The sequence below is a fragment of the Mycobacterium sp. 852002-30065_SCH5024008 genome (assembly GCF_001665645.1).
Taxonomy (GTDB): Bacteria; Actinomycetota; Actinomycetes; order Mycobacteriales; family Mycobacteriaceae; genus Mycobacterium; species Mycobacterium paraffinicum.
In genome coordinates this window covers 1-47,922 of record NZ_LZSZ01000080.1, presented here as the reverse complement: position 1 = coordinate 47,922, position 47,922 = coordinate 1, and the positions used below count along the sequence as shown (strand labels likewise).

Genomic DNA, 47,922 nt, shown 5'->3' with positions numbered 1-47,922 from the left:
AGATGTGTATAAGAGACAGCCAGCGAGCGGTGCTCGACCACCTCGCCGAGCAGGGCATCGACACCAAGCCGTACACCGATCGGCTCGGGAGGCTGTTGTCGATGACGCTGGGCGACTCGCCCAAGTGGTTTCCGCCGGCCATGAAGCGGTGGTGGCTGTATCGGCGGCTGGCCGATGTGGCCGCGCTGGAACATTACACCGCGATGTTGGGCCAGTGGGTGCTGACGAATCGAGGTCTGGACTACGCGAAGGCCGACCCCATGATGCTTGACCTGCTGCGTTGGCATGGCGCCGAGGAGGTCGAGCACCGCTCGCTGGTGTACGACGTCTACCAGCACGTCTCCGGTAATTACTTGATCAGGGCGTTCTCGATGTTGTTCGTCTCGCCGCTGTTCATCGGTTGGTGGGTCGCGGGGGCTCGCTACCTGATGGCCCAAGACCCAACCAACGACCGCAAGTGGCGCTGGCGGGACTGGCTGTGGGCCGCCCGCGAGTACCGGTTGCCGGGCCCATGGAAGCTGATGGTGACGACACCCGTCCGGTACATGAGGCCCAGCCATCATCCCAACGACGAGGCGGACACCCAGATGGCGATCGACTACCTGGCGTATTCGCCGGTGGCGAAGGCCGCCCAGGAGCGGGCGCGATCCAAAGGGAAGTCACCGGATCAAGCTCAAGGGATCGAGACTTCCGGCAACGGGGCACGAAAGGCGAAGGTGCGATGAAGGTTTCGGTAGATCTAGACACCTGCGATGGCAACGGCGTGTGCATGAGCATCTGCCACGACGTGTTCGACGTGCGCGAGGACGGTCTCCACGTGCTGCAGGAGGAGGCGCCGGAGGAGCTGCGCCAGCAGTTGATCGGCGCCGAGGTGTCTTGTCCCACACAGGCAATCACGGTGAAGGACTGAGCGATGCCGGAGAACGTCGTGGTTGTCGGTGCCGGCGTGGCGGGCACGCGAGCGGCGGAGACGTTGCGTCAGGAGGGCTATGACGGCGCCCTGACCATCGTGGGCGCCGAGCGGCAGGCCCCTTACCATCGGCCGCCACTGTCGAAGAAGTTCCTCACCGGCAAGGTCCACCGGGCCGGTGTCGACCTCGCACCGCAATCCGAGATGGATGCGCGTGTGTTGCGGGGCGCGTCTGCCGTCAGGTTGGACATGTCCTCGCGCACCGTCCACGTGCGTGACGACGGGCAGGACCTTTCGCTGCCGTTCGACGGACTGGTGGTCGCCAGCGGGGCGGTGCCCCGGGAATGGCCGGGCGGCCCGGTTTCCGAAGGGGTGCTGATGCTGCGCACGGTCGACGACTGCCTGGCCATCCGGGACCGGCTCGGTTCGCGCCCGCGGGTCGTGGTCGTCGGCGGCGGGTTCATCGGCGCCGAGGTCGCTGCGAGCTGCCGGTCGATAGGCCTGGACGTGGTGCTGATCGAAAAGGCCAGCGGCCCGCTGCTGTCCGCGCTGGGAAAGGAGCTGGCACCGCGCTGGGCTGAGCTGCATCGTCAACACGGAGTGGAGCTGCGGGTCGGAGTCGGTGTCGAAGAATTCGAGGGTGACGGCCGGGTTCGGGGTGTTCGGCTCACCGATGGCTCGCGAATTCCGGCCGATCTCGTCGTCGTCGGCCTCGGGGTGACTCCCGCCACCGACTGGCTGGACGGCTCCGGATTGCGCGTCGACGACGGCGTGATCTGCGACGCCACGGGTGCGGCCGAGGGCGGGGACGCCGTTGTTGCCGCCGGCGATGTCGCGCGGTGGTGGCACCCGCTGTACGAACGGCACCTGCGGACCGAGCACTGGGACGACGCGGGCCGTCAAGGTGCGGCTGCGGCCCGGACTCTGCTGGCGGGGCCGGCGGGCGCGGAGACCTATGACGAGGTGCCATACTTCTGGTCCGATCAGTACGACGTCAAGCTGCAAATGCTGGGTGTGCCAACCGATTACGACGCTATCGAGATCGTCGAAGGCGATCCGGACGGCTGGGAGTTCGTTGCCGCGTACGGCCGGGGCGGTCGTACCATCGCGGTGCTGGGGACGATCCCGGGCCGGATGTATGCCTACCGCGAGGCCATCGAGAAGCGAGCCGAATTTCCACCCAGCCGACCGGATTAGGGAATGGCGCTACTGCCTAAGCTGCCCCGCCGGCGGGTGCCGACGGGACAGCTCGTGTCGCGTATCCGGTTGTGGCCGAGCGTTACTCGCCCGCAGGAATCAGAATGGTCTTTCCCGGCAGGCGATTGGCGTCGGAGTCATCGTGCACGGCGGCGACTTCGGTCAGCGGACGGCGGTCGGCGACGTCGATCACCAAATGCCCGGCGTCCACCCGGCTGACGAGTTCGGCCAGCTGCGCGGCGTCGCTGCGGACGAAAACGCGCTGCGCCCGCACCCGCCGTGCCGGGTCCTCCTCTCCCGACGTCATGGTGCCGAGATAAAACCCACCATCGGCGACCAGACCGACCAGAGCCGCGGTCTGCTCCGGTGAGGTACTGACCAGATTGAGCACCACGTCGAAGGGCGCCCCGGCGACGTCGAGCGGGGCGGCCGTGTACTCGATGTACTCGATGATCCGGTCGGCCCCGTGGCGCCGCAGGCGGTTCTCGCTGCGGGCCGAGGCGGTCGCGGTGACGACGGCTCCCGCCTGCTTGGCCAGTTGAACCGCGTAGCCGCCGACCGCTCCACCCGCCCCGTTGATCAGAAGGGACTGACCCGCCCTCAACTCGGCGACCTCGAGCAGCACCTGCCAAGCCGTCAAACCGACGGTCGGCAACGCCGAGGCATCGGCCAGCGGCACCGTCGTCGGAGCGGCGGTCAGCACCTCGGCCGGTGCGAGCGCGTACTCGGCGGCGGCACCGGGGGCATCCAGCGGAAGCATCCCGACGACGGCGTCGCCAACCTTCCGACCGGTCACCCCCTCGCCGATTCCGGCGACGGTTCCCGCAATGTCGACGCCGGGGGTGTGGGGAAGGGAGATGGCATATACCTCGGACAGGTAGCCGCCGCGGATGCCTGCATCAACCGGGTTGAACGAGGTGGCGGCCACCTTCACCAGGACCTGGCCCCGGCCGGGCACCGGCCGCTGAACCTCCTCGTACTGCAGAACGTCGCTGCCGCCGTAACGGTGATACTGCACAGCCTTCATGATCTCCTCCGTTTCCCTAGGTGCTTCGACTTCGAAGCAGTTACACCGTGCATAACTTGCTTCGAAGTCGAAGTGATTTCGGCATCCCGGGTGACGATCGCCACATTGCTTCAAGTTCGAAGCATTATGATCGCGGCATGACGGAGTCGCTCAAGCCTCAGCAGATGCGCGCGTACTTCGCGCTAATGGAGGCCGTCAGCCTGCTGCAGTACGCCGTGCAACGACAGCTACGGGCCGAGGGCGATCTCAGCTATGTGCAGTTCGAGATCTTGGCGAAACTCGCCGATGCCAAGCGTCGGTTGACCATGACCGAGCTGGCCGACGGCGTGGTCTACAGCCGCAGCGGTCTGACTCATCAGGCGGGCCTGCTGGAGAAGGCGGGCCTCATCGGACGCGAAGCCAGCGACGCTGACCAGCGCGCCACGGTCGTCCGCATCACGGAGGCCGGCCACGCGCGGCTCGCCAAAGTCCTGCCGGGCCACATCGACGTCGTTCGCGACCTGCTATTCGATGCGCTTTCCGGCGAGGACGTGCGCGCGCTCGGCGACATCATGGGTCGCGCCCGGGATCACATGCGTGCCCGACCCGCGCGTTCGGCCGCCTCGCGTAAACGCCAGCGCTGATCTCATCCGACCTTCGTCCACGGTGTGCAGCCGTGGGTAATGAACTTCGCCACCGAGGGCGCCGAGAGATTCGCTGTGACCGGGGTAGTTTGAATCCCGCTGTCGGAGTTGATAAGTCTTCCATCGCTGGTCCATGTGGTGAAGACACAGGCCGCTCGGTAGTCGCCGGGTACGGCGTGGGCGACGTAGGTGCCATAGGGGAGTTGGCCGGGCACCGTGTAGGAGCCGGGCCCATAGCCGCCATCCGCGTGCGCCGACGGGGCGGCAAGACTGCCGATGATGAACGCGGACACGACACTCGCCGCGAGTTCAGGCGCCTGGACCAGCCGCATGAACACAAACATTAAGTCCCGGCGACGACTTGGTGGAGAGTGCGCATCAGGTGCGTGCCAGTCTGACTGGCCGATTAGGTTTTCGTCTGAATGCGCATTACTCTTGCCCGCGGTTCTGATTGCGACTCTCCGAAAGCAGCCATGCCCATTCAGCCCACCCTGCTGCGCCGACAATCACTGCGCAGCGCCCGTGCACATCGGGCCGTTCCCCGTGTGAAGTGCCCCATGGTCGGCCAGTGCTTCGATATCGAAATCACCCGTGACGCTGACGGGTGGATGATCCGGATTCCCGAGATCAGCAGGATCACGCGGACCAGCCGCCGGGGTGCGGTGGAACTGGCGGCGCGCGAATGCATTGCGACCTGGACCGGCATCCCCATCGGCTATGTCGCCGTTTATGTCATCAGCGAGACCGATTAGCGGCGGACCCGTCCCTGGGTCAGTTTTTTTGGCCAAGGTGTATCCCGCGCGTGATCGCGCCGCGACGGTGACGCACAACGCTCATCATCATGACGGTGCTCGCGGCAGTCGCCGCGTTGACGATGGCAATGTGTGTCGGCTATTACTTCGGCCGACGCGCGGGGGCGAGACCGCCAAGCTGGAGAAGGCGAACGAGCCGGGTGGCCCTGGGGCGGCTCGCGCTCAGTCTGCTCGTGTTGTTAACCGCACGCCGTGCGATGACCTTGTGGGGGCCAAGATTCGTTGCTCCCCTCGCGCTGCTGCGGGGTGGCGTTGGGCGGATGCGGTATTGAGCGACACAGACTGATATGTCAACGCTAGAGGGCAAGGTCGCCCTGGTGACCGGAGCGTCGTCGGGCCTCGGCGCCGAGACGGCTCGGCTGTTCTCCCGCGAGGGCGCAACGGTTTTCGGCATCGGCCGGGATACCGCACGCTTGGCCGAGGTATTCGCCGACGTCCAACATGGTTCCTACGCATCGGTCGACGTTTCCTCTGCGCAGGCCTGCCGCGACGCGGTCGAGCAGTGCGTGCGCGAGCTGGGCGGACTCGACGTCCTGGTCAACGTCGCCGGCCACCACCAGATGCGTCGGACGGAGTCGATGACCGATGAGGACTGGGCGCGCGACCTTGCGGTGAATCTGAACGGGCCGTTCTACCTGTGCCGGGCCGCGTTGCCGCACCTGCTGGAGCGGGGCGGGAACATCGTCAACGTCGGCTCCATCGCCGGTGTCGAGGGCCAGGCGTACTCGGCAGGCTACTGCGCCGCCAAGCACGGCCTGATCGGACTTACCCGCGCTCTGGCGGTGGAATACACCGCGGATCGCTTGCGCGTCAACGCAATATGCCCGGGTGGGATGCTCACGCCGCAGATCGAACATTTCAGTGCACCGGACAACCCCAACTACGAGCTGATCATGCGCACCGCCTCGCCACGCGGCATGATGCAGCCCCTCGATGTAGCGAACGTGATCGCCTTCCTGGCCAGCGATGCCGCCACCGCCGTGCACGGCGCCGTCTATCGCGTCGACAACGGCAAGGGCGCCGGCTAGCGCGCGACCGCCGGACGGCTGCGGACCAGGGTCGGCCACCAGAACCACGGCCCAAGGATTCGCAGGATGCACGGCACGACGAACGAACGCACAATCAGCGTGTCGAGCAGCAGGCCGATGCACACGGTCGAACCCACCTGGCCGATCGTCCGGAGATCGCTGGTGAGCATCGCCAGCATGGTGAAGGCGAAGACCAGGCCCGCGGATGTCACCACCCCGCCCGTGCTGCCGAGCGCGCGGATCAGACCGGTGTGGATTCCGCCGTGCAGCTCCTCTTTGACCCTGTTGATCAGCAGCAGGTTGTAGTCCGACCCGACCGCCACCAGGATGATGAACGTCAGCGGTAGGACGAGCCAGTGCAGGTGCAGGCCGATCAGGTGCTGCCAGACAAGTATGGACAGGCCGAACGCGCCGGCGTAGGAGAAGGCCACCGTGCCGGGAATCACCAAGGCCGCCACCAGACTTCGCGTGATGAACATCATGATCAAGAAGATCAGCACGAAGGCGGCGATGGCCGCGATCATGAGATCGGACATCGCGTATTCCTTGATGTCCTTGTCGTTGGACCCCGAACCGCCGATGTAAATCCGTGCGCCGGCCAACGAGGTCTCTTTCAGGATCGTCTTTATCGCGTCGGGGAACTGTTCGACGTGTTCCACGCCTTCGGGGCCCATCGCGTCGCCCTCGTGGGTGACGATGAACCGGGCCGCCTTGCCGTCCGGCGACATCATCAACTTCATCCCCGTCTTGACGTCGTCGTTGTCGAAGCCCTCGTGCGGGATGTAGAAGAAGTCGTCGCTGCGGGACTTGTCGAAGTCGTTCCCGACGTTGATCAGATCATCGAAAGTCTGCTCCGTTTGGACGGTTTGCAGATCGGCGGATCCGTAACTGTTGACCAACTTCGACTGCAGTGCCTCGGTGTCGTCGGCGGTGGCTTTCAGTTGGGCGATGATCTGCGGGAAGGCCTTGTCCACCTCCTCGAGGGACACCCTCGCGTCCGCGATGTCGTCGGCCAGCTTGTCGATTTGATCGATCGTCTCGAACAGCGAACGAAACGTCCAGCAGATGGGGATGTCGAAACAGTGCCTCTCCCAATAGAAGTAGCTCTTGATCGGACGGAAGAAATCGTCGACGTTCGAGACCTCGTCCCTGATGTCGTCGCTGACCCTCTGCAGGTCTGTCACAGTGAGAACCGTCTGGTGCAGTTCGTCGGACACCTTCTGGAAAAAGCCGATCTCTTTGCGCAACACCGCGACCGAGTGCGACTGGATATCGGCCTGCGCGTCGGTGTTGGCGTTCTGCTCCCGGTTGAACGGGAGTTGTTGGCCGTTGCCGCTGCCTTGCGTGGTGAACAGGTACGGAATGCTGGCGTGCTCGAGCGCCCGGCCCAAGGGCCGCGTCATGCCTTGCACCATCGCCACACCGTGCAGGCGAATCAGCGCCCGCGCGACGCGGTCCAGCGAGATGAAGTCGGCCGAGTTGCGCATGTCGTGATCGGTTTCCACCATCAGCATCTCGGAGAACAGCTTGCTCTTGGGGAAGTGCCGATCCGCCGCTTGGAAGCCAAGATTGGCGGGCGCACTGGCCGGCTGGTATTGCCGATCGTCGTAGTTCTGCCGGTACGTCGGCACGAAGATCGCCCCGAGCATGACGACGGCAGAACTGGCCGCCAGAACCGGCACCGGCCAGCGCACCACGCTCGCTCCGATGCGCCGATAGAGACGCCCTTGGGCGTTGGTCCTCGGGTCGAACATCCCGAACAGGCTGCCGACGGTCAGCGCCGCCGGGCCGAGCGTCATCGCCGCCGCGATGGTGAACAGCATGGTGATCGCGACGGCCGGCCCCATGGTGTGGAAGTAGTTAAGGCGCGCGAACGTCAAGCAATAACATGCGCCGGCGATCGTCAGGCCGGAGCCGATGATGATGGGCGCGACACCCTTGTACGCGATGTAGAAACTGTCCTCCCGGGTTTCGCCCGCCTGTCGCGCCTCGTGATACCGGCCCATCAAGAAGATGCCGTAATCGGTTCCCGCTCCCAGTGTTAGCGCGATGACGATGTTCACCGCGAACGACGAGAGTTCGATGTACCCGAGGTGGCCGAGCGTGGACACGATGCCCTTAGCGACGAGCATTTCGATGAGCACGCCGAGCAAAGGCACCAACAAGGTTGAAGGCGCGCGATACACCAGCAGCAACATCACCACGATGAGGCAGATGGTGACGATCGTGACGTTGTTGAGGCTGGCATTGGCGATGGCCAGCGTGTCCGAGGCCAGGGGAGCCGCGCCGCTGACGTAGACTTTGAGGCCGGGCGGCGGCGGGTCCTTCTTGATGATGTCGCGGACGGCGTCCACGGATTGGTTGGCTTGAATCTGGCCGATATCGCCGGCGAGACGCAACAGCACGTAAGTGCACTTGCCGTCCACGCTCTGTGCCCCCGCCGCGGTGAACGGCTTGCCCCACAGGTCCATCACGTATTGCACGTGCCGGGTGTCGTGCTGGAGGCGGCGCATCAGATCGTCGTAGTACCGGTGATCCTGGTCTCCCAGCGGTCGGTTCGCCTCGAACACCACCATGGTCAAGTTGGTCGAGTTGGATTCGTGGAACTTTTCGCCGATGTGCAGCAGCGCCCGTTGTGAGGGCGCGTAGTGCGGGACCATCGGTCCGGCGAGTTCCTCAGCGACCCGTTCCACTTGGGGCATAAAGGTGTTCGTACTGACCGCGAGCAGGCCCCAAAACAAGATGATCGGTATCGCGAAAGCCCGGACCATCCTGGGGATGAACGGGCGCTTGACCCGGGGCTCGTCGAAACGGTGCTCGCTCATGCCGACTTGACCCTGCACTCAACGTCGGCGTCCTGATGGTCGTCCGACTGTTCGTCACGGACCACGCCGTCCACGAGCATTCGGCAACCCACCTGACCGCCGTGGACATGCACCGAGATGCTGCCGGACGCTACCGAGAGCGTGGTCGTCTCCGTGTGGGACCACGGCAGAGTTGTGATTTCGACCTGATGCGGATGGCCGTCGATGTCGATGTAGACGAGTTTCCCGCCCTGCGCGGCGGAGCCGAACACCTCATAGGTGATCCGTTTGAGGTTGAACTGCTCGGGAGCCTGCGGGCCATTGACGGTGATGACCGGCTCGGGTTCCGAGAACTGGTGCACCTTGTACATGCAGAGCAGACCGACACCGACCGCGACCACGGTGACCAACGGCATCCAGGCTCGCTCCAAGACAGTCCTGCTGACTGAACGAGGACTCACTCGTTCATCTCCCCGAACCCCTCCTGACCTTGTGTTTGTTCCATCCCCGACCGCCGTGCGAATGCGGCAAGACCAGGTGACATATCAATCTGGTTGATATGTCACGGTAAAGAGACTACTGCAAGCGGGCCGCAGGCGCGATCTCGGTGTGCCGGACCTCGTCATGCGGACCCCCTTACGATGCGGTGGGCGCGCTGCGCAGCCGCCTCTTCAACCGTGCGCTACCGAGCAGGCGAAGGGCCAGGTTCGTGGAGGTCAGCATGGGGATCACCCCGAGAAATGTCCGCTCGGACGGTGTTGCTCCGTGCAGGTGGTAAAGGCTGCCGAATACGTAAAAGCAGCCCAGCATGAACAACGCGCCGGGGATGCAAAGCGCCATGAAGGAACTGCGATCGGCGACGATTTGCTTCGCGTAATCCAATTCTTCCGTTGACATCGTTTCGCGTTTGCGCAGTTTGCGCACCACCTCTTTGGCGCTCCCGATTTCCTCGCTCATCGGGGTGGTTGGTCGCCTCTCCATCCGCCGTACGAACACGGTGGCGATGGCGGCCAGCGTCAACGCCAGCCCCAAAGCGACGACGGTCAGCAGACCGAACAAACCCTCAGTCACCATCAAACTCCTTCTGAGTCACCGCTTCCGGGCGTTGACGACGTCACGGACGATCAGCCCCAACAGGACGGCCAGGCCGAGCGGCACCAGAACCTTGAAGACGATTGAGGCGTGCGGGTAGAGCAACGCGTAAGCGATTGCCCCGATCGCCGCCATGGCGAGCAGGATGCCGCGGTTGATCTTGTCGGTACTCATCGATGAAAACCTTACTTCTGGGGCATCAGAACCCGAAGTCGCCACCGCTGGAGTCCGACCCACCGCCGCCGAAATCGGAGCCGCCGAAGTCGGATCCGCCGCCGGAGTCCCAGCCGCCGCCGGAGTCCCAGCCGCCGCCGAAGTCCACGTCGCCACCGCCGGAGTACGAGCCCTCGTTGCCCGCGAAGCCGGTGTCGCCGCCGGAATCATAGCCCCCGCCGAACCCGACGTCGCCTTGCTGGCTGTCGTAGCCGGCGCTTTGGCCGCCGTCAGAGTTGGCATCCGCATACGCCGAGTCGCGGCCGGCCTCGAAGCCGCGGTCGTAGCTGCCGCCCCAATGGTCGTCCAGCAGCGCATCCATCAGCAGGACGTCGGTGAGCGCCCAACCCCAACCCGCGCCCCAGAACGCGTACGGGTAATAGCCGGGGTAGAAGAACATTCCGTTGTAGTAGCCACCCCCGTAGTAGTGCGGATAGCCGGGCTGCGGGGCGGTGCTGTAGTTGTTGTTGTTGATCGTCACGTACTCACCGGTGTCGGGATTCTTCGCCCGCACCGAGGCCTGCTTGCGCTCGTCCTCGGGCACCGAGTCGACAGCGCCAACATTGGGCGCGGGGCGTCCGAGCTTCTGGTAGGCCCTGGCCACCGTGGACTCCACTACTCGCAGGTGCGCCCTCGCCGCGCCGTAGTCGCCTGTCTCGTAAGCCTTTCGGGCGTCGTAGAGGCTGGCGTTAGCCTTGGTCGACTCTGCGCTGACGTCCGTATCGCTGTTGGTGAGCACCGCGTTGTCGATGTCCCCGACACCGGATTCGGCGGCGATCAACTCTTGTTTGATCTGCTCGCGCTCCTGTGCAGCCTTGCGGCGCTTGCGACTTCGGCCGACAGCGAACGAGACCAAGGCGACCACGCTCAATGCGACGGCAATGAAAACCAGCATGGTCCACAGCCATGCCCAGCGGTCCGGGTTCTTGTGCACGACGGGCGAGGTGGTGGACGCCGGCCCCCCGGAGGACACGTCCAACCTGGTCAATTTGCTGACGAATTCACTCGTCGCGCCCTGCGGGTCGTTCCGGTGGCTCCTGGCCGACTGGCTCATGAACGGATCGACGCTGTCTGCGATCGCCTTGGGCACGTTGTAGGCGCGCACGTGATAGCCCCTGGAGTCGATGACCAGAATGATCCCGCTGAATGCGGGATTACGTCCGAGGATGACGTTGTGGATGGCATCCGGGGTGGTCACCCCGGTCTGACTGGGCGCCACCGCCGCCACCCAGATCGGTGGCGTGGAACTCCACGTCCAGCGGCTGGTGAGGATCTGGTCGTTCAGCCTGTCCGGGTCCCGCAACGCCGGATTCGCCCCCGGGTCGGCCACCACGTGGGTCTGGGCGTTGTACTTGCCCACCAGCTGATCTGTGTAGGTGTCCGCCGAGGCGGACGGCGCGAGCAGCACCGCCAGCATCGCGGTTAGCGGGGCCAGCACGAGCCCACGGAATCGTCGGGTCACTTTCCTCCTGCCAGGGGTCACGGTGTCGATCCTTGCGGTGGACCTTGAAAACGTCCACTGTCGACCCCCGCAAGGAAGCCAACCCCGGCTATCACTAGGTCTGGCTTTGGTCGATGTACCCGCGGGGGAGCACCGAGAAGTCAACGCACGCCGCGGCCAGGATGTCGCCCAGGTGTGGGTCGACCGGCGCGGCGAGGGTGAGCATCGCGCCCGCTGATGGTGCCTTCAGGGTCGCGACGTTGTGGTTGGTCAGCAACTGAATGGCTTCGGATTCGATGTCGCTCCAACCGGTGTGAACGGTCATCAGGGTGAGGACGCCGAGCGCCTCGCCGGACGGCGACAACAAGCGATGATGCCAGGCGCTGTCCGCCTTGTGTCCGGTGTGCGGCCGCACCAGCGCCAGCACAGTGCCGCCACCGTCTTCCAGGCGGGCGGCGCCGTCGGCGGGGACGATTTTTCCCACCGGGGTGCCGCCGTTGGTGATCGTGGTCGTTCCGGCCACCGCGATCCTGAGTTCGTCACCGCTGGCCGCGGACAGCGTGTACTCGCTTTTACCCCCGTTTTTAAAGCCGAATAGCACTGCGGCACCGCCTTTTTGCTGGGCACACGCCAGTTCCGTGCCATCGGGGGTCGCGAGCTCGACGCGCAACGCGTTGGAGGTCGACCTCTTCAGGCGCGCGAGGACGACAGTTGCATTGCCCAGAATCGGCATGGCGAGATCCTAGGCGCGGGCGCAGCGATTATCAGCCGCTTTCTCACATCTTGACGGTCAGCGGCCACACGTTCCAGATGTCGTCGCAGTACTCGGTGATCGCGCGATCCGATGAGAACTTGCCGCTACGGGCGGTATTCAGGATGGACATCTTCGTCCACGACTCCCTGTCCTGCCACGCGGCGCTCACCTGTTCCTGGCAGTTCACGTAGGCCGCGTAGTCGGCGCACACCAGGAAGGGGTCGTCACGGCGCAGGTTGTCCACCAGGGGCCGGAACACCTCGGTGTCGCCGCGCGAGAACGTGCCGCCGGCAATCAGGTCGAGCACGGCGCGCAGCTCGTCGTTGCCTTCTATGTAGTCGGCCGGGCGGTACCCGCCCGCCTTGACCGCCTCGACCTCCTGCTCGGTCAGCCCGAACAGGAAGAAGTTCTCCGGGCCCACCTCGTCGCGCATCTCCACGTTCGCGCCGTCGAGCGTGCCGACGGTCAGGGCGCCGTTGATCATGAACTTCATGTTCCCGGTGCCGGACGCTTCCTTGCCGGCGGTGGAGATCTGCTCGGACAGGTCGGCGGCCGGGTAGATCATGTGGGCGTTCTGCACGTTGAAGTTCGGCACGAACGCCACCTTCAGGAACCGGTTGACGTCCGGGTCGGCGTTGACGGTTTCCCCAACGGCGTTGATCAACTTGATGATCCGCTTGGCCATGAAGTATCCGGGCGCGGCCTTGCCGCCGAAGATGAAGGCCCGCTGCGGAATCGACAGCCCCGGGTCCTGCTTGAGCCGGTGATACAGCGCCACGACGTGCAGCACGTTGAGATGCTGACGCTTGTACTCGTGGATGCGCTTGACCTGGACGTCGAACATCCAGTCCGGATTGAGTTCGACGCCGGCCACCGAGCGGATGTATTTGGCGAGGCGCGCTTTGTTGTTGCGTTTGATGTCGCGCCATTCGCGGCGGAAAGCGGCGTCGTCGACGAATGGCTGGAGGCCGCGCAGGCGCCCGAGATCGGTCAGCCAGCCGTCCCCGACGGTGCGGTCCAGCAATTCCCGCAGCCCGGGGTTGGCCAGCGCCAGGAAGCGGCGCGGCGTCACGCCGTTGGTCTTGTTGCTGAACCGCTCCGGCCACAGCTCGTAGAAGTCTTTGAGCACACTGCTTTTCAGCAACTCGGAGTGCAACGCGGCTACACCGTTGATGGCGTGGCTGCCGACGGTGGCCAAATGCGCCATCCGGACGTTCTTGCCGCCGTTCTCGCCGATGAGCGACATCCGGTTGACCCGCGCCTCGTCGCCCGGGAACCGGGCACGCACCTCGTCGAGGAATCGGCGGTTGATCTCGTAGATGATCTCGAGGTGGCGCGGCAGCGACTCGGCGAACAGGTCCAGCGGCCAGGTCTCCAGTGCCTCGGGCAGCAGGGTGTGGTTGGTGTAACCGAACGTCGCCACCGTGATTTCCCACGCCTCATCCCAGTCCAGCTGGCGTTCGTCGACCAGCAACCGCATGAGCTCGGCTACGCCGATCGATGGGTGGGTGTCGTTGAGCTGCAGGGCAAAACGCTGGGGGAGCTCCTTGACGGAGACGTCGGCGAGATCGTCCATGATGTGCAGCACATGCTGCAGCGAGCAGGACACGAAGAAGTACTGCTGCAACAGGCGCAGCTGTTTACCCGCCTCGGGCTCGTCGTTCGGGTAGAGCACTTTGGTGACGGTCTCCGACATGACCTCGTCCTCGACCGCCCCGTAGTAATCGCCGGTGTTGAAGGCCTCCAAAGCGAACGACTTGACGGCCCGCGCGCTCCACAACGTCAGCACGTTGCAGGTGTTGACGCCGTAACCCTGGATGGGCGTGTCATAGGCCACCCCCTTCAGCACCCGCCCCGGCACCCATTGGACGCGGTCGTGGCCTGCGTCGTCCGTGTAGTGAGCGGCGTAGCCACCCCACTTGACCAAGTAGTTGACGTCGGGTTTTGCTATCTCCCAAGGGTTTCCGTGGTCCAGCCAGTTGTCGGTCTGCTCAACCTGCCAGCCGTCGTGGATCTCCTGATCGAAAATGCCGAATTCGTAACGGATTCCGTAGCCGATCGCCGGCCGCTCCAGGGTGGCCAGCGAGTCCAGGTAGCACGCGGCCAGCCGGCCGAGGCCGCCGTTGCCCAGGCCCGGCTCCTCTTCGCAGGCCAGGACCGTATCCAGGTTCTGGCCCATCGCCGACAGTGCTTCACGGGCGGCCCGCTCCATGCCGAGATTCAGCAGGTTATTGCCCAGCTGCGGGCCCATCAGGAATTCCGCCGACAGGTAGCAGGTGACCTTGCGGCCGAGATCGAGTGAGGTCTGCGTCGAGACCACGCGTCGGTCCTGCATCCGGTCGCGCACGGCCAGTGCGAGCGCCCGGTAGTAATGCTCGGGTCGCCGGGCCGCGGCCGGGCGGCCGATCGAGTAGCGCAGGTGGTCGTTGATGGCCCGCTGCAGCGCGGTCGCGCTCATCCCGGTGCGGGAGTGCTCAATCAGATCGGCCCGGGCGGGGCTGGCGGGGGAGAGCCCATCGGAAGGTGTCTGCTCGACATCGGTCATGGTGGGTCCTACTCCCTCGAGGTTGCCGCAAATCAACCTGTCCGCACCGGGGCGGCAGACCGTCAGTCTGGCAGCGATGTTTGCACACCAGGCGCGCAGTTGAAGGCTGTTACGTAAACACCAGCTCACTTCCCGGCGACGGTATGGCGTTGAGGCAGCAGAGCTAACGGTGGCGGGAATGGAGCGCCGTGTGTCTCAAAGAGAGGGGTAGCGCGACCAAGGATCCGAATATGTTTCGACCATGTGGAACGTCGACGGATGCAACGTGTTCGGCGAGGCGGCCGGCACCGGAGAGCCGGTGCTTCTGTTGCACGGCTATCCCCAGAGCGCGTCCTGCTGGCGCCATCAGATCAAGGCGCTGTCCGGCAGCCATCATGTCGTGGCGCCGGACTGGCCCGGCTTCGGCCGGTCCGCTCCGCCGGCGACCGCACCCACCTACGACAACGAGGTGGAGCGGATCGAACGATTCGTGGCGGAGTTGGGGTGGCCACGGTTCAACCTGTGCGCCCACGATTACGGTGGCTTCATCGGACTCGGTTATGCCATCCGCCATCCCGAGCGGGTGCTGCGACTCGCTCTGTTGAACACCCGCGCACATGGCATCTTTCGCCCGTGGTTCTACCGCTTCTCGCGGGGCCAACACTGGATCGCTACCCACCCGCCAGCGTCACATGCCGCACAACATCTTCCGTTGGCCACGCTGCACCATTTAGCTCTGGCCCGCTACCGAAGACTCGGCTGTTTCGACACCGCGCTGGAAGCCGGGTATCTGGGCTGGATGAATTCGCCGGAGGGAAAGCGCACCTTCTGGAACTTCTTCGCTCACTATTCGGTGCCCGTCGTCCCGTGGCTCGCGGAGGGACTCGGGACGATCCGGTGCCCGGTCGCCGTCATCTGGGGTGACCGCGATCCTTATATCCCGTTCAGCACCGCGCGCGAATTGGCCGAGTCCATTCCGCACGCCAAGCTGGTTCGGCTGCGCGGCGCCGACCACTACGTCATGGAGGAACGCCCCGACGAGGTGACCACCGCGCTCGTCAGTCTGCTGAGTGCACCGCTGACGGCCCGCGCTTAGCGTCAGTGTGCGCCGGACAGATTCAGGGTCACCACGCCGGCGATGATCAGCCCCACCCCGACGATCTTGGCGACCGAGATCGTCGAGCCGAGAAACAGGACGGCGATGAGCACGATCAGGGCCGTACCGATTGCCGACCACAGCGCGTAGGCGACGTCCGTTTGCATGCCGCGCGAGATCGACAGCGCCAGGAGCGCAAATGAGATTGCGTAACCGGTCAGGCAGATGACCGTCGGCCACAGTCGGGTGAAGCCTTCCGTGCTCTTGAGCAGGCTGGTCGCGGCTACTTCCGCAAGAATGGCGCAGAGAAGTAGGACATACGTCACGATGTCTCCTTGGGTGAGCGACGGGCGGACGGCAGGTGGAAGCTAACCCGAGGAGGATTCCTTGGGGTTGTGGGCCTTCGCTTCGTCCTTCACGGCCTCTAAATAGCCATCGTGTGCGGCCTGCCAGTGCTCATCGGCCGCTTGTTGCAATCGAGCGGTGGGCCCAAGTCCTTGCATTGCGGCGCGTTGATAGTTGTTCGCCGTCTGCTCATGCACCCGCGCCAACTCTTCGTGCCGCTGCGCGGCAGCGTGGTGAGCTTCTTGCGCACGGTGCAGGGATTCTTCAGCACGGCGGCGCGCTAAATCCACGGACTCCGGTGACGGGCGCTCGCCGGCCGCCAACTCGGCTCTTCGCTGGCTGAGTTCCTTCATCCGCTGCTCGACCTTCGCGGCTCGTCCCGAAGGACTCGATTGCCCACTGGGGAGAGTTTCGGCCATCACTAATCCATTCCACGAGCCAACGTCTTAACCGCCCGATATAAGCGATTATGACGCTAGGCCGGTACAAATGACGCGACCGCGAACACGCTGCGTGGTGGTCCGTTCGGTTGCCACCCAGAGGAGGACAACGACATGGGCGCCCGATGAACGCTCCCGCGCGGCCGTTGAAGTTCGATGTCGGCGACGTGATCGGCGAGGAAGCGTCGCTGGCGGCGACGTATTATCCCGCGCGCGCCGGTGCGGAGGCGCCGGCACTATTGGTCTGTCTGCCTGGAGGTACCTACAGTCGCGACTACTGGGACCTGCGCATCCCCGGTCAGCACGGGTACAGCTTCGCCGATTTCGCCACCGGGAACGGCTACGCCGTCGTCACCATCGACCCCCTGGGTACCGGCGAAAGCTCCCAACCCGCACGTGATTTCGGCTTCACCGACATCGCCGCCGCGCTCGCCCATGCGGTCTCCGCGTTGCCTGACGTAACGGGAATCCAAGCACCCCCGGTGGCGATGGCCCATTCCCTCGGCGGCTATCTCGCGATCACGCAACAAGCACTGTTCTCCAGCTTCGCCGCACTGGCCCTGCTCGGGTGCACCAATCAACACGTGGCGCCGCTGAACCTCGATCCGGAATTCATCGCCCGGTCGGCAACCGCGCAGGGACGCGCCGAGCTCGCCCGGGAGATCCTGTGCGCGCTGCCGCAGCCCTACTTCGAGGGTCCGCGCGAGCACTTGCAGAGCTGGTTTCACCTTGCCGATGTCCCGGCCGACATCGTGGCCGCGGACTGTGTCGTCGCGAAATCGATGGTGCCGCGCGTGTTCGGCACCGCCATGATCCCCGGGGTCGTCGCTGAACACGCCGCGCTGATCGACGTCCCCGTGTTGATCGGGTACGGCGTCGTCGACGTCTCACCGGACCCACGCGCCGAGGGCAGTCTCTATCGCAGCTGTCCGGACATCACCACCCTGGTGCTGGGCGACAGCGCGCACTGCCACAACATGGCGTCGGGCCGGCAGCGGCTTTGGCGGCGCCTGCTCGACTGGGCCGCGACCGTAACCTTTGGATCGTGACAAAGGATTTCGACCGGCGGCTCGGTCGGCACACCCCGGCCGTGCTGAGTGTGTTTCGGGTCGTGTACGGATTGCTGTTCGCCGCGTACGGCTCGAGGAGCCTGTGTGATTGGCCCGTCCCGTCGCCCGTTCGCGTCGAGTTCGGTTCCTGGCCCGGCTGGTACGCGGGGTTGATCGAAGTCGTCGCGGGTCTGCTGATCGCGACCGGCCTGTTCACCCGGGCCGTCGCGTTCGTGGCCTCAGGGGAGATGGCGGTCGCGTATTTCTGGATCCATCAGCCGCAAGCGCTCTGGCCCGTCGCCGATCCGCCGGCGGGCAATGGCGGCGGGTTGGCGATCCTCTTCTGCTTCGCTTTCCTGCTGCTGGTGTTCACGGGCGGCGGGAACTACTCGATCGACGCCTTGCGCAGACGGCACTTCCCCTCGACGGGCGATAATGGCATTCTCTGATACGGAGAAGCCATTTCCGTAGGAGGCCGATGATGGGCGTTGACCGACGGTGCGAAGGGATGGTGGCCCTCGTCACCGGCAGCAGCCGGGGGCTGGGCAAGGCGATCGCCGCACGGCTCGCCGCGCGAGGTGCCACGGTCGCGCTGACCGCCCGCACGATGGACCCCGACCCCAAATACGAAGGGTCGCTGAGTCAAACCCTGGACGAGCTGGTGGCCGCCGGCGGGAAGGCCGTCGCGGTCCAAGCCGACCTGTCCCAGTCCGCGGAACGTGAACGGCTTTTCGCGGAGGTGGTCGGTGCTGTCGGCGCCCCGGACATCCTGGTCAACAACGCGGCGGTGACCTTCCTGCGGCCCCTGGACGCGTTTCCCGAACGACGGGCCCGCCTGATGATGGAGATGCATGTTCTCGGCCCACTGCAGTTGAGCCAACTGGCGATTCCGGCGATGCGCGAACGTGGGCGGGGCTGGATCCTGAACCTGACCTCGGCGGGCGGCGATCTGCCGCCGGGGCCGCCGTTCTCGGAGTTCGACCGCACCGCGGGCTTCGGGATCTACGGGACGGTCAAGGCCGCGCTCAACCGGTTGACGAAAAGCCTTGCGGCCGAGCTGTATGACGACGGGATCGCCGTCAACGCCGCCGCTCCCAGCAATCCGGTGGCCACGCCGGGAGCCGGCACCCTCGACCTGGCCAAGACCGATACCGAGGACATCGAATTGATCACCGAGACGGCCTATCGGCTGTGTACCGGTGACCCGAAGACCCTGACCGGCCGCATCGCGCACACCCAGCCCTTCCTCGCCGAGGTCGGCTGGACCAAGCCCGCCGGCTGAATGGCCGAGCTCGAGCCGGGCCAGTTGCGGCGACGACTGGACGGCGCCGGGGTGACCGGCGTCGCGCCGCTGTCCGGGGGTGCCTCCAGCCTCACGTTCGGCGGCGCCCTGGATGGCCGACCGGTGGTGATCAAGGTTGCTCCGCCCGGTGTCGAGCCCGTCGCGCATCGTGACGTACTCCGGCAGGCACGCATCATCAAAGCCCTTGCCGGGACGCGGGTTCCGGTGCCCGAGGTGCTGTGGGAGGACGGGGGAGATCCGCCGCACACGCCGCCCTTGTTCGTGATGTCACGCGTCGAAGGCGACTGTGTCGAACCGCTTTTCGACGGCGGTTCCGGATCCCCCGGTCTTCCCGATCGGTATCGCAACGCGTGCCGGGCCATGGCCGCGTTGCACGGTCTGTCACCGAGTGAGCTAGGGCTGGGCGGTGAACCGATCGTCGACGCGGTCGCCGAGGTCCGGCGCTGGTCCGACACGCTGCAGACCGTCGACGCGGCGCTGGCGCCCGATTGGCCGGGGGTGCGTGACGCGCTGTTGGGTTGTGCGCCAACGGCTATCAGGTTGAGCGTGGTGCATGGCGATTTCCGGCTGGGCAACCTGATGGCCACCGGGCCCCGCATCAACGCGGTAATCGATTGGGAAATCTGGTCGGTGGGTGATCCGCGAATCGACGCCGGCTGGTTTCTCATCAACTGCGACCCGGACACGTACCGGCGCGTTGCGGGCTCGGCGGGGATGGTGCCGCCCGTCGGTGAGCTCGCCGAGATCTACCAGGAAGAGCTGGGCCGCGAGGTCACCGACTTGGCCTGGTTCAGCGCGCTGGCGTGCTTCAAGGCGGCGGCGACGTGGTCGCTGATCGTCAAACACAATCGGCGCAGGCGCACACCGCGAAAGGAATTCGAAGACATCGCGGCAACGCTCCCGAGGCTGCTGGATCGGGCGCGGGCACTGCTGGACTAACGGGGCATCCGATCAGCTGCAGTTGGCGTGGAGATTTTGGCACCACATTCCGACGCCACCCCAGTCACCTGACGAGCCGACTGAATCTTCGTATGGGTTCGTCATTGTGGTCGGGAACTGGATCTGCCATTCGTCGATCGTCGGGATGTCGTCCACCTGGCCCGGGTCGGGAGACGCGAGCGCTATTCCCACCGCCATTCCGGTGCCGCCCGTCAAAGCTGCAAGGGCCGTCAAACCCACGATAAGTAGAGCAGCAAATCTACGTTTCATCGTCACGGCCCTTCCGTCGTCTGCCTGAACCGCCGGCTAACAGGGCTCAATTCTACCTTCGCCGTCCATATCGCATAAGAGTCACAAAGACACAACAACTTTGATCGTCCGCCCAGCAAATTTCGCGACTCGAAACGGCACGTGCGTACGTTGGCGTGCGTGGGACCGGTTGCCGTGGTCGTTCGTCGCGCGCTGGTGGTCGCCGCTTGCCTCGTTATGTCTGTGGTCACGGCGCCGGCGGCGACCGCTGATCCCGATGACGGTCCCGAGATCGAGCCTGCCGCTGCAGCTTCGGCACCGGCCGGGGGGGCGGTGCCCTCGAATCCCCCCGTCATCCTCAACACCCCAGACGGCTGGACCCTGGGGCTGGGCGCGAAGGACGAGGCGCAGGTTCCGGTGGCACCGCTGACCACCTCCGTCGCGTCGCGCGAATACATGGCCAGCGGCATCTACGTCGGCTCGCTGAGAGGATCGGAAGAGCCCCACGGCGTCCTGGAAGTGGGCTATCAGATCGGCTGCGGGATCGATATGAGTACGTCCAACGGCGTGATCATGGAGGGCGGTGCCGGCATCGTCCCGGGCGTCAGCCCCACCTTCGACACCACCGGTACATTGCCGCCCCTGCTGCCGTTTGTTTCGACTCCGATGAACGGCGTGATGAGCATCGGAATGAAACCCGGCCTCGTCCTCACCGTGCCGGTGATCAAGAAACAATTCAAGGGTGCCAATCCCTGGGTCATGATCAGCAACTTCCACATCAAAATCGACGGGTGCGTGGGCCAGTCGTTCATCCGCTCCTATGCGGTGCTGACCCGGATGACCGACCTGTCCGACGTGGTGCTGTCGTACGTCGGCGTCACCAAATCGGTTTAACCGCGGGGGATGCCGGCCAGCCTGTCGGCGAACTTCGCCTCCGCGGCCGCGCGCAACCGCAACAGGTGCTCGGACGGGAACAGGTCGGGCGCCGGCTCGCGGTCCTTCAACAGCAAGCGGGCCAGCGTCACCTTGTGCACCTCGGTCGGCCCGTCGGCAAGCCCCAACACGAACGACTCCACCAGGTACTGCACGAACGGCATCTCGTGCGTGGTGCCCAGCGATCCGTGCAGTTGCAGCGCCCGCGACGACACGTCGTGCAGCACCTTCTGCATCATCGCCTTGACCGCCGAGATATCCGCCCGCACCGCCTTGTAATCGTTGAATTGGTCGATTTTCCATGCGGTCTGCAGCGTCAGCAGCCGGAAGGCCTCGATCTCCATCCACGAGTCGGCGATCATCTCCTGAACGAGTTGCTTGTTGGACAGCACCTCACCCTGGGTGTACCGCGACACCGCCCGCTCGCAGAGCATGTCGAAGATCCGGCGGACCAGCCCGACGGTGCGCATCGCGTGGTGAATCCGCCCGCCGCCCAGGCGGGTTTGCGCGACCACGAAGGCCCCACCCCGCGGACCCAGCATGTGATCGGCCGGCACGCGCACGTTCTCATAGCGGACATAGCCCTCGCGCCCGCCGCCCACCGGCTGATAGCCCAGGCCGACGTCGCGCAGCACGTTGATGCCGGGGGTATCGCCGGGAACGACGAACATCGAATAACGCTGGTACGGCGGCGCGTCGGGGTCGGTCATGGCCATCACGATGATGAATGAAGCCATCGAGGCGAACGACGAAAACCACTTCTCGCCGTTGATGACCCAGTGCTTCCCGTCGGGTACAGCGGTCGTGCGGAATACCTTCGGATCGGCCCCGCCCTGCGGCTCGGTCATTGAAAAGCAGGACACGATCCGATTGTCGAGCAGCGGCTCAAGGTAGCGGGCCTTGAGCTCCGGAGTGCCGTAGTGCGCCAGGATTTCGCTGTTGCCCGAGTCGGGAGCCTGGGAGCCGAAGACGATCGGCGCGCATTCCGACCGACCCAGAATCTCGTTGAGCAGCGCCAGTTTCACCTGACCGTAGCCCGGGCCGCCCAGGTGCGGACCGAGGTGGGTGGCCCAGAGGCCGCGGTCCTTGACGATCTCCTGCAGCGGCGGGATCAGGGCCTGGCGGACCGGATCGCTGAGGTCGTGCGACTCCTTGACGATCAGGTCGATCGGTTCGCACTCCTCGCGCACGAAGTCCTCGACCCACTTGAGTTGCTGTGCCCACTCGGGATCGGTGGAGAAGTCCCACGCCATGCGGCGTCCTTTCTAGGTTGCTGACTCCGTCACGACGTCCACTTCTTGCGGCGCTCGGCGGCCTCGTCGGTGGCGTGCGAGATCACCTGGTTGCGGTTCTCCAGCTCGAGCGCCGCCGAGAGATTCGCCGCGTCGGTGTTGACCTGGAGGGCCCGCTTGGTCAGTTGCGCGCCCAGGGAAGAATGGCCGGCTATCAGCGACGCCAACTCTACGGCCCGCTCCGCCAACCGATCCGGCTCGACGACCTCGCTGACCAGGCCGCGCCGATCGGCTTCGGCGGCCGACACGGTGCGCCCGGTGAGCATCCAGTCGGCGGCCACGCTGGTGCCGACGATGCGCGGCAGGTGGTAGCTCATGCCCATCTCGGCGCCGGAGAGTCCGAGCAGGATGGCGGCGTTGCCGAATGACGCGCTCTGCGAACAGATTCGGATGTCGGCCGCCAGGCATAGCGCGAGGCCGGCCCCGACGCAGGGACCGTTGACCGCGGCGATCACGGGTTGCGGCAGCGCACGGACGGCTTCCACCAGGCCCGCCATCTGCTCCTGGAAGCGCATCCGCTCCAGCGCGGGTGCGGTGGCCTCCAGCATCGATGGGCCGAAGTCCCGCACGTCGATGCCGGCGCAAAAGCCTCGCCCCGCGCCGGTCAGCACCACCGCGCGCACTGAGCGGTCGGTGGCCAAATCGGCCAGCGTCTGGCGCAATTCGGCTTGCATCGCCTCGTTGATGGCGTTGAGCTGCTTCGGGCGGTTCAGGCGCAGCACAACGACACCGTCGCACGGCCGATCGAGCTCCAGCGCGCTCGGCACGCTCACACCCGCTCGATGATGGTCGCCGTGTTGAAGCCCGTCCGCTCGGCCCGCGCGGTGCGGCAGCGAACAGACACGGCCCGCCAATGTGGGGCGTGCGGTCCTCCGTCGGGGCGGCCTCGGCCGCGCGGCGCGCGTACCGCATCGAGGATCGAGGCGTCGATGACGACTCCCATCGTTCGGGCGCGGTAGCTGACAGGACACGGTCATAGTAATCCGTCTCTCGATCTTGGAGAACTCTATTCTCCGAGTCGGCGAAGCGATTCTCGCGCGCACCCGCATAGGCTTGGTGACCATGCGGCGGTGCGGTGAAATAGGCCGATGAGGTCAGCGGGCAAGTGGCTTGCGTTGTCGATCCTGGTGCTGTCCGCGCTGACAGCGGGATGCACCGTGATGACCGACGGGAGGGTGGTTGCGGCTCCGACGTTGGGTCATGCCCCGCAACCACTGCCGACCGGCGCGCTGTCTGGATTGCTGCTCGATACCGGCGATGTTGGATCCATCATGGATGCTCACATGGAAGTCGTGGCTTCCGCCGACACGATGTACACCAATCGTCCCCTCGAGGATGGATGCTTGGTTTGGGCCGAAGCGCAGGAGTACTCCTACCAAGGCAGCGGTTGGACAGCTGTGCGCGTTCAGGAACTCAAGGACCACCGCGATCGTGCGGACCACATCGCCTACCAGGCGGTGGTGGCGTTTCCTGGGGCTTTGGCCGCTCATGACTTCTATGCAAGCCAGGTGACCGGCTGGGCCAACTGCGATAACCGGCGTGTCGATCTGCATGACCCCGGCGACCCGAACCCCCATTACTGGTCGCTGAGTAAGGCCAGCGTCGAGGACGGCGTCTTGGCGATAACTCGGGTTCAAGAAGAAGGTGTGGAGGGTTGGGCGTGCCAGCGGGCGTTGACGACCGCGAACAACATTGTCGTCGACGTGAGCGCCTGCGCCGACCACATCGACGATCGGGGTGCTCAGATCGCCAAACGGATCGCAAGAAAGATCCCGTAAAAGCGAGAGCTGCCGAGGAGAATCCGACGTCGAGCACATCGGTACTCCAATCTGTCCTAGCTCGGTGACGAAAGTTTCTGCAGCATATTGGTTTTGGGAGATCCGGTTCTTGGGTGCGGGAGGATACGGTTGGCCTCAAGCTCTCTGCGAAAACGAACACATCCTCGGCGACCCGTGGCCCTCGGTGGGCGTGCGCCAGGAAATGCTGGAGGAGGCGGTCGACGTGATCCGCCTACTGCACCGCGGCGACGAGGTGAGCCACCACGGCAAGCACTACGAGGTGCAGGAGGCCCGCATCTACACGCGAGCCGACCAGCCGGTGCCGATCTACGTTTCCGGCTTCGGCCCGCAGGGCGCGGAGCTGGCCGGACGCATCGGGGACGGCTTCGTTCTGGTGATGCCGGAGGCCGACCTCGTCAAGACATTCCGTGAGTCCGGCGGCGGTGACAAGCCCGTGCAGGCCGGCACCAAAGTCAGCTGGGACAAGGACGCCGACACCGCACTGAAGGCGGCACACCGGCTGTGGGGCAACGACGCGCTGCCCGGGCAATCCGCACAGACCCTGCCGCGCCCCAAGGACTTCGCCGCCTTGATGTCTCTCGTCACACCGGACCAGGTTGCCGAAGCGGTCACCTGCGGGCCGGACCCCGACACCCATGTCGCGAAGGTGCGGGAGTACCTCGACGCCGACATCGACGAGGTGTATGTCCAGCAGGTCGGCCCGGACATGGACGGGTTCTTCGCCGCGTACGAGCGTGACGTGCTGCCTCAGCTGCGCGGCTGAGGTTGTGCTTCGGCATCGCCGTAGAAGGCCACCCGAAGCAACGCGGAGATCTCGCTCACCAAGGGCATCCGCGGATTCGTGCGGTTGCTGAGGTCCTCGAAAGCTGTCATCGCCAACGCCGGTAGCGCCCCCAGGTACTCCTCCTCGTCGACGCCGCACTCGCGCACCGATCGTGGCATGTTCAGTCGGTTCAGCAGATCATCGACCCCACGAAACAACCGGTCGCGGCACTCGTGCGGCTCATGGCCGCCGAAGATCAGCTGACCGAGCTGCGCGTACTTGTCCGGGGCCACGTAGGCGGAATAACCCGGCGCGGGCATGAACTTGCTGGGCAGACTTGCGTTGTAGCGCAGCACGTGCGGCAGGAAAATACCGTTCGCCCGGCCATGCGGGATCTCGAATCTCGCCCCGACCGCATGGGCGAGCGCATGATTGGTCCCGACAAACGCATTCGAAAAGGCAAGCCCGGCAAGGGTTGCCGCATTGGACATGTCAGTGCGCGCCGAAAGGTCGCCGGGGTCGTCGTATGCCCTCGGCAACGCATCGAAGATCAGTCGCGCCGCCTGGGCGCACAACGCATCCGTATACGGCGACGCGAAGATCGAGACGGCCGCCTCCAGCGCATGGGTCAGCGCGTCGATGCCGGTGTCGGCGGTCAGCGTCTGCGGCATCGACGAGGTGAGGACCGGGTCGACGACCGCGAGGTCAGGCACCAGGCTGTAGTCGACGAGCGTCTCCTTCTTTCCGCGCACCGTCAACACCGCCGCCGGCGAGACTTCCGATCCGGTACCCGATGTGGTTGGGACAGCAACCAATTGGACGCGATGGCGGTCGACCGGATAGTCGGCCACGCGCTTGCGCGGGTCGAGGAACGGCATCGTCAACTCGTCGAGGCTCTTTTCCGGGTGTTCGTAGAACAGGCGGATCGCCTTGCCGGCGTCCAGCACCGAGCCGCCGCCCACGGCGACCAGCAGATCGGGTTGGACCCGCTGCAGCATCGCGACACCACGGCGGATGGTCCTCTCGTCGGGCTCCGGTGTCACCTCGTTGAACACCTGCACGTGTGGGGCGCGCAACTTGCCGCGCAGCACCTCGACCACGCCGCGCTCTTCGGTCGGGACGTCGGTGATCACCACGACGGTTTCGCAGTCGAGATCGCGCAAGTTGTCCAGTGCGCCTTCGTTGAAGTAGGTGTTGGACGGGACACGGAACCACTGCGGCGGGGTGCGGCGCCGCGAGACCGTCTTGATGTTCAGCAGTTGCAGATAGTTGACGTTCTCCGTCGTGCTGGACCCGCCCCAGGTGCCGCAACCCAGCGAGAACGTCGGTGTCAGGTTGTTGTAGACCCCGCCGAGGGCTCCGACCGCAGTGGGCGCGTTCACCAGGATGCGGCCCGTGCGAACCGCCAGACCGTATGCCTCGATGACGTCCTCGTCGTTGGCGTACACCGCCGACGTGTGACCCAGCCCCCCGTGCTCGGTGACCAGGACGGCCACGTCGATGGCGTGCTGTACGCCGCGTGCGCGCACCACGCCGAGCACCGGCATCAGCTTCTCCTGCAACAGGGGATGCGAAGCGAGTTCATCCAGGTCGGCAGGTAGCTGTGCCAGCAGCACCTTCACGGTCGGCGACACGCTGAAGCCGGCTCGGGCGGCCAGCTCCGACGCCTTCTGCCCAACCGCCTCGTGCGCGATCTTGTCGCCGCAGCCAAAGGCGAACTCCGCCACCGCCGTGGCCTCGCCGGGAGTGAGCACTCGGGCGCCCATCCGCTCGAACTCGGCGATCACCTCGTCGTATACCTCGTCGTCGATGATGCAGGTTTGTTCGGCCGGGCAAATGACCGAGGAGTCAAAGGTTTTCGAGATCAAGATGTCGACGACCGCACCTTTCAGGTCGGCCGTCTTGTGAACGTAGATGGGCGCGTTGCCGGGACCGACGGACAGCCCGGGCTTTCCGGCCGAATTCGCCAGGGCGACGATCTTCGGTCCGCCTGTCACCCAGATGAAATCGACTCCGGCGTGCTTGAACAGGTAGTGCGTCACCTCGTGCGCGGCATCGGGAATGACCTGCAGCGCCCCGGGCGGCATCCCGGCCGCTTCGGCCGCGGTGCGGAGGATTTCGAGGCTGCGTTCGCAGCAGCGCACCGCATACGGTGACGGCCGGAAGAGGATCGCGTTGCGAGTCTTGGCGGCGACGATCGCCTTGAACAGCACCGTCGAGGTCGGGTTGGTCACCGGGGTGATGCCCAGCACGACCCCGATCGGCTCGGCCACGTGGGCGATGTTGTGTTCGACGTCCTCGTCGATGACTCCCACCGATTTCTTGCCGCGCAGATAGTCGTGCAGGAACTCGGTGGCCACATAGTTCTTGACGACCTTGTCCTCGAAGACGCCGAAACCCGTCTCCTCGATCGCGATGCTCGCCAGTTCGCCGGCGGCGCGTACCCCCGCGCGCACCATGGCCTCGACGATCGCATCGACCTGCTGCTGGTCGAGCTTGCGGAATTCTCGGGCAGCCTGAGCCGCCGCGCCGACGATCGCGTCGAGTTCGCGTATGCGCTGGTCTGTGACGGCCGGCGGCTCGAGGGACGAGGCGGTCTGAGTTCGGGTAGTGGTCATGATCGGGTTTTCGGCTCAGGAAGGGAACGCTAAGGGTCTCCAGAATGGGCAGATGCTGCGTCGTCCGCCTAGGGCTGAAAGGCCCTGGACTAGCTGGCCCGGCCAGGCCACATCTGGCGCGTGCGGACCGTCCGCGGTGCCCCTGAGGGGCCGATACTGGCGGTCATGCGCATCACCGTCGACTACGACCTGTGCGAAGGGCACGGGCAGTGCCTGCTGGCCGCCCCCGACGTGTTCGACATTCCCGACGGTGCCGAACAGGTGGTGGTGCTCGAGCCGGACCCGCCCGAAGCCGACCGCGAACGGGTGATTCGGGCGGCCGCGATGTGCCCCGCGCAGGCGATCCGGATCCTCAACTGATCCGGCCGGTTTCGGCGACGTCATCGAGCAACCGGTAGCGCCCGGCCAGGGCGGCAGCGGCGATGCGGTTGTTGACTCCAAGTTTGTGCAGCAGCGCGGCGACCATGCGTTTGGCGGTGCGCTCCGACACCAGCATCCGCTGGGCGATGTCACCGGTCTCCATGCCCGTCGCGAGCAGCGTCCACAGTTGGAAATCCTGCGCGCTGAGGCTGTTCAGCAGCTCGGACGGCGGCTTGCGGGTGTTGCTCAGCAGCGCATCGAGCAGGGCGCCGTCGACGACCCGCAACCCCTCGGCAATCGTCCATAGCGGCCCCGCCAGCGACTCCGGCCTGGCGGTTTTGGGCAGAAAACCGTCGGCTCCGGCCCGCAACGCCTCTTCGGCCAGCCCCAGGTCGTCGGTCCCCGAAAGCGCCAGGATCCGGGTCTTCGGGTGGCGCGCCTTGATGTGCCGGATGGCGGCGACCCCGCCCAGGGGCGGCATCGACAGGTCGATGATCGCGACATCGGCGTCGCAGCGGGCCACCAGGTCGGCGGCCTCTTCCACGTATGTCGTCTGGCCGCCGACAGTGAACAGTTCGCCCCATTCGCGGGTGAGCAACAGGGCCAGGCCCTGCGCAAACAGCTCATGGTCGTCCACGATCACCACGACGTACGGCGAGCGAGTCATTGCCGCGATGCTAACCCCAACTCTATGGTCAGCTGGGTGAGACCGCTCGATCGAACAACGTCGGACTTCGACGGCGAGGACTACGGGCTGGCCCGCACCGTCGTCGCGGTACGGGTCGCCGTGGTCATCTCAATCGGCGTGCTGCTGGCGATCGGACCCCAATGGGTCCGGCAGCACACCGCGGCCACGGTCGCGGTGTTGGGCGCCGCGATGCTTTACGCGGCCGTCGTGATGGCCTATCCGCAGCTGGAGGTGCGGCGCACCCGGTACTCGTGGCTGGTAACCGGCTTCGATTCGGCGTTCACGCTGGCGCTCATCGCCTTGAGCGGCGGCGTCTACAGCCCGGTGGTCGCGGTGCTGGCGCTGGCCGTCATCGCCTCGGCGGCGCGGCTGTCATTCAGCGAAACCTTGTTGGTCGCAATCCTTTTGGGTGCCGCCTATGTTCCGGTGGCGCTGACGTCGTCGCCCAGACTTCCGGTCGCCGCGGCTCCGGCCCTACAGGCGGGGTGGTCGGCGGTGTATCTGATCTTCGTCGCGATCATCACCGCGGGGCTCTCCGCGCTCGCCGAACGCGAACACCGCTCCCGGGTGCGGGCGCTGGTAGAGGCCGAGGCCGAACACGCCGCCGCCGAAGAGGAACGCGACCTGCGGGCGCGCCTGCTGCGCTCATACCAGTCGCAACAGGACGGACTTCAGGTGCTGGTGCACGAATTCCGCACTCCCGTGACGTCTTTGGAGGCGCTGACCGAGGCACTGACTTCGCAGCGGGCAATGTCGCAGGCCGACCGGGAAACCAGTCTGCATCTGGTGGCCCGCCACGTCCACCACCTCGCCGACATGCTGGACGCGCTCTCCGACGTCGCGTTGAGTCGCCGCCCGACATTCTCGACTGGCCGGGTCCGTCGCGTCGACGTGGCCGACCTCATCGTTGCCGCCGCCGACGCTGTCGGTCTGGGGGCGCCGCGGTTGCGGCTGAGCGTCAGCGGCGACGTCGGCGCCGTGGCCGTGAACGCCCAAGGGCTGCGCCGGCTGCTGACCAACCTCCTGGAGAACGCCTCCCGGCACGGCCGGCGGGAACCGGTCGACGTCACGTGCTCGCGGGAAGGCGACGAGTTGGTCTGCACCGTGGCCGACCGCGGGCCGGGCATCCCGGCCGACAGCCTGGGCGAGCTGACCACCAAGTACGTCAGCGTCGGCGGCCAACGTGGCACCGCCGGGCTCGGCCTGTGGATTGTGCAGCAGATCGCCGAAGCGATGGGCGGCCGGGTCGACTTCGCCGCGCGCGACGGCGGGGGCCTGGTCGCCACCTTCCGCGCACCGGTGGCCTGATCGCCGGTTCCATGCGCTGGCCCACGGAGGCCAGTGTTTGGCACTTGCGCCTGTGCCGCGCCGCCACCGCGCTGACCAGCATGGGTTTAACCGCGGTGACGTGCACCACTGCCCACCGCCAGAAAGGGCTCCCCAATGACCACCGCACCCACGACCGCGCCTACCCACAAAGACATCGACCTGAGCGCCCGCGAGTTCTGGGCGAAACCCCCGGAAGAGCGGGACGCCGCCTTCGCCGTCCTGCGCGCGGAGAACCCCGTGCCGTGGAGCCGCCCCGCGGAGTCGGATCTGCTGCCCCCCGAGCTCAACACCAGGGGCTTCTGGTCGCTGACCAAACAAGAGGACATCCGGATGGCCAGCCGCCACCCGGAGATCTTCTCCTCGGCGCAGGGCATCACCATGGAGGACTTCGCCCCCGAGGCGGTGGAGATCGCCCAGTCGTTCATCGCCATGGACGCCCCGCGGCACACCCAGCTGCGCGGAATCACGACGGAGGCCTTCAAGCCCAAGAACGTTCGCCGCTTGGAAGGCTGGATCCGCGGCCACGCCCATGACCTGGTCAGCGAGATGGCGCACCTGGGTGAGGGTGACTTCGTGCAACTCGTGTCGGTCAAGCTGCCCGGCCGCATTTTCGGCAGCTTCTTCGGCCTGCCCGAAGGCGAACTGCGTGAACAGGCCGTCAGCGCCGCGCAGCGGCTCGTGGGCTGGACAGACCCGAACATCCGCGGCGAGCAGAGCGAACTCGAACTGTTCATGGGCGCCGTGATGGACCTGCACGCCGTGGCGACCGTCTTGATCCCCGAGCGGCGGGCCAACCCCGGCGACGACCTGTTGACCTGGATGGTGCAGGCCGAGTTCGACGGCAAGAAGATGACCGACGACGAGCTGAAGGCCTTCTTCGTTTTGATGGGTGTCGCGTCCAACGACACCACGCGGCACGCCTCGGCCCACGCCATCGCCGCCCTCTCGAAATTCCCCGACCAGCGCGCGCTGCTCGTCGAGGACGTCGAGGGCCGGGTCGGCACCGCCGTCGAGGAGGTGTTGCGCTGGGGGTCGCCGCTGCTGCACATGCGCCGCACCGCCACCCAGGACATCACCGTGCGCGGCTCGGAGATCAAGGCCGGCGACAAGGTGGTGCTGTGGTACTACTCGGGCAACCGCGACGAGGACGTCTTCGAAGACCCCCACTCGTTCAACATCCTGCGAAACCCGAATCCGCACATCGCCTTCGGTGGTGGCGGTCCGCACTTCTGCCTGGGCGCGGCGCTGGCACGCACCATGCTCAAGGCGTTGCTGACCGAGGTCTACACGCGCATCCCGGATATCTCGGCGCCGCAGCCCAACTACGCCCTGGCCAACTTCATCAACGGTGTCAACAGCCTGCCGGCGACCTGGACACCCGAGAAGCGCTGAATTCAAGGAGTTTCGATGAAAACGAAAGCAGCGGTGCTGTGGGGGCTGCATCAGAAGTGGGAGGTCGAAGAGGTCGACCTCGACGGGCCCAAGGAGAACGAGGTCCTGGTCAAGATGGCCGCCGCCGGGCTGTGCCACTCCGATGACCACCTGATCACCGGCGACATGCCGATGCAGCTACCGGTCGTCGGTGGGCATGAGGGCGCCGGCGTCGTCGTCGATGTCGGCCCGGGTGTCACCGAAGTCTCCGAAGGCGATTCAGTTGCGCTGAGCTTCATCCCCGCCTGCGGCCGCTGCGAACCGTGTTCGCGTGGCATGAGCAACCTGTGCGTGCTCGGCGCCGCCATCATCGCGGGACCACAACTCGACGGCACCTTCCGATTCCACGCGAAAGGCCAAGCGCTGGGCCAAATGTGCGTGCTGGGAACGTTCTCCGAATACACGGTGGTGCCACTGGCATCGGTGATCAAGGTCGATCCTTCCACCGCGCTGGACACCGCCGCCCTGGTGGGGTGCGGCGTCACCACCGGCTACGGCAGCATGGTGCGCACCGGCGAAGCGCGTGACGGCGACACCGTGGTGGTCATGGGTGTGGGCGGGATCGGCATGAACGCGGTGCAAGGCGCGCGGATCTCTGGGGCACGCGTGATCGTCGCGCTGGATCCCGTGGAGTACAAGCGGGGCCGTTCACTGGAGTTCGGCGCCACCCACACCGCGGGGACGGTCGAAGAGGCCCAAGCCCTGATCACCGACCTGACGCGCGGCCAGATGGCTGACGTCTGCGTGGTCAGCACCGACACGGCTGAAGGCGCGTATGTGGCTCAGGCGCTGAGCCTGGTCGGCAAGCGCGGCAGGGTGGTGATGACCGCGATCCCGCATCCGACCGACACGTCCGTCGCCATGTCGCTCTTCGATTTGACCCTGTACGAGAAGCAGGTTCGCGGTTCGCTTTTCGGATCGTCCAATCCCCGGCACGACATACCCCGAATGCTCGACCTGTACCGCGCCGGGCGGCTGAAGCTCGACGAGCTCGTCACCCGGGAATACACCCTCGACGAGATCAACACCGGCTACGCCGACCTGCACGCCGGGGTCAATCTCCGCGGGCTGATCCGGTTCTGAAGCGGCCATGAGCCTCATCACCATCGTCGTCATTATCGCCGCCCCGCTGGGCATCCCGGCCGGGGTCAGCGCCGCGCACCACGCCGCCGGCCGATGGAGGAGTTTCGCACATTGGCGCCGCCGGACCCGATGACTAGAGGCAAGGAAGACATGACTGACATTCCGCACTACCCGATGTACATCGACGGGCGGTGGCGCGACGCGTCAAGCAGCTTGGAGGTGCGCGATCCCGCGACGAACCGATTGGTTGCGACCGTTGCGCGGGGCGATGTGACTATGGCCGACGAGGCCGTCGCGGCGGCAAAGGCTGCACATGCCTCCGGCGTCTGGCGGTTGACGCCCGCGGCGGAACGCGCCCGCATCCTCGATGCGATCGCGGACAACCTCGCCGCGCGGTTCGACGAGTTGACGGTCCTGCAGGTACGCGAAAACGGTGCAACCGCACGGTCGGCGGGCGCTTTTCTCCTGGGCTACTCGATCGCCCACCTGAAATACTTCGCGTCGTTGGCGCGCTCGTATGCGTTCGAGGAGAGCGGAGCCTTGATCGAAGCGCCCACGCTGGCCGCCGGCGTTCTTCGTCGCGAGCCGGTGGGTGTGTGCGCCGGCATCGTGCCGTGGAATTTCCCGTTGCTGCTGGCGGTATGGAAGCTGGGGCCCGCATTGGCGGCCGGCAACACGATCGTACTCAAGCCCGACGACCAGACTCCGCTGACGTTGCTCGAATTGGCCAGGGCGGCGGACGAAGTCGGGCTTCCGGCGGGTGTGCTGAACGTGATCACCGGGCCGGGGCCCGTGGTCGGCGCCCGGCTCGCCGAGCACCCCGATGTGCGCAAGGTAGCCTTCACCGGCTCAACCGAAGTCGGTAAGACCGTGATGCGCGCCGCCGCCGCCAACGTCAAGCGGGTCACCCTCGAGTTGGGTGGCAAGGGCGCCAACATCGTCTGCGACGACGCCGACCTGGATTTGGCGGTCGACGGCACGCTGTTCGGATTCTTGCTGATGTGCGGGCAGGCCTGCGAGTCCGGCACCCGGCTGGTGCTGCACGCGTCAATTCACGACGAGTTCGTGCGAAGGCTGGTCGCCCGCGCGTCCACGCTCGTCGTGGGTGATCCGATGGACCCGACCACCGACGTTGGCCCGCTGATTTCCGCCAAACAGAAAGCCCGAGTGGAGAAGTACATCGCGCTGGGGCAAGAGGAGGGCTGCAAGATCGCATTCCAGGGCACGGTCCCCACCGAGTCCGAACTCGCCGACGGCCATTGGGTCGCGCCCACGATCCTGACCGGCGCCACCAACGACATGCGGGTGGCCCGGGAGGAGATCTTCGGGCCGGTGCTCGTGGTGATCAAATGCGCAGACGACGCCGAGGCGGCCGCGATCGCCAACGACAGCGAGTACGGACTGTCCGCGGGGGTGTGGAGCACAGACAATGAACGCGCGCTGGCGATCGCCCGCGAGTTGGAATCCGGAACGGTGTGGATCAACGACTGGCACATGGTCAATGCGATGTTCCCCTTCGGCGGCATGAAGCAAAGCGGTCTGGGGCGCGAGCTCGGGCCCGGTGCCCTCGACGAGTACACCGAGCAAAAGTTCGTGCATGTCGACATGACCAATGACCGCGCCAAGCGGGTTTATCCCGTTGTCGTGTCGGCCGCGGCGACCGCCTGATCGATGTACCCGGGTACCCACGCAGACGGTGGTCCTCATCGCCCCGCCGTCGTCCTCGCCGAGACCGGGCAGGTGTTGACCTACCGGCAACTCGACGACAACTCCGCCGCGCTGGCGCGGGTGCTGCACGACGCCGGGCTCCGCCGTGGCGATGTCGTCGCACTGCTGTCCGACAACGCCGCGGAAGCCTTCGAGGTGTACTGGGCGACGCAACGATCCGGCCTGTACATCACCGCCGTCAATCACCACCTCACGGCGCAGGAGGCCGGCTACATCGTGCGTGACTCGGGTGCACGCGCGCTGATCGCGTCGGCTGTGCTGGCCGCCCTCGCCGCCGAAGTCGCCGCGCAGGCCGACGGCGCCGGCCTGCGGCTGGCGTTCGGCGGCGACGTTCCCGGTTTCGATTGCTACGAAACCGCTCTCGCCGAGGCCGGCCCCCGCCTGCAAGCCGAACCGTCGGGCGCCGTCATGCTGTATTCCTCCGGCACAACGGGATTCCCGAAGGGTGTAAAGCCGCCGCTGCCAGACCGGCGGATCGACGAACCGGGAGATCCGATCCTGGCCATGGCCAGCCATTTCTACGGAATCGAAGCCACCGACGTATATCTGTCTCCGGCGCCCGTCTACCATGCCGCACCCCTGCGATGGTGCGGCATGGTGCAGGCGCTCGGTGGAACGGTGGTGCTGGCCAACAAGTTCGACGCCGAAGCCACCCTGCGCTACATCGAGCAATACCGGGTCACCGTCGCGCAGCTGGTTCCCACGATGTTCATCCGGCTACTCAAACTGGATCACACCATCCGGCGCCGTTATGACCTGTCGAGCCTGCGGATGCTCATGCACTCCGCCGCGCCCTGCCCGATCGATGTCAAACGGGCGATGATCGACTGGCTCGGCCCGATCATCTACGAGTTCTACGGCTCGACCGAGGCGCACGGCCTGACGTTCATCGACTCCGAGCGGTGGCTCACCCACGCCGGTTCGGTGGGGCAAAGCGTGCTTGGGGCGCTGCACATCTGCGATGACGATGGAAACGAGTTGCCCGTCGGTGCCGTCGGCACGGTGTACTTCGAACGCGATCATCTACCGTTCGTGTACCACAACGATCCCGACAAAACCGCCGCGGCCTGCCACCCGCAACATCCATTCTGGACGACCGTCGGCGACCTCGGTTACGTCGACCCCGACGGCTTCCTTTACCTCACCGACCGGAAGTCGTTCATGATCATCTCCGGCGGGGTCAACATCTACCCGCAGGAAGTCGAGAACGCCCTGGCCCTGCACCCCGCGGTGCTCGATGTCGCCGTGATCGGCGTGCCTCACCCCGAGATGGGCGAGGAGGTCAAAGCGCTCGTGCAGCTGGTGGCCGGGGTGAGTGGAACCGATTCCCTCTCAGCAGATCTCGTCGACTATGTCCGCGACCGGATCGCCCACTACAAGGCGCCCCGTTCGGTCGAGTTCGTCGACGACCTGCCCCGGACCCCGACCGGAAAACTCGCGAAAAACAAGCTGCGACAGCAGGTTACGGTCCGAAGTTAGTGCCGCTCGTGAGCTGTTCCCATTTCGCGATCTCGCCGGAGCGGGCGTCCGCGACGTAGCGGTAGAAGGCCAGGGCGTCGGGGCCGAGCAGCAGGAATCCTGGGGGCTCGCTCGACTCGACCGCCGCGATGATTGCGGTGGCCGCCTTGGCGGGGTCACCGGCCTGGCTGCCGTGCATGGTGTCGTTCTCCTTGCGGCGTTGGCCGGCGGTGTCCGCGTAGTCGTCGATGACGGTGGCCGACTGGACGAGCGAGCGCCCGGCGAAATCGGTGCGGAACGCGCCGGGCTCGACGATGGTCACCGAGATGCCCAGCGGGGCAAGCTCACCGCGCAGCGCGCCGCTCATGCCTTCGATGGCGGCTTTGGCCGCCGCGTAGTAGCCGGAGCCCACCGGAGTCACCGTTGCGCCGATCGAGGAGATGTTGACGATCCCGCCGCTGCGGCGTGCCCGCATGCCGGGCAGGACGGCCTTGATCATGGCGACGGTGCCGAAGAAGTGCGTCTCGAACAGCGTGCGCACGTCGGCGTCGTCGCCTTCTTCCACGGCGGCGCGGTAACCGTAGCCGGCATTGTTGACCAGGACGTCCGGGACGCCGAAACGGTCGTGGGCCTCGCGCACCGCCGAGGCGACCTGCGCGGGGGCGGTGACGTCGAGGGCGACGGCGAGTACCCGCTCGGGCGCGGCCGAGGCCAGGTCGGCGACCTTCTTGACATCGCGCGCGGTGACGACGGCGTTGTGACCGGCCCCGATGACGGCCTCGGCGAGCGCTCGACCGAGTCCGGTCGAGCAGCCGGTGATGAACCAGGTGGACATGCGGTTGGCTCCTTCTCGCCGAGACGCAGTACGGGGCTATGCCGTGGCGATTCTTCTTTTCGATCGCCGAACGTGGGGCTTCATAATCAACTATCGTCCGTCTTAAGCAATTGATCGGCACCGGTGAAGGAAACAGTTAGTGAGGACGCTAGAGGGCGTTCTGGCCAGACACCCGTTCTTCCGCGGGATGGACCCGCGCTATGTGCAGTTGGCGGTCGGGTGTGCGGCAAACCTGCGCTTCAGCGCGGGTGAGTTGATCTTCCGCGAGGGCCAGCCCGCTGATCACTTCTACCTCATCCGCGCCGGCAGGATCGCGCTCGAAACCCCCGCTCTGGGCCGTGGCAGCTTGACGGTGCAGACGCTCGGAGACGGAGACATCCTTGGATGGTCGTGGTTGGTGCCACCGTACAACTGGCGGTTCGACGCGCGCGCGGTCGAGACGACGCGCGCCATCGGTTTCGACGGCAAATGCCTGCGCGGCAAGTGCGAAGAGGACCACGAACTGGGGTACGAGCTGCAGAAGCGTGTGATCGCGGTTCTCGGAGAGCATCTCGATGCGACAAGGTTCCGGCTTTTGGACATCTATGCCGATGTCATCGAATAGGGACGGACAGCCCTCAGCCCTCGAATGCCGGACCGTCGAAGCGGTCGCGAGTGATGAATTCCGCGACCGGGCGGCGGCGCAGCTTGGTCGGCTGGCGCACCGGTTTGCCCAGGGGCACAACCGCGGCGAGCGCGTGCAGGTCGGGGATTCCCAGCAGCCGGCGGCCCTCGTCCTCGGCCGCGATGGCCATGGTTGTGATGGTGCCGCCGTACCCCTCGCTGCGGGCGGCCAGCAGATTGTTCCAGATCAGCGGGTAGACCGACGCGCCGCCGGCCAGGCCGACGCGGTCCAGGTCCTGATCGATGGATGCGACGACGGTCAAGTCGACCGAAACAACAAGAACGACCGGCGCTTTCGCGATTGGCGCGACGAAGGTGTCGGGGATCTCGGTCTGGTCGATGACGTCTTGCGGCACGCCGCTGGGATGGATTGAATTCCAAGGGTTTTCACCCACCTGCAGCTGGGCGAAGTAGCGCCGGGCTGCCGTCACGCCCAGCTCGGCGAGGCGGCGACGGGTGTCCGGGTCACGCACCACGGTGATGTGGGCGCCCTGCCGGTTGCCCCCGCTCGGGGCGAACCGGGCGTTGTCGAAGATGCGCCACAACACCTCGTCGGGCACCGGGTCATCGGTGAAGTCGCGTGCCGCGAAAGTCGTCCGCATGACTTCGTACAGCTCCATGGCGGCTCACGCGCTCGCGGAGGCGCGGCGCTCCAAGCGGAAGGTGCGTTTGAACCCGGCCGGCTGCGTCGTCAGGGTCACTTCGACCGCGCCGCTGGGCGCGATGACATAGCGCTCCTCGACATCGGGCCCGTCCCGCCACCGGCCGACCGGCTGGCGCCCGAGGTCGTCGCGCCCGTGCAGGGCCGGGTCGAACGGGAACAGCACCGGATCGTAGGGCGTCACGTCGCCGTCTGGCCGGCCGTTGACCAGGCGGCTGCACTCGACGAACCGGAAGTGGCCGATGTTGTGCGCCGCCCGGTAGGTCCGCTTCACCACCAGCGGGGTGTGCCCATCGGCGGGCAATGAGACGTCCTTGCACACGATCGGGTCGAAGACGACACCGGCGCCCGCCTCGGCCTCGCGGAAAACGCCGAAGTTGCGCGAGAAGCGTTCGGAGAGCGCGAAATCGGATTCCTTGTCGAGGAAGACGGCCAGGCCGATGGCGGTGGCCGCGAAGGGGTGCGGTGAGCGTTTGACCCGCTTGTCGCCGAAGGCGGTGCGCAGCATCCGCGAAACGAGCGGGAAGCTGCCGGCGCCGCCCACGACGTAGATGCCGGCAACCTCCGACCAGGTCACGTCGGTGCCGCCCGGCGCCGGGTTGTGCAGGACGCGTTCGAGCAGCTTCATCGTCTTGTCGACCAGCGGCGCGCAGGCCGCATAGACGTCGTCGACCGGACACGAGAACGGGGGCCGGTCCACCCCGTCGACGCCCGACAGGTCCACCAGGAAGCGGCGCGTCTGCGGCCCCACGGCCTCTTTGCGGGCGGCGCACTCCTCCCGCAGCAGATCGCGGGCCGCGGCGTTGACGCCGGAGAGCCGCGAACCGGCCAGGACGAGGTCGACGATCGCCTCGTCGAAGTCGTCGCCGCCCAGCCGCTGGATGCCCTCACTGATGACGACCTCGTTCGCGTGCCCGGTCATCTTGAGCAGCGACGCGTCGAAGGTGCCGCCGCCCAGGTCGTAGATGAGGACGTATTCCCGTTTGGCGGTGATGGTGGAGCGGTACCGGTGCGCGTATTCCAGGCTCGCGGCCGACGGCTCGTTGAGTAGGGCGACGACGTGGAACCCCGCCGCGACGAAGGCGTCCAGTGTCAGCAGGCGCTGGGCACTCGAGGCGTTGGCCGGCACGCTGATTGCGGCCTCGATGGTTTCCCCCGCGGTGAGGCTGGCGTTGGAGTGGCGCAGCAAGTCGCTCTTGAGTTGTGCCAGAAAGCCGGTGAGGAGGTCGGCCAGTCGATGGCTGCGGCCGGCCAGGCTCACCTCGGTTTGGGGTCCGGCCTCGTTGAGCAGACGTTTGAACGATCGCAACACCGACCACCCCGGGTCGTGGCGGACGGCGGCGGCCTCCGCGCCGAACCGCAAGTCCCCGGCGGCGTTGGCCGCGACGATCGACGGCCACGCGTCAACGCCGTCAAACGAGATGACGGGGTAGTTGCCTCGGTCGACGGCCGCAACGACAGTGTGTGTGGTGCCAAAGTCGATGCCGACTCTCATCGCGCAATCTTAGGACCGCGCTGGGGAGTTCGACACGACCTTTTTGGCCGGCGCGTCCCATCGTTTTTGCAACTCCCGCTCGGCGGCGGTGGCGATGAGACCCGACGGCGCGAACCGCTTCGACGGCACCGGCTCATCCTCGGTCAGCGGCCTGCCCGCGCCGCGCATCGCGCCCAGCGCGACGACCACCCCGGTGATCACCACGATGACGACGAGAAGCGCGAACAGAACCGACAGCGTGCCCTGGATGAAGGTGTTCCTGATGACGTCGTCGAGTTGATGAACGTTCTTGGCCGACCCGAACGACGTCTTGCCGGCGTTTCTCGCCGCGAGGTATTGGAAGTGCTGCGTCCAGTAACCGACATTGGGATCCGCCGAGAAGATCTTCTGCCACGACGCGGTGAGCGTGACCGCCAAGTCCCACAGCAACGGACACCCGGGAATCCACGCCCACTTGAGCAGGCCCTTCTTGATGACGATCACGGTGATGACGGTCAGCGCGACGGCGGCCAGCAGCTGGTTGGCGATGCCGAACAGCGGAAACAGGGTATTGATACCGCCCAGCGGATCCGTCACGCCCATCAGCAGGATGCTGCCCCAGGCCGCGGCCACGGCGAGGCTGCAGAGCCAGACGCCCGGCCGCCAGCTCGGGTTGCGCAGTTTGGCCAGCGGGCCGCCGAGGTTGCCGAGTGCGTCGGACAGCATGAACCGTGCGACGCGGGTGCCCGCGTCGACGGCGGTCAGGATGAACAGCGCCTCGAACATGATCGCGAAGTGGTACCAGAACGCCTTGAGACCCAGTCCGCCGAAGACTCGCTGCAACACCTCCGACATGCCGACCGCCAGCGTCGGGGCTCCGCCGGTGCGCGACACGATCGACTTTTCTCCCACGCCGGCTGCGGCCCTGGTGAGCTGGTCCGCGGTCGCCGGGGCCCCCGGCAGGCCGAGACGATTGACGTAGTCGGCGGCGGTGGCCGCGGTGCCGCCGGTTTGCGCGGCCGGGGCGTTGAGTGCGAAGTACAGGTGTTGGTCGAGGATCGATGCGCTGATCAGGGCCATGACGGCGACGAACGACTCGGTGAGCATGCCGCCGTACCCGATGAACCTCATCTGGCTTTCCTTCTCCAGCAGCTTGGGCGTCGTCCCCGACGAGATCAGTGCGTGGAATCCGGACAGCGCACCGCACGCGATGGTGATGAACAGGAAGGGGAACAGCGAGCCGGGGAACACCGGCCCGTCGCCGCTGGCGGCGAACCGCGAGATCGCGGGTGCCTGCATGAGCGGGCGGGCCACGCAGATGCCGACCGCGAGCAGGGCGATGGCGCCGACCTTCATGAATGTGGAGAGATAATCGCGTGGGGCCAGCAGCAGCCAGACCGGCAGCACCGAAGCCAGGAAACCGTAGCCGATGATCAGCCACGAAACCGTCACCGGCGAGATGCTCAACCACGTTGCGGCCCAAGGTGTTTCACCAACCCAGTTGCCGGAGGTCACGGCCAGCATCAGCAGCACGAAACCGATGATCGACACCTCCGCGACCCGCCCGGGCCGCAGGAACCGCAGGTAGTACCCCATGAAGAGGGCGATGGGGATGGTCATGCCGATGGAGAACACGCCCCAGGGGCTTTGGGCCAGGCCTCGGACCACCACCAGGGCCAGCACCGCGATGATGATCACCATGATGACGAACGCCCCGACCAGGGCGGCCGCGCCGCCGGTGGCGCCGAGTTCGTCGCGGGCCATCTGGCCCAGGGAACGTCCCCGCCGCCGGGTGGAGATCCACAGGACCAGGTAATCCTGCACCGCGCCGGCGAACACGGCGCCGATGACTATCCAGATGCTGCAGGGCAGATAGCCCATCTGCGCGGCGAGCACCGGGCCGACGAGTGGTCCGGCTCCGGCGATGGCGGCGAAATGATGACCGAACAACACCCGCCGGTCGGTGGGCACATAGTCGGTGCCGTCCTCGAACACTTCGGCCGGCGTGGCGTGATCGTCGCGCGGGCGGACGATTTTCATCTCGATCAGCCGGGCGTAGAACCGGAAGCCGATGAGGTACGTGCAGATCGCCGCGACCACGAACCAGACCGCGTTGACCGCCTCGCCGCGCGCGAACGCGATGATCGCCCATGCGACCGCACCGATCACGGCGACGGCCCCGAACACGATCTTGTGCCGGACGGTGATGGGGGAGCGGTCGACGATCGCCACGGGGGGTAGCTCGTCGTCGGTGTGGATGTAGCTGACGTCGTCGTCGCGCGCTTTCACTGCCACGGCGGAAACCCTACGCGCGGAAGAAGAACAGCGCTCGACTTAATACAGCGCCCGCACGGCATCGATCGTGTCGGCCTCCGCCGGGCCTTTGTCGTCGCGGTAGCGCACCACCCGGGCGAACCGCAGCGCCACACCGCCGGGGTAGCGCGAGGATTTCTGGACGCCGTCCAACGCCACCTCGACCACCTGCTCGGGCCGCAACCGCACGACGTAACCGTCGGTTCCGCTGACGGCGAGTTCGCTGAACCGCGCGGTCTGCCAGTCCAGCATGGCGTCGGTCATTCCCTTGAAAGTCTTTCCCACCATGACGAATTCACCGGTGGCCGGGTCGCGCGCCCCGAGATGGATGTTGGAGAGCTTGCCGCTCCGGCGCCCCGATCCCCATTCCACCGCGAGCACCACCAGATCCAGCGTGTGCACCGGCTTGACCTTCAGCCAGCCGGCCCCGCGCCGGCCCGCCTGATACGGCGCGTCCGGCGACTTGGCCAGCACGCCTTCGTGGCCGGCGGCCAGTGTCGCGTCCAGGAAGCCCGCGGCGGCCGCGGGGTCGGAGGTCAGCAGCCGGTCCACCCGCTGCGCGGCCGGCACCAGCGCGTCCAGGGCGGCCAGCCGCTCGGCGGTCGGCGCGTCGAGCAGGTCGGCGCCGTCGCGGTGCAAGATGTCGAAGAAGAACACCGAAAGTGGTTGCGCCGCACGGGCCGCGTCCACATCGACCGATCGGCCGAACCGCGACGCGGTGACCTGGAAGCGGTGCGGGGAGTTGTCGGGCCGCAGCGCGATCGCCTCACCGTCGGCGATGAGGTCGCGCACCGGCAGGGCCAGCGTCGCCTCCACCACCTCGGGCAGCCGGGCGGTCACGTCGTCAAGGCTTCGGGTGTAGACGGTGACCTCGTCACCAGCCCGGTGAATCTGCACCCGGGCGCCGTCCAGCTTGGCCTCGAAAATGGTTGTGCCGCCGTGGCGTTCGAGCGCATCGGCCACTCCGGTGGCGGTCTGCGCCAGCATCGGGCCGACCGGCCGGCCGACCCGCAGGGCGAACGCGTCGAGCGCCCCGGTCCCACCGCCCAGGGCGGCGGCCGCCACGGCCGGCAAGTCCCCGCCCAGCATTGCGGCGCGTTGTACCGACGCGACCGGGATGTCGGCGGCCCTGGCCACCGCGTGCGTCCGTCATGATCCCCGCCAGCGCGCCCTGGCGCAGCTCCCCGCCGAGCAACCGCACCAGGAAGGCCTGTTCGGTGTCGGTCGCGGCGGCGAACATTCCCGCCACGAGTTCGGCACGCCGCGCCTGCGAGCCCTTGCCCGACACCGCCCCGATCTCCGAGAAGCCGGCGTCCACACCGGCGACGGTCAACGTCGGATGCGACGCCGGCGCCGGCCGCGACCGCAACGACGCCCAGCCCACCCCGATCTGGCGCTGAGGCAGCTCCCCCGACAGCCAGGAGACCACGATCGCGACCCCGTCGGGGTCGGCCGCCGCGCGGCGCAACAGGTCGGCGATGTGGGCGACCTTGCTCAGCCGTGACGACGTGCCGCCCACGTCAAGTGAGGTCGTCGCGACGTCGAGAAGGAGCACGAAATCAGCTTGGCATGGCTCGCCGACAACCCTCCCCGACGGACACGCTAGCGTGCCTACGTAACGTTACAGATTGCAAGAGATCTGACAACCCGAAAGGAAGGGTCCGGATGGAGATCAACGGGAAGAAGGTCGTCGTCATCGGCGGCGCGTCGGGGATGGGTCGTGCGTCCGCGGAGCTGCTGACCGAGCGCGGGGCGGAGGTCGCCATCCTCGACCGCGAGGGTTCCGACGGCAAGACCGTGGCCGAAGCCATCGGCGGGGCGTTCTATCCGGTCGACGTCACCGACTTCAAGGGCACCGAGGAGACGCTGCAGACCGCCGTCGACAAACTGGGCGGCCTGCACGTCATCATCACCACCGCGGGCGGCGGCATTGCCAAGCGGACGATGACCAAGTCCGGCCCCCATGACCTCGAGTCCTTCCAATCAGTGATCGATCTCAACCTGATCGCCACCTTCAACATCAGCCGGCTGGCCGCCGCGCACATGGCCAAGAACGAGCCCGAGGACGAAGAGCGCGGGGTCATCATCAACACCGCTTCGATCGCGGCCTTCGAGGGTCAGATCGGGCAGGTCGCCTATACCGCCGCCAAGGCCGGCATCGCCGGCATGTGCCTGACCATGGCCCGCGACCTGGGCTCCCTGGGAATTCGTGTGCTGGCGATCGCACCCAGCCTGTTCGCTACCGGATTGACACAGGGGATTCCGGACGAATTCGCGTCGGCGCTCACCAAGGACGCCGCCTTCCCCAAGCGTCTCGGCAGGCCGATCGAGTACGCCAAGCTGGTGGCGGCCATCGTGGAGAACCCGATGCTCAACGGCCAGTGCCTGCGGCTGGACGCCGGACAGCGGTTCGCGCCCAAGTAGCCACCCCCACGGGTCGCCCTCTTCGCATTAAGTACACTCTTTAGGCAGCCGCCCCGCTTCCCCTCGAAGCGGGGCCGGCTACCCAGCCGGTAGCGAGGAGGGCCCCTCATGGGTATCGCACTGACCGACGACCACCGTGAACTCGCCGAGGTCGCGCGCGGGTTCCTGACCTCGCAGAAGGCTCGCTGGGCGGCGCGGTCCCTGCTCGACACCGCCGAGGAATCCCGGCCGCCGTTCTGGCAGAACCTCGTCGAGCTGGGCTGGCTCGGCCTGCACGTCGACGAAGAATACGGCGGATCCGGTTTCGGTCTGCCCGAACTCGTGGTGGTGGTCGAGGAACTCGGCCGCGCCGTCGCGCCCGGGCCGTTCGTGCCGACCGTCATCGCCTCGGCAGTGATCGCCAAAGACGGTAGCGCCGAACAGAAGTCGCGGCTGCTGCCCGGGCTGATCGATGGGACCGTCACCGCGGGCATCGGCCTGAACGGCGAGGTGCAACTCAAAAACCATATCGCCGACGGTGACGCCGGAATCGTGCTCGGCGCCGGACTGGCCGAGCTGCTGCTGATCACCGCGGGCGAAGACGTGCTGCTGCTGGAGCGCGATCGCGCCGGCGTGTCGGTCGAGGTGCCGAACAACTTCGACCCGACCCGGCGCTCCGGACGGGTCCGACTGGAGAACGTGAACGTCAGCGCCGACGACGTCGTGGTGGGCGCGCGGGCATCGGCGCTGGCCCGGGCGCGGACGCTGCTGGCCGCCGAGGCGGTGGGTGGCGCGGCGGACTGCGTGGACGCCGCCGTGGACTACGCCAAGGTGCGGCAGCAGTTCGGGCGCACCATCGCCACTTTCCAAGCGGTGAAGCATCATTGCGCGAACATGCTGGTGGCATCCGAGTCCGGGGTCGCCGCGGTGTGGGATGCCTCGCGCGCGGCGTCCGAGGACGAAAACCAGTTCCAGCTGGCCGCCGCGGTGGCCGCGGCCCTGGCTTTCCCCGCCTATGCACGCAACGCCGAGCTGAACATTCAGGTGCACGGCGGCATCGGTTTCACCTGGGAGCACGACGCGCATCTGCATCTGCGCCGCGCGCTGGTGATCGCGGCGCTGTTCGGCGGTGACGCGCCGGCCCGGGATGTCTTCGAGCGCACGGCCGCCGGCGCCAAGCGGGAGAACAGCCTGGACCTGCCGCCCGAGGCCGAACAATTGCGCACCCGGATCCATGCCGACGCCGCCGAGATCGCCGCCCTGGACAAAACGGCGCAACGCGACAAGCTGATCGAGACGGGTTACGTCATGCCGCACTGGCCCAAGCCGTGGGGTCGCGCCGCCGACGCGGTCGAGCAGCTGGTGACCGAGGAGGAGTTCCGAGCGGCCGGCATCAAGCGGCCCGATTACTCGATCACCGGGTGGGTGATCCTGACCCTGATCCAGCACGGAACCGATTGGCAGATCGAGAGATTCGTGGAGAAGGCGCTGCGCCAAGAGGAGATCTGGTGCCAGTTGTTCTCCGAACCCGAGGCCGGCTCCGACGCGGCATCGGTCAAGACCCGCGCCACCCGGGTGGACGGCGGCTGGAAGATCAACGGGCAGAAGGTCTGGACCAGCGGGGCCCAGTATTGCGCGCGCGGCCTGGCCACCGTCCGCACCGACCCGGAAGCTCCTAAGCACGCCGGCATCACCACCGTCATCATCGACATGAAGGGCCCGGGCGTCGAGGTGCGGCCGTTGCGGCAGATCACCGGTGGCTCGGAATTCAACGAGGTGTTCTTCAACGACGTGTTCGTTCCCGACGAGGACGTCGTCGGGACGCCCAACTCGGGGTGGACGGTCGCCCGCGCGACGCTGGGCAACGAGCGAGTGAGCATCGGTGGCAGCGGATCGTTCTACGAGGGCTTGGCGTCCACCCTGGTGCAGCTCGCTCAGCAGCAGTCGGATCGCTTGGCGGGCGCGCCGATTCGGATCGGATCCTTCCTCGCCGACGATCACGCGCTCCGGCTGCTGAACCTGCGCCGCGCGGCGCGCAGCGTCGAGGGAGCCGGGCCCGGCCCGGAAGGCAACATCACCAAGCTGAAGCTGGCCGAACACATGGTGGACGGCGCCGCGATCTGGGCGGCGCTGGTCGGACCGGAGGTCGCACTCATGGACGGGCCCGGCGCGGTGGTGGGCCGGCTGGCGATGGGAGCGCGCGGCATGGCGATCGCCGGCGGCACCTCGGAGGTCACCCGCAATCAGATCGCCGAGCGGATCCTCGGTATGCCGCGCGACCCGCTGATCAACTAGCGCGCGTCAGACGGGTGCGAACAACGGCGCCCCGCCGCTGCCCTTTTCCGGCCGAAGGTCGACGGTCATGCCGCACCTGACCGAATCGGGTTCGCAGTCAACGATGTTGGCGGCCACCCGGAGACCCTGTTGCTCGGCGAGTTCGACGATGGCGATCACGTACGGGACGGGAATCTCCGGGTTATACGGGTGATGGTTGACCGTATAGGTGAACACCGTGCCGCGGCCGGAAACCGGCCGCGCTACCAGCGGGCCACCGCACGTGCGGCATTCGCCGGCCGCGGGATGCACCCAACGCGCGCAATGGTCGCAATATTCGATGAGCAGCGGCTCGTCCGGCACGACGAATACAGTACACTCAATTGATCCGATGCGGGGCTGTGGGCTGACGGGCGGTGTGCATGACGCATTTCGAGAAGGACGCGATCCTGTCCGGCATCGGCATCTCGCGGATCGGTCGCCGCAGCGGCATCCCGGGTCTGGACCTGACCATGGAATCGGTGCGGGCCGCCATCGAGGACGCCGGGTTGGTCCCGTCCGACGTCGACGGCATCGCGACGCTGGGTGACACCCCCGCCGCGGACGTCAACGCCCAGCTGCGGATCGAGGCGGCGGATTGCGGAGCCGGCTTCGGCACCGGCGGCTTGCTCAGCCCGGTGATGTCGGCGTGCCGCGCAGTCGCCGAGCGTCGCGCCCGCCACGTGGTGGTGTACCGGACCATCCAAATGCTCGGGGGCACCGTCCCCGTCAAGCCGCAGGAGAATGCGCCCGCGCCCGCGCTGGCGCGGATGTTCGAGGCGCCGGAGGGTGCAGAACGGCCCGCAGTCGGCGCGATGGACGACGTCAACGATCTGGTCGCGGCCAACGCCTACTCGGCCGCGAACTGGCTGGCGCTCAACTGCCGGCGCCACATGGAGCTGTACGGGACCACCAAACAGCAGCTGGGCTGGGTGGCGCTCAACGGCAGGCGCAACGCCGCGCTGAATGTGCGCGCCGTGTACCGCGACCCGATGACCATGGCCGACTACCTCAGCGCGCGGCCGGTATCCACGCCGTTCGGGCTGCTGGACTGCGACGTGCCGATCGACGGCTCGATCGCGGTGGTGGTCTCGCATGCCGAGTACGCGCGTGACTGCCCGCACCGCGCGGTGGCGGTGGAGGCGATCGGCGGGTCCGACGGCGCCGGCGGCTGGTTCCACCGCGACGACTACCCGAAGATGGCGATGTCGGATGCGGCGGCGCAGATGTGGTCGCGGACCGACCTGAAACCGTCCGACCTCAAGGTCGCCGAGCTTTACGACGGGTTCACCTATCTCACCTTGGCCTGGCTGGAAGCCCTGGGAATCTGCGGCGACGGCGAGGCCGGGCCCTACGTCGAAGGCGGCGCCCGAATCGCCCGCGACGGCGAACTTCCGCTGAACACCTACGGCGGCCAACTCTCGGCCGGGCGCATGCACGGCTACTGGGCGTTGCACGAGGGCTGCCTGCAGTTGCGCGGTGAGGCGGGGGAGCGCCAGGTGTCGCAGCGCCCGGACGTCGGCGTCGTTTCCGTCGGGGGCGGCCCAGTCGCCGGCTGCATGTTGCTCACATGCTGAAAAGGCTTGCGCCAAAACGCCGTTGGGCCTGACATGAGCACTGGTCTCGGGAACAAACTGGCTTCCAAGATCGCGCGGGACCTCGAGGCCGAGATCGTCCGCCGCGGCTGGGCCACCGGCGAATCGCTGGGCTCCGAACACGCTCTGCAGGAGCGCTTCGGGGTGAGTCGTTCGGTGCTGCGCGAGGCCGTCCGGCTCGTCGAGCACCATCAGGTGGCCCGGATGCGCCGCGGGCCGGGCGGCGGGCTGATCATCTGCGAGCCCGATGCCGGCCCCGCCACCCGCGCCGTCGTCATCTATCTCGAATACCTCGGCACGACGCTCGGCGACCTGCTCAATGCGCGCCTGGTGCTCG

46 protein-coding genes and 2 pseudogenes are annotated in these 47,922 nt (G+C 66.5%); 26 read left to right on the top strand and 22 right to left on the bottom strand.

The window, feature by feature from the left end; all coding sequences use genetic code 11:
- The 3 genes from A5781_RS10455 to A5781_RS10445 form a co-directional block, all read left to right on the top strand.
- A partial coding sequence (locus tag A5781_RS10455) for a metal-dependent hydrolase (protein ID WP_067204619.1) occupies positions 1 to 725 on the top strand: 725 nt, incomplete at its 5' end.
- A complete protein-coding gene (locus tag A5781_RS10450) occupies positions 722 to 910 on the top strand; it encodes a ferredoxin (RefSeq protein WP_067204616.1) in 189 nt (62 codons plus the stop codon). The genes A5781_RS10455 and A5781_RS10450, both read left to right, overlap by 4 nt.
- 3 nt (positions 911 to 913) lie before the next feature.
- Positions 914 to 2,107, top strand: a complete 1,194-nt coding sequence (locus A5781_RS10445) for an NAD(P)/FAD-dependent oxidoreductase (protein WP_067204612.1) — start codon at positions 914 to 916, stop codon at positions 2,105 to 2,107.
- 82 nt (positions 2,108 to 2,189) lie between these two features.
- Here A5781_RS10445 and A5781_RS10440 read toward each other — a convergent pair whose 3' ends face one another.
- Positions 2,190 to 3,134 (bottom strand): NADP-dependent oxidoreductase, encoded by a 945-nt coding sequence (locus A5781_RS10440; RefSeq protein ID WP_067204609.1) that lies wholly within the window; start codon positions 3,132 to 3,134, stop codon positions 2,190 to 2,192.
- Between the two features lie 137 nt (positions 3,135 to 3,271).
- Between A5781_RS10440 and A5781_RS10435 the strand changes: the two genes are divergently transcribed.
- Positions 3,272 to 3,757 carry a MarR family winged helix-turn-helix transcriptional regulator gene (locus tag A5781_RS10435; protein WP_067204606.1) on the top strand — a complete coding sequence of 162 codons (486 nt, stop codon included), beginning with the start codon at positions 3,272 to 3,274 and terminating at the stop codon, positions 3,755 to 3,757.
- A 2-nt stretch (positions 3,758 to 3,759) separates the two neighbouring features.
- Here the strand turns inward: A5781_RS10435 and A5781_RS10430 are convergent, their stop codons facing one another.
- A complete protein-coding gene (locus A5781_RS10430) occupies positions 3,760 to 4,089 on the bottom strand; it encodes a hypothetical protein (protein ID WP_156624536.1) in 330 nt (109 codons plus the stop codon).
- A gap of 225 nt (positions 4,090 to 4,314) precedes the next feature.
- Between A5781_RS10430 and A5781_RS10425 the strand changes: the two genes are divergently transcribed.
- Both A5781_RS10425 and A5781_RS10420 read left to right on the top strand, forming a co-directional pair.
- Positions 4,315 to 4,509: a long chain fatty acid-CoA synthetase Faa4p gene (locus A5781_RS10425; protein ID WP_067204599.1), complete on the top strand. Its 195-nt coding sequence runs from the start codon at positions 4,315 to 4,317 to the stop codon at positions 4,507 to 4,509.
- Positions 4,510 to 4,856: 347 nt separating this feature from the next.
- Positions 4,857 to 5,597, top strand: a complete 741-nt coding sequence (locus tag A5781_RS10420; protein ID WP_067204596.1) for an SDR family NAD(P)-dependent oxidoreductase — start codon at positions 4,857 to 4,859, stop codon at positions 5,595 to 5,597.
- On the opposite strand, the gene A5781_RS10415 is transcribed toward A5781_RS10420, so the two are convergent.
- The 7 genes from A5781_RS10415 to A5781_RS10390 all read right to left on the bottom strand — a co-directional run bounded on the left by A5781_RS10415 (position 5,594) and on the right by A5781_RS10390 (position 14,359).
- A complete protein-coding gene (locus A5781_RS10415; RefSeq protein WP_067204593.1) occupies positions 5,594 to 8,422 on the bottom strand; it encodes an RND family transporter in 2,829 nt (942 codons plus the stop codon). The two genes, A5781_RS10420 and A5781_RS10415, sit on opposite strands and share 4 nt — an antisense overlap.
- Positions 8,419 to 8,817, bottom strand: a complete 399-nt coding sequence (locus A5781_RS10410) for an MmpS family transport accessory protein (RefSeq protein ID WP_067204589.1) — start codon at positions 8,815 to 8,817, stop codon at positions 8,419 to 8,421. The genes A5781_RS10415 and A5781_RS10410 overlap by 4 nt, the downstream gene beginning before the upstream one ends.
- A gap of 220 nt (positions 8,818 to 9,037) precedes the next feature.
- The gene (locus A5781_RS10405) at positions 9,038 to 9,475 is read right to left on the bottom strand and encodes a hypothetical protein (RefSeq protein WP_369817709.1); all 438 of its coding nucleotides are present in this window, start codon (positions 9,473 to 9,475) and stop codon (positions 9,038 to 9,040) included.
- 15 nt (positions 9,476 to 9,490) lie between these two features.
- Positions 9,491 to 9,667: a hypothetical protein gene (locus tag A5781_RS25855; protein WP_197503776.1), complete on the bottom strand. Its 177-nt coding sequence runs from the start codon at positions 9,665 to 9,667 to the stop codon at positions 9,491 to 9,493.
- Between the two features lie 25 nt (positions 9,668 to 9,692).
- The gene (locus tag A5781_RS25850) at positions 9,693 to 11,168 is read right to left on the bottom strand and encodes a hypothetical protein (protein WP_067204586.1); all 1,476 of its coding nucleotides are present in this window, start codon (positions 11,166 to 11,168) and stop codon (positions 9,693 to 9,695) included.
- Positions 11,169 to 11,262: 94 nt separating this feature from the next.
- Entirely contained in the window at positions 11,263 to 11,880 is a 618-nt protein-coding gene (locus A5781_RS10395) for a hypothetical protein (RefSeq protein ID WP_067204584.1), read from the bottom strand.
- 43 nt (positions 11,881 to 11,923) lie between these two features.
- Complete coding sequence (locus tag A5781_RS10390) at positions 11,924 to 14,359, bottom strand: glycogen/starch/alpha-glucan phosphorylase (protein ID WP_067204634.1); 2,436 nt, start codon at positions 14,357 to 14,359, stop codon at positions 11,924 to 11,926.
- A 328-nt stretch (positions 14,360 to 14,687) separates the two neighbouring features.
- Here A5781_RS10390 and A5781_RS10385 point away from each other — a divergent pair, with 328 nt between their 5' ends.
- Entirely contained in the window at positions 14,688 to 15,521 is an 834-nt protein-coding gene (locus A5781_RS10385; protein ID WP_067204581.1) for an alpha/beta fold hydrolase, read from the top strand.
- Between the two features lie 2 nt (positions 15,522 to 15,523).
- On the opposite strand, the gene A5781_RS10380 is transcribed toward A5781_RS10385, so the two are convergent.
- Positions 15,524 to 15,847 (bottom strand): multidrug efflux SMR transporter, encoded by a 324-nt coding sequence (locus A5781_RS10380; protein ID WP_067204578.1) that lies wholly within the window; start codon positions 15,845 to 15,847, stop codon positions 15,524 to 15,526.
- A gap of 42 nt (positions 15,848 to 15,889) precedes the next feature.
- Positions 15,890 to 16,219, bottom strand: a complete 330-nt coding sequence (locus A5781_RS24935; RefSeq protein ID WP_231990687.1) for a hypothetical protein — start codon at positions 16,217 to 16,219, stop codon at positions 15,890 to 15,892.
- A gap of 212 nt (positions 16,220 to 16,431) precedes the next feature.
- Between A5781_RS24935 and A5781_RS10375 the strand changes: the two genes are divergently transcribed.
- From A5781_RS10375 to A5781_RS10360, 4 genes are read left to right on the top strand one after another with little or no spacing between them, the layout of a single operon-like run.
- Positions 16,432 to 17,355 carry an alpha/beta hydrolase gene (locus A5781_RS10375; protein ID WP_067204575.1) on the top strand — a complete coding sequence of 308 codons (924 nt, stop codon included), beginning with the start codon at positions 16,432 to 16,434 and terminating at the stop codon, positions 17,353 to 17,355.
- Positions 17,352 to 17,804 carry a DoxX family protein gene (locus A5781_RS10370; protein ID WP_067204572.1) on the top strand — a complete coding sequence of 151 codons (453 nt, stop codon included), beginning with the start codon at positions 17,352 to 17,354 and terminating at the stop codon, positions 17,802 to 17,804. Before A5781_RS10375 ends, A5781_RS10370 begins: the two co-directional genes overlap by 4 nt.
- Before the next feature lie 59 nt (positions 17,805 to 17,863).
- Positions 17,864 to 18,637: an SDR family NAD(P)-dependent oxidoreductase gene (locus A5781_RS10365; protein WP_369817708.1), complete on the top strand. Its 774-nt coding sequence runs from the start codon at positions 17,864 to 17,866 to the stop codon at positions 18,635 to 18,637.
- Positions 18,638 to 19,597, top strand: a complete 960-nt coding sequence (locus A5781_RS10360; RefSeq protein WP_067204568.1) for a phosphotransferase family protein — start codon at positions 18,638 to 18,640, stop codon at positions 19,595 to 19,597.
- Positions 19,598 to 19,609: 12 nt separating this feature from the next.
- Here A5781_RS10360 and A5781_RS10355 read toward each other — a convergent pair whose 3' ends face one another.
- A complete protein-coding gene (locus A5781_RS10355; protein WP_067204628.1) occupies positions 19,610 to 19,867 on the bottom strand; it encodes a hypothetical protein in 258 nt (85 codons plus the stop codon).
- A 216-nt stretch (positions 19,868 to 20,083) separates the two neighbouring features.
- On the opposite strand from A5781_RS10355, the gene A5781_RS10350 reads away from it, so the two are divergent.
- Positions 20,084 to 20,740, top strand: a complete 657-nt coding sequence (locus A5781_RS10350; RefSeq protein WP_067204565.1) for an MspA family porin — start codon at positions 20,084 to 20,086, stop codon at positions 20,738 to 20,740.
- On the opposite strand, the gene A5781_RS10345 is transcribed toward A5781_RS10350, so the two are convergent.
- Positions 20,737 to 22,032, bottom strand: a complete 1,296-nt coding sequence (locus A5781_RS10345) for an acyl-CoA dehydrogenase family protein (protein ID WP_067204561.1) — start codon at positions 22,030 to 22,032, stop codon at positions 20,737 to 20,739. The two genes, A5781_RS10350 and A5781_RS10345, sit on opposite strands and share 4 nt — an antisense overlap.
- A 29-nt stretch (positions 22,033 to 22,061) precedes the next feature.
- Positions 22,062 to 22,844, bottom strand: a complete 783-nt coding sequence (locus A5781_RS10340; protein ID WP_067204558.1) for an enoyl-CoA hydratase/isomerase family protein — start codon at positions 22,842 to 22,844, stop codon at positions 22,062 to 22,064.
- Positions 22,845 to 23,186: 342 nt separating this feature from the next.
- Between A5781_RS10340 and A5781_RS10335 the strand changes: the two genes are divergently transcribed.
- Together A5781_RS10335 and A5781_RS10330 are read left to right on the top strand one after the other, a co-directional pair.
- Positions 23,187 to 23,849 (top strand): sensor domain-containing protein, encoded by a 663-nt coding sequence (locus A5781_RS10335; protein ID WP_231990686.1) that lies wholly within the window; start codon positions 23,187 to 23,189, stop codon positions 23,847 to 23,849.
- Positions 23,850 to 24,000: 151 nt separating this feature from the next.
- A pseudogene (locus A5781_RS10330) lies at positions 24,001 to 24,633 on the top strand (TIGR03557 family F420-dependent LLM class oxidoreductase); the annotation flags it as partial.
- On the opposite strand, the gene adhE reads toward A5781_RS10330, so the two are convergent.
- Entirely contained in the window at positions 24,618 to 27,251 is a 2,634-nt protein-coding gene (gene adhE, locus A5781_RS10325; RefSeq protein WP_067204552.1) for a bifunctional acetaldehyde-CoA/alcohol dehydrogenase, read from the bottom strand. The pseudogene A5781_RS10330 and the gene adhE overlap by 16 nt on opposite strands.
- 165 nt (positions 27,252 to 27,416) lie before the next feature.
- On the opposite strand from adhE, the gene A5781_RS10320 reads away from it, so the two are divergent.
- Positions 27,417 to 27,611 (top strand): ferredoxin, encoded by a 195-nt coding sequence (locus A5781_RS10320; RefSeq protein ID WP_066952295.1) that lies wholly within the window; start codon positions 27,417 to 27,419, stop codon positions 27,609 to 27,611.
- On the opposite strand, the gene A5781_RS10315 is transcribed toward A5781_RS10320, so the two are convergent.
- On the bottom strand, positions 27,604 to 28,278 hold the full coding sequence (locus tag A5781_RS10315; RefSeq protein ID WP_197503758.1) for a response regulator transcription factor: 675 nt from the start codon (positions 28,276 to 28,278) through the stop codon (positions 27,604 to 27,606). The two genes, A5781_RS10320 and A5781_RS10315, sit on opposite strands and share 8 nt — an antisense overlap.
- A 36-nt stretch (positions 28,279 to 28,314) precedes the next feature.
- On the opposite strand from A5781_RS10315, the gene A5781_RS10310 reads away from it, so the two are divergent.
- From A5781_RS10310 to A5781_RS10290, 6 genes are all read left to right on the top strand, one after another.
- Positions 28,315 to 29,607 carry a sensor histidine kinase KdpD gene (locus A5781_RS10310; RefSeq protein WP_231990685.1) on the top strand — a complete coding sequence of 431 codons (1,293 nt, stop codon included), beginning with the start codon at positions 28,315 to 28,317 and terminating at the stop codon, positions 29,605 to 29,607.
- Between the two features lie 135 nt (positions 29,608 to 29,742).
- The gene (locus tag A5781_RS10305; protein ID WP_067204545.1) at positions 29,743 to 31,020 is read left to right on the top strand and encodes a cytochrome P450; all 1,278 of its coding nucleotides are present in this window, start codon (positions 29,743 to 29,745) and stop codon (positions 31,018 to 31,020) included.
- Positions 31,021 to 31,035: 15 nt separating this feature from the next.
- The gene (locus A5781_RS10300; RefSeq protein ID WP_067204542.1) at positions 31,036 to 32,142 is read left to right on the top strand and encodes an NDMA-dependent alcohol dehydrogenase; all 1,107 of its coding nucleotides are present in this window, start codon (positions 31,036 to 31,038) and stop codon (positions 32,140 to 32,142) included.
- A gap of 7 nt (positions 32,143 to 32,149) precedes the next feature.
- Complete coding sequence (locus A5781_RS26425) at positions 32,150 to 32,275, top strand: hypothetical protein (RefSeq protein ID WP_255360811.1); 126 nt, start codon at positions 32,150 to 32,152, stop codon at positions 32,273 to 32,275.
- A 17-nt stretch (positions 32,276 to 32,292) separates the two neighbouring features.
- The gene (locus A5781_RS10295; protein WP_067204539.1) at positions 32,293 to 33,810 is read left to right on the top strand and encodes an aldehyde dehydrogenase; all 1,518 of its coding nucleotides are present in this window, start codon (positions 32,293 to 32,295) and stop codon (positions 33,808 to 33,810) included.
- Positions 33,811 to 33,813: 3 nt separating this feature from the next.
- Positions 33,814 to 35,349, top strand: a complete 1,536-nt coding sequence (locus A5781_RS10290; RefSeq protein WP_067204536.1) for an AMP-binding protein — start codon at positions 33,814 to 33,816, stop codon at positions 35,347 to 35,349.
- Here A5781_RS10290 and A5781_RS10285 read toward each other — a convergent pair.
- Complete coding sequence (locus tag A5781_RS10285; protein ID WP_067204533.1) at positions 35,333 to 36,163, bottom strand: oxidoreductase; 831 nt, start codon at positions 36,161 to 36,163, stop codon at positions 35,333 to 35,335. The genes A5781_RS10290 and A5781_RS10285 overlap by 17 nt on opposite strands.
- A 139-nt stretch (positions 36,164 to 36,302) precedes the next feature.
- Between A5781_RS10285 and A5781_RS10280 the strand changes: the two genes are divergently transcribed.
- Positions 36,303 to 36,767, top strand: coding sequence for a cyclic nucleotide-binding domain-containing protein (locus A5781_RS10280; RefSeq protein ID WP_067204530.1), 465 nt, complete (start codon positions 36,303 to 36,305; stop codon positions 36,765 to 36,767).
- A 13-nt stretch (positions 36,768 to 36,780) separates the two neighbouring features.
- Here A5781_RS10280 and A5781_RS10275 read toward each other — a convergent pair whose 3' ends face one another.
- From A5781_RS10275 to A5781_RS10260, 4 genes and pseudogenes are all read right to left on the bottom strand, one after another.
- Positions 36,781 to 37,446, bottom strand: coding sequence for a nitroreductase family protein (locus tag A5781_RS10275; protein WP_067204527.1), 666 nt, complete (start codon positions 37,444 to 37,446; stop codon positions 36,781 to 36,783).
- 6 nt (positions 37,447 to 37,452) lie between these two features.
- Positions 37,453 to 38,982, bottom strand: a complete 1,530-nt coding sequence (locus tag A5781_RS10270; protein ID WP_067204525.1) for an Hsp70 family protein — start codon at positions 38,980 to 38,982, stop codon at positions 37,453 to 37,455.
- A 9-nt stretch (positions 38,983 to 38,991) separates the two neighbouring features.
- Positions 38,992 to 41,256 carry a carbon starvation CstA family protein gene (locus A5781_RS10265; RefSeq protein ID WP_067204522.1) on the bottom strand — a complete coding sequence of 755 codons (2,265 nt, stop codon included), beginning with the start codon at positions 41,254 to 41,256 and terminating at the stop codon, positions 38,992 to 38,994.
- A gap of 39 nt (positions 41,257 to 41,295) precedes the next feature.
- A pseudogene (locus A5781_RS10260) lies at positions 41,296 to 42,829 on the bottom strand (ATP-dependent DNA ligase).
- Positions 42,830 to 42,939: 110 nt separating this feature from the next.
- Here A5781_RS10260 and A5781_RS10255 point away from each other — a divergent pair.
- Positions 42,940 to 43,698, top strand: coding sequence for an SDR family NAD(P)-dependent oxidoreductase (locus A5781_RS10255; RefSeq protein ID WP_067204519.1), 759 nt, complete (start codon positions 42,940 to 42,942; stop codon positions 43,696 to 43,698).
- 108 nt (positions 43,699 to 43,806) lie between these two features.
- Positions 43,807 to 45,972, top strand: a complete 2,166-nt coding sequence (locus A5781_RS10250) for an acyl-CoA dehydrogenase (protein WP_067204516.1) — start codon at positions 43,807 to 43,809, stop codon at positions 45,970 to 45,972.
- Between the two features lie 6 nt (positions 45,973 to 45,978).
- On the opposite strand, the gene A5781_RS10245 is transcribed toward A5781_RS10250, so the two are convergent.
- The gene (locus A5781_RS10245; RefSeq protein ID WP_067204512.1) at positions 45,979 to 46,314 is read right to left on the bottom strand and encodes a Zn-ribbon domain-containing OB-fold protein; all 336 of its coding nucleotides are present in this window, start codon (positions 46,312 to 46,314) and stop codon (positions 45,979 to 45,981) included.
- A 59-nt stretch (positions 46,315 to 46,373) separates the two neighbouring features.
- Between A5781_RS10245 and A5781_RS10240 the strand changes: the two genes are divergently transcribed.
- Positions 46,374 to 47,567 (top strand): thiolase family protein, encoded by a 1,194-nt coding sequence (locus A5781_RS10240; protein WP_067204509.1) that lies wholly within the window; start codon positions 46,374 to 46,376, stop codon positions 47,565 to 47,567.
- A 33-nt stretch (positions 47,568 to 47,600) separates the two neighbouring features.
- Positions 47,601 to 47,922 (top strand): FadR/GntR family transcriptional regulator (locus tag A5781_RS10235; protein WP_156624534.1); only part of this gene is annotated, 322 nt, incomplete at its 3' end.

Excerpts from the sequence above, each read along its gene's own strand:
- A5781_RS10270 (WP_067204525.1), bottom strand. The coding sequence starts at position 38,982 with ATGAGAGTCGGCATCGACTTTGGCACCACACACACTGTCGTTGCGGCC.
- A5781_RS10365 (WP_369817708.1), top strand. The coding sequence starts at position 17,864 with ATGGTGGCCCTCGTCACCGGCAGCAGCCGGGGGCTGGGCAAGGCGATC.
- A5781_RS10415 (WP_067204593.1), bottom strand. The coding sequence starts at position 8,422 with ATGAGCGAGCACCGTTTCGACGAGCCCCGGGTCAAGCGCCCGTTCATC.
- A5781_RS10345 (WP_067204561.1), bottom strand. The coding sequence starts at position 22,032 with ATGGCGTGGGACTTCTCCACCGATCCCGAGTGGGCACAGCAACTCAAG.
- adhE (WP_067204552.1), bottom strand. The coding sequence starts at position 27,251 with ATGACCACTACCCGAACTCAGACCGCCTCGTCCCTCGAGCCGCCGGCC.
- A5781_RS10295 (WP_067204539.1), top strand. The coding sequence starts at position 32,293 with ATGACTGACATTCCGCACTACCCGATGTACATCGACGGGCGGTGGCGC.
- A5781_RS10355 (WP_067204628.1), bottom strand. The coding sequence starts at position 19,867 with ATGAAACGTAGATTTGCTGCTCTACTTATCGTGGGTTTGACGGCCCTT.
- A5781_RS10290 (WP_067204536.1), top strand. The coding sequence starts at position 33,814 with ATGTACCCGGGTACCCACGCAGACGGTGGTCCTCATCGCCCCGCCGTC.
- A5781_RS10395 (WP_067204584.1), bottom strand. The coding sequence starts at position 11,880 with ATGCCGATTCTGGGCAATGCAACTGTCGTCCTCGCGCGCCTGAAGAGG.
- A5781_RS10375 (WP_067204575.1), top strand. The coding sequence starts at position 16,432 with ATGAACGCTCCCGCGCGGCCGTTGAAGTTCGATGTCGGCGACGTGATC.
- A5781_RS10425 (WP_067204599.1), top strand. The coding sequence starts at position 4,315 with ATGGTCGGCCAGTGCTTCGATATCGAAATCACCCGTGACGCTGACGGG.
- A5781_RS10440 (WP_067204609.1), bottom strand. The coding sequence starts at position 3,134 with ATGAAGGCTGTGCAGTATCACCGTTACGGCGGCAGCGACGTTCTGCAG.
- A5781_RS10450 (WP_067204616.1), top strand. The coding sequence starts at position 722 with ATGAAGGTTTCGGTAGATCTAGACACCTGCGATGGCAACGGCGTGTGC.
- A5781_RS10360 (WP_067204568.1), top strand. The coding sequence starts at position 18,638 with ATGGCCGAGCTCGAGCCGGGCCAGTTGCGGCGACGACTGGACGGCGCC.
- A5781_RS10410 (WP_067204589.1), bottom strand. The coding sequence starts at position 8,817 with ATGCCGTTGGTCACCGTGGTCGCGGTCGGTGTCGGTCTGCTCTGCATG.
- A5781_RS10350 (WP_067204565.1), top strand. The coding sequence starts at position 20,084 with ATGTCTGTGGTCACGGCGCCGGCGGCGACCGCTGATCCCGATGACGGT.
- A5781_RS10385 (WP_067204581.1), top strand. The coding sequence starts at position 14,688 with ATGTGGAACGTCGACGGATGCAACGTGTTCGGCGAGGCGGCCGGCACC.
- A5781_RS10435 (WP_067204606.1), top strand. The coding sequence starts at position 3,272 with ATGACGGAGTCGCTCAAGCCTCAGCAGATGCGCGCGTACTTCGCGCTA.
- A5781_RS24935 (WP_231990687.1), bottom strand. The coding sequence starts at position 16,219 with ATGAAGGAACTCAGCCAGCGAAGAGCCGAGTTGGCGGCCGGCGAGCGC.
- A5781_RS10320 (WP_066952295.1), top strand. The coding sequence starts at position 27,417 with ATGCGCATCACCGTCGACTACGACCTGTGCGAAGGGCACGGGCAGTGC.
- A5781_RS10390 (WP_067204634.1), bottom strand. The coding sequence starts at position 14,359 with ATGAGCGCGACCGCGCTGCAGCGGGCCATCAACGACCACCTGCGCTAC.
- A5781_RS10405 (WP_369817709.1), bottom strand. The coding sequence starts at position 9,475 with ATGGTGACTGAGGGTTTGTTCGGTCTGCTGACCGTCGTCGCTTTGGGG.
- A5781_RS10240 (WP_067204509.1), top strand. The coding sequence starts at position 46,374 with ATGACGCATTTCGAGAAGGACGCGATCCTGTCCGGCATCGGCATCTCG.
- A5781_RS10430 (WP_156624536.1), bottom strand. The coding sequence starts at position 4,089 with ATGCGGCTGGTCCAGGCGCCTGAACTCGCGGCGAGTGTCGTGTCCGCG.
- A5781_RS10285 (WP_067204533.1), bottom strand. The coding sequence starts at position 36,163 with ATGTCCACCTGGTTCATCACCGGCTGCTCGACCGGACTCGGTCGAGCG.
- A5781_RS10250 (WP_067204516.1), top strand. The coding sequence starts at position 43,807 with ATGGGTATCGCACTGACCGACGACCACCGTGAACTCGCCGAGGTCGCG.
- A5781_RS10255 (WP_067204519.1), top strand. The coding sequence starts at position 42,940 with ATGGAGATCAACGGGAAGAAGGTCGTCGTCATCGGCGGCGCGTCGGGG.
- A5781_RS10275 (WP_067204527.1), bottom strand. The coding sequence starts at position 37,446 with ATGGAGCTGTACGAAGTCATGCGGACGACTTTCGCGGCACGCGACTTC.
- A5781_RS10315 (WP_197503758.1), bottom strand. The coding sequence starts at position 28,278 with ATGACTCGCTCGCCGTACGTCGTGGTGATCGTGGACGACCATGAGCTG.
- A5781_RS25855 (WP_197503776.1), bottom strand. The coding sequence starts at position 9,667 with ATGAGTACCGACAAGATCAACCGCGGCATCCTGCTCGCCATGGCGGCG.
- A5781_RS10300 (WP_067204542.1), top strand. The coding sequence starts at position 31,036 with ATGAAAACGAAAGCAGCGGTGCTGTGGGGGCTGCATCAGAAGTGGGAG.
- A5781_RS10305 (WP_067204545.1), top strand. The coding sequence starts at position 29,743 with ATGACCACCGCACCCACGACCGCGCCTACCCACAAAGACATCGACCTG.
- A5781_RS10445 (WP_067204612.1), top strand. The coding sequence starts at position 914 with ATGCCGGAGAACGTCGTGGTTGTCGGTGCCGGCGTGGCGGGCACGCGA.
- A5781_RS10420 (WP_067204596.1), top strand. The coding sequence starts at position 4,857 with ATGTCAACGCTAGAGGGCAAGGTCGCCCTGGTGACCGGAGCGTCGTCG.
- A5781_RS26425 (WP_255360811.1), top strand. The coding sequence starts at position 32,150 with ATGAGCCTCATCACCATCGTCGTCATTATCGCCGCCCCGCTGGGCATC.